Origin of the sequence: Alkalimonas sp., assembly GCF_020831925.1 — a bacterium.
Lineage (GTDB): Bacteria > Pseudomonadota > Gammaproteobacteria > Enterobacterales > Alteromonadaceae > Alkalimonas.
In genome coordinates this window covers 1-57,671 of sequence record NZ_JAFIFQ010000013.1, presented here as the reverse complement: position 1 = coordinate 57,671, position 57,671 = coordinate 1, and the positions used below count along the sequence as shown (strand labels likewise).

The window sequence follows — 57,671 nt, the reverse complement described above, 5'->3', positions numbered from 1 at the left end:
GGACTTGGGGTGATTAAAGTAGCAGGCGCCAATACCCTTGAGGTGGTGCAGGAAATTGAGCGGCGATTGGCGGAAGAAATCAGACCATCGCTGCCAGCTGGGATTGAACTGGCGGTGACCTCTGATCAATCTACCTTCATTAAAAGCATGATCGACAATCTGGAAAGAACCTTGCTGTTGGCTGTGGTGCTGGCAGGCCTGGTGATGTGGTTGTTTCTGAAAAACCTGCGCTCGACACTGATCATCATAGTTGCCATCCCGGTCTCGTTGCTGGCAGTCACGGCCGTAATGTATTTTGCAGGGTACACCCTAAACTCCATGACGATGCTGGCCATCTTATTATTGATAGGTCTGGTGGTGGATGATGCCATTGTGGTGCTGGAAAATATCTGGCGCCATCGGGAGCAAGGAGAAACCGATGCGGTTGCTGCGGCTGGTATCGGTGCGAATGAAGTCTTTACCGCGGTGATTGCTTCTTCCTTGTCGCTTATTGCTATTTTCGGCTCGGTCATTTTCATGGAAGGCATTATAGGGCGCTTCTTTGAATCCTTTGCCGTGGTGGTGGTCTTTGGAGTGGCTGTATCCACCTTCATTGCCCTGAGCTTAATACCGATGTTGTGCTCGCGCTTTTTGTCGGTTCCAAAAGTGCATGGCAAAACTTACCATCGCTTAGAAGCTGCTTTTAAGTGGCTGGACAACCACTATCAAGGCATTCTGGTGTGGGGCCTGGCTCACCGAACCAAAGTGATTGCCGTATCTGGCCTGGCCATACTGGCCAGCTTGTGGCTTGGCACTCAACTGCCGGCAGAGTTTGCACCGGAAGAAGATGAAGGCCAGTTTGTAGTGACCATGCGTGCGCCATTAGGTGTATCCATTCATTACATGGATGATAAAGTTGCGGAAATGGAAGCCATACTGACGCAGGAAACACTGGTAGATAACTACTTTGTTTCTATTGGTACCGGAAGTGCCGGTGTGAATGAAGCAGCTGCCTTTGTGCGGTTGGTGCCCTGGCAACAGCGCAGTGATAGTCAGCAACAAGTGATGCAGCGGCTGGACCGGGCTTTTGCTGAGGTAACCGGGGTGCGGATCTTTACCTCGTCGCAGGGACTGTTTGGTGGTCAGCGTGGTGAGGCCTTGCAATTCAATGTACGTTCAACCAACCAGGAGCAATTAGCGGTTGAGTCCGAGCGCCTGCTGGTGGCATTGCAACAAAGAGGTCTTGGGCGGATTGATATGGATCTGCGTCAAAATCAACCGCAACTGCAATTGCGGGTGGATCGGGAGCGGGCTCATTTTATGGGGCTGCGGACCTCGGACGTGGTTCAGGCTGTGAATATCTTTATCGGTGGCGCCGATGTTGCCCGCTTTGATGATGATTTTGGCGGTGGAGAGCGCTTTCGCATTCGCTTAAAAGGCCGTGACGATCAATTCACCACACCAGCTGATTTAAGCCGTATCTGGCTTCGCAACAGCGAAGGGCAGCGGATCCGACTGGATGCGGTGGCTCATTTTGAGCAAAGTCACGCTCCTGCCGTGATCAGCCGTTACAACCTGCAGTATGCCGTGCCTTTTTACATTGCGCCTGATATGCCACTGTCGGATGCGATTGAGCAACTTTACAGCACGGCAGCAACCACTTTGCCAAATGGCTACAGCATCGCATTGACCGGGCAGGCGGAAGAGCTTGGCCGCACAGTGCAGGCTATGCTGTTTGTGTTTCTGATTGCCATCATCCTGGTGTATATGGTGTTGGCCAGCCAGTTTAACTCGTATTTGCAGCCAGTGATTATTATGACCGCCATGCCACTGGCTGTAATGGGGGCTTTCCTGGGGTTGGGTTTAACCGGCTACTCGCTGAATATTTATTCGATGATCGGCATGGTATTGCTAATTGGCGTGGTCACCAAAAACTCAATTTTGCTGATAGATCTGACCAATCAGTACCGCGAGAAGCATAGCATGAGCATCAATGAGGCACTGAGAGCCGCTTGCCCGGTCCGTTTACGGCCTGTGCTGATGACGTCCCTGACCTTAATTCTTGCGATGATTCCGGCAGCGTTTGACGCCGGGCCAGGTAGCAATGGCAATGCCTCTTTGGCGATTACCGTTATTTTCGGTATGACCGTCGCCACAGTGCTGACCTTGTTGCTGGTCCCTGCCGCCTACAGTGTGCTGGAGGAGTTAAAGTTACGGTATTACCGCCCAGAAAGCACCGCAGAGTTAACAGGCTGAGTCTGTAAGTTCTGCCATAAAACCGCTATACTAACGGCCTGTTATTCACCAGGCCGTTTTCATGTCGCAGTCAGCACCTTCACTTCGTCCCCGCACTCAGGTCGCCCGCATGGCACCAGAGCGTGATTTGTTTTCCTACCCAAAATACTGGGCGGAGTGTTATGGCACAGCGCCTTTTTTGCCAATGTCGCGCCAAGAGATGACACAACTAGGCTGGGACAGCTGCGATATTATTCTGGTGGTGGGCGATGCTTATGTCGATCATCCCAGTTTTGGCATGGCGGTAGTGGGGCGGATGCTGGAGCAGCAAGGCTTTCGGGTAGGGATTATTGCCCAGCCAGACTGGCACAGCAAAGACGATTTTATGCGCCTTGGCAAACCCAATCTGTTTTTTGGCGTATCAGCCGGCAATATGGACTCGATGATCAACCGTTATACCGCCGATAAAAAACTGCGGCACGATGATGCCTATACGCCAGGGGATATTGGAGGTAAGCGCCCGGACAGAGCTGTATTGGTGTACTCGCAGCGTTGCAAAGAAGCCTACAAAGAAGTACCGGTGATCATTGGGGGCATTGAAGCTAGTCTGCGCCGTATTGCGCATTATGACTATTGGTCGGAAAAAGTGCGTCGCTCGGTATTGTTTGATGCTAAAGCCGACTTGCTGATCTACGGCAATGCCGAACGGCCACTGATTGAAGTAGCCAGCCGCATTGCTGCCGGCGAGCCAGTGAGCAGTATTCAGGATGTACGCGGTACCGCGGTCATTCGTAAAGAGCCGCTGCCTGGCTGGCGTGGCGTCGATTCGACTGCGCTGGATAAAATCGGCAAGATTGATCCCATTGCCAACCCCTATGGCGCGGATGATGTCGGTTGCAGCAGTTACTCCGAATTTGCCAAAGCCGGCATTGACTTAACCAAGCCGCAACCGGTGGAGGCCAAAGCCGTGGTGGTGCAGCCCGCCAAGCAAAAGCCCTGGGAGCTTACTTACGTCAAACTGCCTGCTTTTGAACAGGTCTCGGTCAATAAGCCGCTTTATGCTCATGCGTCGCGTATTTTGCATCAGGAAACCAACCCAGGCTGTGCCCGCGCCATAATGCAGCGCCATGGCGATCGCCACCTCTGGGTGAATCCGCCGGCCTTTCCGCTAAGCACCGAAGAGATGGACCTGGTGTTTGGTTTGCCGTATCAGCGGGTACCGCATCCGAGCTATGGCAAGGCCAAAATCCCGGCCTATGAGATGATCAAAACCTCGGTCAATATTATGCGCGGCTGTTTTGGTGGTTGTAGCTTTTGCTCCATCACCGAGCACGAAGGGCGGGTGATTCAAAGTCGCTCGAAAGAATCCATTTTGCGTGAAGTTGAACAAATTCGTGACAAGGTACCTGGCTTTACCGGTGTGATTTCCGATCTGGGTGGCCCAACTGCCAATATGTACCGGCTACGCTGCAAAAATCCGCGTGCGGAGCAAACCTGCCGCCGGCCTTCTTGCGTTTACCCCAGCATTTGCGAACACATGGATACCGATCAAAGCCCAACGGTGGAGCTGTATCGCGAAGCGCGCTCCTTGCCAGGCATTAAAAAAGTGCTGGTCGCTTCCGGTGTGCGTTACGATTTAGCGGTGGAAGACCCGAATTACGTCAAAGAGCTGGTGCAGCATCATGTCGGTGGCTATCTGAAGATTGCGCCAGAGCACACCGAAGAAGGGCCTTTGTCGAAAATGATGAAGCCGGGCATGGGCGCTTACGATAAGTTTAAAGCCATGTTCGAGCAATACAGCAAAGAAGCCGGTAAAGAGCAGTACCTGATCCCCTATTTTATTTCGGCGCATCCGGGCACCACCGATCTGGATATGATCAATCTGGCGCTTTGGTTAAAGCAGCGCGGTTTTAAGCTGGATCAGGTACAGAACTTTTACCCCAGCCCAATGGCCAATGCAACTACCATTTACCACACTGGCTTAAACTCGCTGAAAAACATCCACAAACACACCACTGAGGATGTGCCGGTGCCTAAAGGCGAGCGCAACCGACGGCTGCACAAAGCGTTGCTTCGCTACCACGATCCAGCTGGTTGGGGGCAAATTCGTGAAGCGCTGATTGCACACAAAATGGAGCACCTGATTGGCCGCGGCAAAGACTGCCTGGTACCACCGGAAGACCGGCCTTTAGCCAGACGCCCGGCCAAGCCAAAACCTGGCCAGCAGGCGCTAACCCGACACACCGGCCTGGATCCTGCAGCTAAGAAAGGCCAGCAAACGAAGCGGCCCAAACGAAAAGCCCATTAATCCAGATACTGCTGGTACAGCTGCTGGTATCGGCCTGATGCTTTGAGTTGCTCCAAGCCTGCAGCAAAAACATCGGCTAGCCCAGCATCACGAAAAGCGACCTTGGTGTATTGCCGCTCAGGGAACAAAGGGTGGATATTGACTTCCACTGAGGTATCTTTGCTGTCGGCAAGTAAGCGGCGGTACCAACTGAAGATAGCCCGGTCTACCACAATCACATCTGTTCGTCCCAGCCAAAACATAGCGTTCTGGCTGTATTGACTTAGCTCCTGATAGCCTCGGTGAGGTTGGCGCTCTGCGGCCCCATAGAGGTGATGAAAAACCGGCCCGAGCGGTGTTGCTGGTTGGCTGGCTCCTTGCCAGGAAACCACCGAGTACTGTTGTAAATCCCGGATGGACTCCAGTTGGATGCCGGATGAGGCTCTACTGACAGCGACATTTTCGTAATAACTGAACTTATCCACATAATGTAATTTGTCGAAAAACTCGGTGCCAACGCCGGCGGCAATATCCAGATCAGCGAAAAGCAACAAAGCACGGTTTAGTTGATGAAAGGGCAAGGCAACAAACTCGATCTGATAGCCTGAACCTGCCATGGCTTCTCGGAAGATATCGACTTCCAGTCCAGAAATTGTTTCCGAATCGGATAGTACAAAAGGTGGTTTATCGGCTCCCAGAGCAACCAGTAAAGTGGCTTGATCGACTGGCTGCTCGGCCAGTGAGGGCAAGCACAGCGCAGCAAGCAGCAGTGACAACAACTTTGGATCACACATTACAGCACGCGACCTTCTTTTAAAGCTCACGGCTAAGTATGGCATTAAAAGGCAAAGTTTGGCAGCTGGCTGGATCCAATTTCAAATTTCTGTATGCTAAGCAAAAATTTCAAGGGCGAGCAGGAATGAAGCAAGGCAGTCTGGTTTGCGTTGGAACCGGCATGACACTTGGGGCGCATATCAGCCCACGAAGCCGCAGTTATATTGAGCAGGCCGATGTGGTCTTTGTGCTGGTAGCCGATGGTATTACCGAGCAGTGGATTGAAGGCATGAATGCCGATGTGCGCAGCCTGCAGCCTTTTTATTGTGAAGGGCAATCCCGTATGATCACCTACCGGCAGATGGTGGCAACCATGCTGGAGCAAGTACGGGCAGGTAAGAAGGTCGTTGGAGCTTTTTATGGCCATCCAGGCGTTTTTGCCTGGGTGCCGCACAATGCTATTGCTACAGCGCGTGAGGAAGGTTATGGCGCTCATATGGAGCCTGGAATTTCGGCTGAAGATTGTTTAATTGCCGATCTGGGCATCGATCCTGGAACTTATGGCTGCCAGCATTACGAAGCCAGCCAGTTGATGTTTTATAAGCGGATCATTGATCCTTCTGCCTATCTGATCCTGTGGCAGGTGGGTGTTGCCGGGGATCGCTCTTTGGCAAAATTTACCACCGGGCCAGCTTACCGAGAACTGCTGGTCTCGTTATTGACCGAGTATTATCCAGCTGAGCATGAGGTAATTCTGTATGAGGCTGTCTGTTTGCCTATCCAAACTCCCAGAATAGAGCGCTTAGCCTTGCATGCACTGCCTGAAGCTTCAATGGATTTAAAAGCGACCCTGGTTATTCCTCCTTGCCGTAAAATGGAACCCAATGATGCCGTTTTGGCTAAATTAAAACTTTTGTCGGAGCAGGAATAAATGCGACCTGTTTCGTCTGCACAGACAACCTATAGAGAGGCTAATGAGTTCTGTTTTGAAACCACTCGCTTACGATGCCGGTTGCTATCCGAAGCTGATCAAGCGCTATACCGAAGCTTGTACAGCAGCGAAACCATGATGCGTTACATTATGAAGCCGCTAACGGAAGCTGCTGCAGATCAGAGCTTTTTTTATGCTTTACGTTGTATTGAAAAGCGCCCGCTGCAACGGTTATTTCTGGCGGTAGAGCGAAAACAAGATTTTTTGCCGCTCGGTATTACTGGGATTAGTTCACTTAACTGGCAAGAGCCCAGTGCAGAGTATGGTCTTATGCTCACTCGGGAAGGGCAAGGTAAAGGCTATGCTGTGGAGATGACTAAAGCCTGTTTGACGCATCTTATCCATAGTATGGGGATGAAAAGAGTATGGGTTGATATAGCGGAAGAGAACCAAGCAGCGCTAAAAGTGGCTCGCATGGCTGGTCTAAAGGCGGATTTAAAGAACTGTCGAATACATGAATATTCCAGTGTTTAAAGACTCACTTACTGAGTAGTTTGAGGTACCAGTTCATTATGGCATTAGACTATTGCTATTATGGGAAAAATAAAGATAGAGTGTTATCTTGTAGAGCACCACCTGCATGGTGTTATTTCAACAGATAAACTTAATGATGACAAGGTATTAACTTTTTTGGAAAAAAAGCTCAGATAACGTCTATCTGGGTTATAAGTCTTCTCAGAATAAAAGCGAATAACAAGAGAGAATTGCATGACAAATGTTATAAGTATTTTGGAAAAAATGGGGCAAGCCACCTGTTTTGAAAACGATAAACTGGCTATTGAACATGAGCTTGTAAAGGAGCAGTCTTCAGAGATTATACAAGCATTGCGTGCAGGCAATGTTGAACTGCTAAACCAGATTCTGAACGTGCGGGCTCAGCTGATTTGTGGGATTCATCCTGCAGAAGATCCTGATAAGGAAGACAAGAAAAAAGAAGATGATGAAGAGGAAAAAGAAGAGGAAAAGCAGTCAAATAGTGTTCAGCTAAATGGTGCTGGTGCTCAACTTCGATATGTGGGTTAAATGTTTAAGAACTACTTTTTTGCAGCGTTGATGGTAGGCATACTGCCTTTTGCGATCACTGCAACCGAAAACCTTACAGAGAAACTAGAGCATGCAGATAGCATTAAAAGTACTGACTTTGCAGAGTTTCAACGCCATCTGCGAGCTATTGAGTTAAAGTCAAATCAACTAACTGCCGAACAAAAAATTTATCTGAAATACCTGGACGGGTATGAGCAAGTTTTCCTTGGCAATTTTGAGCAATCTATTCATATTCTTCAATCTATCACCCTGGAGCCTGTGAATACAGTGCTGCTTTTGCGAGCTCAGTCTACGCTACTAAATATTTTTACAATCAAGGGACGATTTGCCGAAGCTTTTGTCTTGGCAAATGAGATTACTCAGCAAGTACCAGGGGTTGAAGATACGATAGCTCGCCTGCAAGCGTTACAGGTTCTCTCTTTGTTATACAATCAGACTGGTTTGTATGAGGAAGCACTGTATTACTCTACGCTGGCGCAACAACAGAGTAGCAATGATCGTGACGCATGTGCTGCTAAGCAACTGATGATAGAGTCCTATTATCGGTTGCAGCACGCAGAAAATATGGATGAGATTTATTCCACTGCAGTTGCCAGCTGCCAGCAGGCAGGCGCTCCGGTTTTCGAGAGCCTGGTACACTATTTTTATATCCGATATTTATTGGATATTGAGGAGTTACAGGGTGCGGCTCGAATGGTGGATGAGCATTATCAGGCTGCACAACAACTGAGTTACGAGCCTTTGCGTGTTTTCTATCAAGCATTAAAGGCCCAGGTGTATTTGTTGATGGATGATTTTGCTTCTGCGGAGGAAGCAGCTCTGATAGTCACTGCTAATCCTGATAATCATCAGTATTTTGAAACGCATGTGATTGCCAGTAAAACCCTATATCAAGTATATGAACAAAAAGGTGATTTTAAATCTGCATTGCACTATCACAAATTATTGCATCAGAGTAAATTGCAATATCGTGATCTTCAATCAGAACGGATACGGGGCTTCTATGAGTCGAAAGCAGTGATGGAGGCCAAAACTCAACAGATAGAACTCTTGAATATGGAAAATAGCCTTTTATATTTACAGCAGCAAGTACTCAGTAAAGAAGCCCAAAATGCCCGTTTACTGCTTGGCCTCTTTGTACTGATGCTGCTTGCGCTTGGTTTTTTAGCTTATCAAGGCCTGATAGGCCGCCATCGTTTTAAATTTATGGCCGAAAACGACGAGCTAACCGGCATTAGCAATCGCTACCACTTTAACAAACTGGCGGAAAAGTCATTGTTGCACTGTAAAAAGCAGGGCATGACCGTCGGGGTAATTTTGTTTGACCTGGATCACTTCAAGCAAATCAACGACAAATTTGGCCATGCTACCGGCGACTGGGTGCTGCAACAAGTGGTGCAAAGCTGTCGTAACTTTATGCGTTTGGATGATATTTTCGGCCGCCTTGGTGGCGAGGAGTTTGCTATTGTTTTGCCCGGTTGCCATGCCGACAAAGCCCTGATGCTGGCAGAAATCTGCCGTGACTCGATAGAGGATATTGATACCAAGCGCTGTGGTCATGAATTTTTGCTGACCGCCAGTTTTGGGGTCACTTCCAGTGATACCTCCGGCTATGAATTAAAGCAACTACTGGCTGATGCGGACAAAGCAATGTATCGTGCCAAGCAAGGTGGTCGCAATCAGGTACACTTTTTTACCGGCACTCCTGCTGTGAAAAGCCAGCCGCAGTTTGGCGACTAAAGCCGCGGCTGGTTGAACAAGCAGCAATCAATCGGCCAGACCTGTTGTTTTTTTTGACGGCTGGTATAGTAACAGCGAATTTAAAGACAGAAATTTTAACTTGCAAGGAGCCTTTGGCATGAGCCAGCAGTGGATCCCAAACGATGATTTTCTTCGCCATACCCTGAATAACCCGACCGGGCTTTCTCCCTGCGAGTTCCGTCTGGATAATGGCGTGACCGTGCAGTTATGGGATAGCGGTGTGATTTGTTTTGAGCCGGCTAAGGCGGGTGACAAAGATATCGTGCTGGCTTGCGGTGTGCATGGCAATGAAACCGCCCCTATTGAGATTTGCGCTGAGCTGGTGCAAGACATACTGCAGCAAAAACTTCTGCCGAAACAGCGCACTCTGGTACTGATTGGCAATCCGGCTGCTATTAATGCCGGCAAGCGTGAAGTGGAAGAAAACCTGAATCGCTTGTTTTCCGGCCATCACAGCAAAGGTGCCGGGCTAATTAACGACGAACGTAAGCGGGCGCAGGCGTTGGAGCACTACGTGACCCGCTTCTACCAGCAGGCTCCTGAAGGCAGCCGTAAACGCTATCTGTACGACTTGCATACAGCTATTCGCGGTTCGCGTTTTGAAAAGTTTGCCGTCTATCCTTTCTTGCATGGTAAACCCTGGCAGAAGAATCAGCTGGAGTTTCTGCAGGCTTGCGGGGTGAGCACTGTGCTGTTGATGCAAACGGCTGCTTCCACCTTCAGTTATTATGCCTCCAATACCCATGGTGCCGATGCTTTTACCGTGGAGCTTGGCAAAGTTCGGCCTTTTGGCCAAAACGATATGAGCCGTTTTGCCGAAGTTCGTGCCAGCTTGCGGGCATTGGTTGCGGATGCGCCACTGGCCACCCAAGATTTTGATGAAGCTAATTTTCATCTGTACGAGGTTTATCGCTCTATTCATAAGCAAACTCAGGATTTTAAACTGCATTTTGCCGATGATGTGCAAAACTTTACCACCTATCCGGTTGGTACCTTGTTGGCAACCGATGGCGATACTGAGTATCGGGTAGAGAAAGAAGGCGAAGCGCTGATTTTCCCCAATGCTAAAGTAGCTATTGGTCAGCGCGCTATGCTGATGGTGATCCCGCGCTCGGTCAAAGGACAACTGGCGTAAACAAGCGCCTCCATTGGTATTTCAACCACAATGCCCGGCTTTTTACCGGGCATTGTGCTATCTGGCGACTATAAAGAGCAGAGCCAGCGCGTCCGTTTAGAAAACAGTACAGCAAAACTGACACTGGCAGCGCTGTTTGGTTTGGAAAAGGCGCTGGACGGAGTTGCAATGCAGTTTACGTAAAGGTAAAGTTGGCAGCGACAATAACAACCATAACAATGATCTGCTGCTTAAGTAGCAGACAAAATGGGGAAGAGCAGGCCACGGCAGCTATACTCTAGCCGTACTACGTTGGCTTGCTTAGCATGTTCAACCTCGGGCTTTACTTGACGTATACGTCAAGCTGGCTGGAGTAAACAACCAAGAGAAACCCTATGACCAACCCAAATAACGCCACCAATACCACGGTGCATTCTGCAGAGTTCACCAGCGGCCACGCGTTAAGTATTCCCACGCTTCGCTTACTCAAAGACGATGGCACCTTGTACGAAGGTGTGACAGAGCCAGAACTGGATAAAGCCACCGCCTTAAAAATGTACGACACCATGGTGTTTATCCGGGTGTTGGACGAGCGGATGTTAGCAGCCCAGCGACAGGGCCGTATCAGTTTCTACATGCAGTGTCTGGGTGAAGAAGCCGCTGTCGTTGGCAGTGCTGCTGCCCTGGACGACCAGGACATGATTATGGCGCAATATCGCGAGCAGGGCGCGCTGCGCTACCGTGGTTTTAGCCTGGAACAGTTTATGAATCAGCTGTTCTCCAATGAAAAAGATCTGGGCAAGGGCCGTCAGATGCCGGTGCACTACGGCAGCAAAGATATTTACTACATGACGGTGTCATCGCCGCTTGGCACCCAAATTCCTCAGGCCAGTGGTTATGCCTATGCTCAGCGCCTGCGCGGCCTGAGCAATGTCACCCTCTGTTACTTTGGTGAAGGCGCGGCTTCAGAAGGCGACTTTCATGCCGGCCTGAATATGGCGGCGGTCCACAAAGCGCCGGTCCTGTTTTTCTGTCGTAACAATGGCTATGCAATTTCCACCCCAGCCAATGAGCAATTTGTGGGGGATGGTATTGCTTGCCGTGGTGTCGGTTATGGCATTAAAACCATGCGGGTTGACGGTGCCGATATCCTGGCCGTGTACCAGGCTACAAAAATGGCACGCGAGCAAGCTTTAGCGGGTAATGAGCCCATCTTGCTGGAATCGATGGCCTATCGCTTGGCTGCACACTCTTCATCGGACGATCCAAGTGGCTACCGCTCGAAAGAAGAAGAAGAGCAGTGGCGCAAAAATGACCCTATCAGCCGCTTCCGTTTGTGGTTGATTAACAAAGGCTGGCTGGACGATGCCGCCGATACCGAACAAACCAGCAAATTGCGTCAGGAAATCCTGGATGCATTGAAAGTGGCCGAGAAAGTAGCCAAGCCAGGGATCGAACACATGATCACCGATGTCTATGCCGAGCCAACCCAGCAGTTGCAGCAGCAACTGCATGAGTTAAAAGCGCACATTAAAAAATACCCGGATGCTTATCCGGTGACGGCGGGGAGAATCGACTGATGGCAAAAATGAATCTATTGCAAGCCATTAATAATGCGCTGGATTTGGCCATGGCAAAAGACGACAGCGTCGTCTGCTTTGGTGAGGACGTGGGCCATTTCGGGGGCGTATTTCGGGCTACCAGCAAGTTGCAGGAAAAATACGGCCGTGAGCGTTGCTTCAACACCCCGCTGACCGAGCAGGGCATTGCCGGTTTTGCCAATGGTATGGCGGCACAAGGTATGAAGCCAGTAGCTGAAATCCAGTTTGCCGATTACATTTTCCCGGCCTTTGATCAAATCGTCAATGAGACTGCCAAGTTCCGTTACCGCTCTGGCAATGAGTTCAATGTCGGCGGTCTGGTGTTTCGCACGCCTTATGGCGGTGGTATCGCTGGTGGTCATTACCACAGTCAGTCACCGGAAGCCTATTTTGCCCATACCCCGGGGTTGCAAGTTGTCGTACCGCGCGATCCTTATCAAGCCAAAGGCTTGCTGCTGGCTGCTATTAACAGCCCGGATCCGGTGATATTCTTCGAGCCTAAGCGCTTGTACCGTGCTGCTGTCGGTGAAGTGCCGGAAGACTACTACGAGCTGCCAATCGGCAAAGCCGAAGTGGTGCAACAAGGCACGGATTTAACCTTGCTGGCCTGGGGTGCGCAGATGGAAATCGTGCAAAAAGCTGCTGACATGGCCAAGGAGAACGATGGGATTTCCTGTGAGGTTATTGATTTGCGTAGCATTTTGCCATGGGATGTTGAAACCGTGGCCGCATCGGTACTGAAAACAGGCCGCCTTGTGATCAACCACGAAGCACCGCTGACCGGCGGCTTTGCCGGCGAAATCGCAGCGACCATCCAGCAGCAATGTTTCCTGCATCTGGAAAGCCCGATTGAACGGGTTTGTGGTCTGGATGTGCCTTATCCGCTGGCGCTGGAGAAAGAATACGTCGCCGATCATCTGAAAACCTACGAAGCCATTGTGCGTTCAATGAACTTCTAAGTGAGGGCAGCATGAAAATAGATTTTATTCTGCCAGATATTGGCGAAGGCATTGTCGAGTGTGAAATTGTCGAGTGGTTGGTTGCGGAAGGCGACACCATCAAAGAAGATCAACCGGTCTGCGATGTGATGACCGATAAAGCTCTGGTGCAAATTCCTGCGGTGCACGATGGCGTCGTTTCTAAGCTGTACTACCAAAAAGGCGATATTGCCAAGGTGCATGGCCCTTTGTTTGAAATGGAACTGGCTGGCGATGGCACGGCCACGGATACAACCACCTCGGAGCCTGCAGCCAGTGCGGCACCAGCCAACAGCCAGGCGGAAGCCGAAGAAGACTTTATTCTGCCGGATATTGGCGAAGGCATTGTTGAGTGCGAAATTGTCGATTGGCTGGTGGCCGAAGGCGATAGCATCGAAGAAGATCAGCCGGTCTGCGATGTGATGACCGACAAAGCTCTGGTGCAAATTCCGGCCAAGTACTCCGGTACTGTCACCAAGCTGTACTACCAAAAAGGCGATATTGCCAAGGTGCATCAGCCATTGTTTGGTATGCGTATTGCGGGCTCTACCGCTGCGAGTGGCGCTAATCCTGCAGTTAGCTCAAGCGCGAAAGCCAGTTGCAGTGTGCAAAACACCGAGACCAAGCAAGCCGAACTGCGCCCCGGTAAAGCCGTAGCCAGCCCGGCGGTGCGGCGTTTAGCCCGCGAGCTGGATGTGGACATCAGCAAGGTGCCTGGTTCTGGTGATAAAGGGCGGGTGTTTAAAGACGATGTACGCGCTTTTGCCGATGGCAAAACCACTGCTACCAGTAGCAAGTCAGCTGCGCCGGCCAAAGCCAGCAGCTCCGTTGCGGCCGTGGCTGCAGCAGAAGACAGAGTCGAGCCGATTAAAGGTGTAAAAGCGGCGATGGCGCGCCAGATGATGGAGTCGGTGAGCAGCATCCCGCACTTTACCTATTGCGACGAGATTGATTTAACGGAGCTCACGGCTCTGCGTAACCAGCTCAAAGATCAGTACCGTGAGCAAGGCGTGAAGCTCACCATGATGCCGTTCTTTATGAAAGCCTTATCCATGGCCATCCGTGAGTTCCCGATCCTGAACAGCCAGGTCAATGCCGATTGCAGCGAGCTTATTTACAAAGCATCGCACAACATTGGTGTGGCGGTAGACTCCAAAGTTGGCCTGCTGGTGCCGAACATCAAGCACTGTGAGCAGAAATCGATTGTGGATATTGCCAAAGAACTGACTGAGCTAACCGATCAGGCCAGAGCAGGGCGGGTCAGCCCGGATCAGCTAAAAGGCGGTACTATCAGTATCTCCAATATCGGCGCTATTGGCGGCACTGTCGCAACGCCCATCATCAATAAGCCGGAAGTGGCGATCGTGGCGCTGGGTAAGGTGCAAACCTTGCCGCGCTTTAACGCCAAAGGCGAGGTGGAAGCACGGCAACTGATGCAAATCAGCTGGTCGGGCGATCACCGGGTGATTGACGGTGGCACCATCGCCCGTTTCTGCAACCTGTGGAAACAGTTCCTGGAGCAACCCGCTGCCATGCTGGTAGCGATGAAGTAACGCACCGTGTGACTGTTCCAGACAAACCCATGCCCCGGCATGGGTTTGTTGTTTCTATGCTTACTTCATTATAACTTTGCTTTCATTGTATAGGACAGTTGTGCTTGGCAAGCCCGGCTTCCTACGGCACTATAAACACAAAGCCTTCTCCTTGAGTTATCGATGCACGAATTTGACGATTTAAAAGTGTTGTTGCAGGCTCGCAGCCCGCTGATCGTGATTGAAAGCTATGAAGAGCTTAGGGCCTTGCAATTGATCCGCCGGCTGGCGGTGAATTTGTTTCGGCCGCTGTTCCAGTGGACCTGCACCGAAGGGTTAAGGCGGCTGGACGTGCCATCCGATGCGCAGACCTTCAATACCGAGCCGCAGCAAGTCCTGGCTCAAATCAAAGGCACCAAAAACCCGGGTATTTATGTGCTGTGTGATTTCCATCCGTTTTTAACGGAGCCACGTCATATTCGTTTTCTGAAAGAAATCGCCTTGCTGCACGATACCGTGGGTCATACCGTGGTGCTGCTTAGCCACTCCCTGAACATGCCTGCTGAGCTGGCCCGTCTTTGTTACCGGTTCGAACTGCATTTACCCAGTGATCAGCAAGTACGTCAGCTGGTGTTGGAAGCGGCAGAGCTTTACCTGAAAAAAACCGGTGAACCAGCCGATTTGGAGCCGGAGGCGGTGCAGCAATTGGTGCACAACTTACGTGGTTTGACTTTTGAGGAAGTAAAACGCCTGGCCTACAAAGCCATTGCTAATGATGGCGCTATAAGCGCGGCGGATGTCAGTAGGGTGAACCAGGCAAAATTTCGTTTGCTGCAAACCGAAGGGGTGCTTAGCCAGGTATACGACACCAAGGCATTGGATGATGTGGTGGGGCTGAATAATTTGAAAAGTTGGCTGTTGCAGCGCCGACCTGCTTTTTTGCAGCAGCAACGCGATACACCCAAGGGGGTACTGCTTACCGGGGTGCAAGGTACCGGGAAAAGTCTGGCCGCCAAGGCCATTGCCGGCGCTTTTGGCGTGCCGTTATTGTTGCTGGATATGGCCAGTTTGTACAACAAGTACATTGGTGAAACCGAAAAAAACCTGCGGCAGGCCCTGCAATTGGCGGATGCCATGGCTCCTTGTGTACTTTGGATCGATGAAATTGAAAAAGGCATCAGCTCTGGCCAGGGCGATCAAGGCGTGGGGCGACGTTTGCTCGGCACCCTGCTCACCTGGATGGCTGAGCGTAAAGCAGCGGTGTTTCTGGTGGCGACCGCCAACAACATTCATGAACTGGCGCCTGAGCTGCTTCGAAAAGGGCGCTTTGATGAGCTGTTCTTTGTCGATTTACCCGGCGAAGCTGAGCGTTTGGCGTTGTTGCACTTGCATTTGCAGCGCCGTGACATGGCGATCGCAACCGAGGACTTACAGCGCTGCTTACCGCTCACTGCAGGCTTTTCCGGAGCCGAGCTGGAGCAGGCCGTAGTCGGGGCTTCATTCCGTGCCCAGAGTGCCGGCGAGGCTCTGGCGGCCAGTCATTTGCAGGAAGAGCTTAGCCAGACCCAGCCGATCTCAGTGGTAATGGCCGAGTCGGTCGAAGCTCTGCGGCACTGGGCTAGTTCGCGTTGTGTTAAAGCTTGAGTATGTCGCCATGATGTATAAACACCAACTGCGTAACTTTTACATTCCGGAAGAGCAGTCGTTTTACCTGCTCAATGCCAACGATGCCCGCAAATTAAAAGAGTGGGTGGCGCTCTGTATTTCCGAGTTGGAAAAGCTGGGATACCAGCAGATTGAGCTGATAGGCAAGGGCGCTTATGGCTTTGCTTTTGCTGGGGTTAGTTTGCAGGGCGAGCAGTGTGTATTTAAGTTCTCCCGCATTACTCTGCCACTGCATATTCAGGAACGGTTGGCCGATGAGGCCTATATGTTGTCGCAAGTGCAACACCCGGCGATACCTCGCTACATCACTTACCAGCTAATTAAAAAGCAGGGTATTTTGATGATGGGCCGGGCCAAGGGCATCGATTTAGAACAGTTTAGCTTACGGCATGGCCGTTTGTCTGCCCGTTTGCTGATCAAGCTGGCCGGACAGCTAGCGGAGCTGTTGCAACTGCTGCGTCAGCATAAAAAAGATGGCTTGCCGGCGCCTATCGTGCATGGCGATATTAAACCGTCCAATCTGGTATTCGACATGGAAACTGAGCAAATAAGTCTGGTCGATTGGGGGTCATCGGTGTTTGCTCAAACCGACGAGCAGGGCCAGTTTATCAGCAACGATGTGATGGGGCTGATGTCGGCTGATTTGCAGCACTCCAATGCCCGCTTAGGGGATGTCTATTTTATTGGCCCTGAGCAACGCAACGGCGCTTTATCCAGCCCGCGCTTTGACGAGCAGGGCGTAGCCAGTACCTTGTATGCACTCGCCTCGGGCCAGTCCTGCCGCTTTGGCTTTAAAGCCATACCGGCGCGCAGCCTGGGCTTGCCGCAGGCCTTTGCGACTATGTTGGACTCTTTGCTATCCGAAGATGCTACGCTGCGCCGTCAGGCTGGTGACTATTTTTTGCAGCAGATGCCAAGGCTAAAACAACTGGTGTTGCCGGAGTTGCCACTGTTCGATGATCAGCCTTTGCTACCGGTTTGGGTAAGCCCTGTACGTCATGACTTGGATACCGTGGTGTATTCATCGCGCAAGTCTTTTTTGCGTGAGCACAGTGTCGAAGATGGCATTGGCTTTGTCGATGATGCCCAGCTTGAACGCTATTACAAAAACTACTTAGAAGGCATGGGCGATACTGAAAAAGCTTTTATTGCCGCAGTCAGCCGGTTGGCACGGTACCCGGTGGTTGGTGGCTTGGCGATTCACTGGCAGCCCAAAGGCGTCTACATCGACTCCAGTTTGAACTTGTACGACGATAGCTTGATACGCTCTTTTGCACTGGCAGTGAACAATGTCGTCCAGCTTGCGCAGGCCATTGGTCGGGTCGGCATTTTCAAAGCCTGCTTGTTCAACGCCCGCAATACCATCCATATCAGCCGGGATAGCCTGGGCCAGCCCTTTGTACCGCCAAAAGATGCCAGTATCCCTTACCGAATTGCACCCGTACTGAGCAGCGATGCGTCCAGCAAACAACATTCTTACTTTGAAGATGGCAAGGATCCGGATGAGCAGTTGATTCTGCCGGACAACATTATGGATGACATTGCACGCTTAAACCTTATTCGTCATACCGGCTGCCTGATTTTTGAGGTAACGCCGCTGTATATGAAAATTCACAGCTATTATCGCCTATTGGATGTAACCAAGGAGCATGAGTTTGCCGGTTTACTGGCTAGTATTTTGCGCAAGGTGCCACAAATCACTGGTGAGGGGGTAGGTGGTTTTATGAAGCTGCCGCACAAAGATACCCGCTTTTTTAAGCATCAGACCATGCAGCCGACCAGCTATTACCCGGCAAACCCGAAGCAGTGGCAAAAGAGTATCTAAGTGGATTTAGTGCCGGTCTGGTTGTTTTCTCTGCAGCAGAGACGGCAATTCAGTCTTTTGGTAAAGAAATGGTTTAATTTTTCGTCCAAACCAAGTAATGTTAGGGCTTTGCAGCCTCTTAGAAACGAAGCATGAGTTCATTCGATACCGATCTTTATCCACTGTTGTTGCAGCAGGCCGCTGCCCTTGTCCAAGATGAACCTGACTTAATTGCCAAAATGGCAAACCTGAGCGCTTTGATTTATAACAGCGTACCTGAGCTTAACTGGGCTGGCTTTTACATTATGCGTGAAGGTGAGCTGGTACTTGGGCCTTTTCAGGGGCAGGTTGCCTGTGTCCGGATCCCAGTAGGTAAGGGCGTGTGTGGCACGGCAGTGGCGACGGGCGAAACCCAGCGTATTGCCGATGTGCATGCTTTCCCTGGCCATATCGCCTGCGATGCGGCCAGTGAGTCTGAACTGGTCATACCGGTTCGTTCCGCTGACCGCATTATAGCTGTACTGGATATTGACAGCCCGGTGCTCAACCGTTTCGCTGCGGAGGACCAGTCCGCCCTGGAGCAGCTCGTTCGGCTGCTTGAGCAAAGTCTGGTATGAAAGCCCTGATGGAAGTGCAGGACTATTTGTTTAGTCCTCGCGATGTGGGTGACTGGGATGGTGAAGAAGAACAGGTCGCAGATCAGATGAATGCAATCTATCATGCGGTCTGGTCGGTGATTCCGGACGATACGGCCACTGGCGAAGTGGAGTTATTGTTAAGTCAGCTTTGGCAACAGTTATCTGCCGACTCTTTAGTGCTGGAAGCCAGCGAAGAGGAGCTGATTGACTGGTCCATAGCCTTTGTAGAAAATCAACTGGCAGCCGATCCTGAGCCGTCAGATGAAGATGAAGATGATGAATATGAAGAGTAATTGTGCATGACAACCCCGAATACTGAAGTAGCTGAAAATGCGTCTGCAACTGTTGAGCCAGATACCAGCAACAATATGGCACCAGAAAGCAGCAATGAAACAGAGACAGACAGCGGTGCCGCGACTGCTGCGCCGAACAAACCCGCGTCGGTTAAAGAAGTGATTGCTTACCTTGCAACCGAATACCCTGATTGCTTTTCTTCTGCAGGCGCTGCCAAGCCACTAAAAATTGGTATTTTTCAGGATTTAGCAGCTGCAATCACTGAGCAAAGCCCGATCAGTAAAACTCAATTACGTCAGGCGTTGCGGGTCTATACCTCGAGTTGGCGTTATTTGGAGTCGATCAAATCGGATGCAATTCGTGTCGACTTAACCGGTAACGAGGTTGAGAAAATCGATCAGCAACAAGCGGACCATGCGGCCCAAACACTGGCCGAAAGTAAAGCTAAGGCAGCTGAACTGCGTAAACAACGTGCCAAAGCAGCTCAGACAGACAAAGCAAACAAGGAAGGCCGCAAAGCCGGGCAAAAGGCGACGAATGCCCCAAATAAAAAGGTTATGAACAAAAAGCCCTCTGGCCGTTCTAATCCTCAGGAACTAAAATCTAAAGTAAACCAAAAGCCAGCCGCTGCGGTACAAAGCAAGGAACAGGCGCCACTTGCACCTGTTTCGGAATCCGCACTGAAAGTTGGTAGTAGTGTTTTAGTCCGGCTTGGTCAGGCACCGATGTCCGCTACTGTGGTTGAAGTTGCTCGCAACGAGGTGACGGTGCAGCTGCAATCCGGTATGGTGATAAAAACCAGTCGTGATAGTCTGTTTCAACAGGCTTAAGTGGTTAGCGATAAAAAGTTGTTAGCGATCACGGCTTAGCAGATGAGAGTATTATGAAACAATCCGTTGCTTTACTGTTGGCTTTCACCCTTTTGCAAGCTCCGTTATGGGCCGGGGATCAAAGTGCTAAGGAGCCTACTGAGCTTCCTGTGCTTACTCAAGAGTCACAGCATGCGACTGCCAGTAAGCGCATTTCAGCTCTCTTTACCCGTGGTCATTATGCACCGGTACAACTGGATCAGGCTTTTTCGGAGCGCGTATTTGAACGTTTCTTAAAAAGTCTGGATTTCAATAAAACCATATTGCTGCAATCCGACGTCGATCAGTTCGCCCGTCATCGTAACCAATTCAGTGATGCCTTGAACCGGGGAAACCTGGCGTTCGCTTTTGATATGTTCAATACCAGCATGCAACGCCGATATGAGCGCTTTGGATTTGCCTTGCAATTGCTGGAAACCGAGTTTGATTTTGAACAGGAAGATCAGTATTTCTACGACAGGGAAGATGCTGACTGGCCAGCCACTCAGGCCGAACTGGACGAGCTTTGGCGCCAGCGGGTTAAATTTGACACCCTTAACCTCAAGTTGACGGGCAAAACTCAGGAAGAAGCCAAAGAGTTGCTGCAACGGCGTTACACCAACGCACGTAACCGTCTAAAGCAAACCAACAACGAAGATGTGTTTCAGCTGATCATGAATGCCTATGGTCGTAGCATAGAAGCTCATACCTCCTACTTGTCACCGCGCAATGCCGAGCGGTTCCAGCAGGATATGAATTTATCTCTGGAGGGCATTGGTGCCGTTTTGCGTGCTGAAGACGACTACACGGTTATTCAAAGCCTGGTTCCTGGTGGGCCTGCCGACTTAACTCAGCAACTCAAACCGAAAGATCGGGTGATTGGCGTTGCTCAGGACGATGAAGAGTTTGTCGATGTAGTGGGCTGGCGACTGGATGATGTGGTGGAACTGATTAAAGGCCCTAAAGGCAGTACTGTTCGTTTACAGGTGCAAAGTGGCGGTTCCATGGTATCCGGTACTACCAATGTGGTCTCCATTGTGCGCGATAAAATCCGTTTGGAAGACCGTGCCGCTAAAGGTGAAGTCTTCGAACCAATGCTCTCGGAACTTGATAAGCGTATTGGTGTGATTACCATCCCAGGTTTTTACAACAACCTGTCTGAGGATGTTAAAAAAGAACTGGCGAAGCTGCAGGAAGAAAAGGTCGATGCCATCATCATCGACTTACGCGGCAATGGCGGCGGCTCGCTGCAAGAAGCTACTTTACTGACCGGCCTCTTTATAGATCGTGGTCCGGTGGTACAAATCCGTGAAGGCTCTGGCCGTATTTCAGTCAGTCAGGATCGTGATGGTGTGAGTTATTACGATGGTCCTCTCACCGTGTTGGTAGATCGATTCAGCGCTTCGGCATCCGAAATTTTTGCGGCAGCGATGCAGGATTATGGCCGAGCTTTGGTGGTTGGAGAGCAAACCTTCGGTAAAGGTACTGTGCAACAACATCGTGGGTTGGGGCGCATCTACGATATGTTTGAAAATAGCCTGGGTAGTGTGCAATACACCATTGCCAAGTTCTACCGCATTGACGGTGGCAGCACCCAGCATCGCGGTGTAATCCCAGATATTTCTTTCCCATCACCGATTGACCCGGAAGATTGGGGTGAAAGCCGTGAAGAAAATGCGTTGCCATGGGATTCCATTCCAGCGGCTACTTATCAGCGGTTGGATAGCCTGGAGCCACATTTACCACTGTTGTTGCAGCGCCATAAAAACCGAGTGTCACAAAATCCTGAGTTCGCCTATCTGCAGGATGATATCGAAGAGTATCGGCGTCAGCGAGATGAAAAGTTTGTCTCGCTGGTAAAAGCCGAGCGACTGCAACAGCGTGAAGAGCGCGAACAGCGTCAATTGGCCCGTGCCAATGCGCGCTTGGCATTGTTGGGGAAAGAGGCCGTGGAGGATGCGGATGATTTGCCTGAAATCCTTAATGAGCTGGATCCACTGTTGGAAGAAACCGTACTAATTACCGCTGACTTTCTCCAGTTGGGGCGTTACGCGAAACAATAACCAGGGTGTGACAGGCTGGCGATTTTTATCGCCAGCCTTTTCTATATAACGATTACAATAAATAATAATAGGGTTGGTTTTATGTCGGGAGCACGTGAATCCGTTCATGGCATGTGGTCCGGTCGATTTGCGTTTATTCTTGCAGCGACCGGGGCGGCTGTCGGTTTAGGTAATATCTGGAAGTTTCCTTACATCATGGGCGAGAATGGCGGTGGTGCCTTCGTCCTGGTTTATCTGTTATGTATTGTACTGATCGGTATTCCGGTGATGATGTCGGAAGTGCTGATTGGTCGTCGCGGTCGGCAAAGCCCGGGACTTTCCGTAAAAACCCTGGCACAGGAGGCCAGTGCTAGTCCTCGTTGGCAAATCGCTGGCTGGAGTGGTCTGGTTGCCAGTTACCTTATCTTATCATTTTACGCCGTCGTGGCTGGTTGGGCGCTGGCGTATGTCATTAAAACAGCGCGTGGGGATTTTCAGGGGGCTGGAGCTGAGGCCATAGGTGCTCAATTTGGTGCTCATTTGGCCAACCCCTGGGTACTAATGGCATGGTCTGCTGTTATTTTATTTGTCACTGTCTATGTGGTTGGGCGGGGCGTACACAAGGGGTTGGAAAAAGCCGTTAACTTCCTGATGCCAAGCTTGTTTGTGCTGTTGGGCATTATGGCGATTTATTCTGCCACCAATGGTGCTTTGGGTGAAGCTGTTGCCTTTATGTTTACACCGGATTTTTCCAAGCTCACCATCAACGGAGTTTTGCTGGCACTGGGGCATGCGTTCTTTACTCTGAGCCTGGCATCGGGAGCCATGATTATTTACGGCGCTTATCTGCCGTCCAATGTTTCCATTGCGAAAACCTCAATGCTGATAGCCTTGGTGGATACTGCGGTTGCTATGCTGGCAGGTCTGGCTATTTACCCCCTGGTATTCCAGTATGGCCTGACACCTGCTGAAGGGCCCGGGCTGATTTTTGTTACCTTGCCGATTGCCTTTGGCTCCATGCCTTTTGGTACTTTCTTTGGCACCTTGTTTTTTGTTATGTTGGTTTTTGCAGCCTTCACTTCAGCCATTGCCATGATCGAGTCCACCGTAGCCTGGCTGGTGGAACGTAAAGGTTTGAGCCGTTTCACAGCAACAGCTGCAACCGGAGGCTCCTTATGGCTGCTAGGCTTACTGACGGTGTTCTCGTTCTCGGGCGCTTCCTGGGCGACGTTTGAGCTCACTGTGTTTGGCAAACCCATTACCAGTTTCTTTGAAGTGGTGGACTACCTGACTTCTGCCATCATGCTACCCTTGGGTGGTTTGGTTATTGCAGTCTTTACTGGTTGGGTGATGAAGAAAAAAATCACCGAGGAAGAGTTACAGACATCGGCTTTGATGTATGGCATCTGGCGTTTTGCTATTCGCTGGTTTACACCGGTCGCTGTTGCGATTGTATTTTTGCACTTGATTGGCGTGCTTGATCGATTGCTGCGCTTGCTTGGGTTATAGGATTTCGCATGACAACTAAAATAAAAGAACCTAGTTTTCTTGATGCACTGCTGCCGATCTTGGTACTGATTACATTGCTTTCCAGTTCCGTCATCTTGTTTGGTGATGACTCGTCCTATGGGCCGAATCAAATTGCCTTGTTTATCGCCGCTGCCGTCGCTGTGGTTATTGGCCTGAAAAATGGGTTTCGCTGGCGGGATATTGAACAGGCGATGATCAAAGGTATTTCGCTGTCACTTGGTGCCGTGCTTATCTTATTGGCGGTGGGTGCTTTGATTGGCACCTGGTTATTGGCCGGAACAGTCCCCACGCTTATTTACTATGGCATGCAACTACTGAGCCCGAGCTGGTTTTATGCAGCGAGCTGTATTTTGTGTGGCATTGTCGCCATGAGTATTGGCAGCTCCTGGACGACGGCGGCCACCATAGGGGTTGCCTTGATTGGGGTTGCCGCCGGTTTAGGTTTATCGCCAGCTATTACTGCGGGAGCAATTATTTCAGGGGCTTATTTTGGCGATAAAATTTCGCCATTGAGTGAAACCACTAATCTGGCGCCAGCAGTGGCTGGTGCCGAGTTATTCGCGCATATTCGTCACATGCTGTGGACTACAGTACCCAGTATTCTGCTAGCTTTGGTACTGTTTATCATCATTGGCCTAAACAGTTCTGCCACAGCTGATTCGGTGCACATTGATTTGATAAGCAGTACCTTGCAGCAGCATTTCGCCATCAGTTTCTGGACCTTGATCCCGCTGTTTGTGCTACTAGCCATGGCGATTAAAAAAGTACCTGCCTTTCCAACAGTCTTTATTGGTGCTTTGCTTGGTGGCGTTTGGGCCTTGTTGTTTCAACGCGAGCTGATGCAAAATTTGATGGAGCAAGATTTAGGCGCGACCATTGGTAGTTTTAAACTGGTATGGGCCACCTTGTTTGATGGTTTTGCTGTTGAAACCGGCTCCGATGATTTAAACAGTCTACTCAGCGGTGGCGGCATGTCCAGTATGCTGAATACCGTCTGGTTAATTTTTGCTGCGATGATGTTCGGCGCTGTGATAGAGAAAATTGGTCTGCTGCGTAAGTTTGTGCAGTCGATTTTAAAAGCAGCCCACAGCACAGGCTCCCTGATCACCAGCACCATTGCAACCTGTATCGCGACCAATATTCTAACTGCCGACCAGTACATGGCCATTGTCATGCCTGGTCGCATGTATAAAGAAGAATACGAGCGTCGAGGTCTGGCACCCGTGAATTTATCCCGCACCCTGGAGGATGGTGGTACCATCACCAGCCCACTCATTCCCTGGAACACTTGTGGTGCCTATATGCACGGCGTGCTTAATGTTAACCCGCTTGATTACTTTATCTATGCTTTCTTTAACCTGATTAATCCGGTTCTGGCTGTAATTTATGCCTACTGTGGAATTAAAATCTTGAAGCTGACACCGCCAGACAGTGTGCAGCAAGAGTTGCATTTAAAGTCTTAACACAAACAGCCTGAGCCCAGCTCAGGCTGTTTCACGTTATACTCAGAAAAAGCTGTTGGAAACCTGCTACCGGAGTTGCTATGTCTGCAGAAACCCTGAATCGTTCGGTAAAACGTCTGTCTGATTATCAGCCACCGGGCTTTGCCATAGACCGTACCGATCTCACTTTTGAACTGGATGTCGACAAGACAGTGGTAACTGCAGTACTTCATCTGCGTCGATTGGACTCACAAGCCAGTGAGTTGTGTCTGGATGGTCAGCAGTTGCAGCTGTTGTCCCTGCACTACAACGATAGTCTGATGGCAGATGATCAATTCAACTGCAGTGGCCAACAACTGCGCCTGAAGGTGTCAGAGAATAACTTCCGTCTGACTATCAAGACACAGATTAACCCTCAGGCCAACACTGCTCTCGAAGGCCTGTATTATGCCAATGGCAGCTTTTGCACACAGTGTGAAGCTGAGGGGTTTCGGCGCATTACCTATTACCTGGACAGGCCTGATGTGCTGTCAGTGTTTAGCACCACAATCATCGCGGATGCTGCACATTATCCTTATTTACTATCCAATGGCAATAAGGTGGAAGAGCGACAGTTGACTAATGGTCAGAAGCTGGTCTGCTGGCAGGATCCTTTTCCAAAGCCCAGCTACTTATTTGCTTTAGTGGCAGGTGATTTTGATCTGCTACGAGGGGAGTATCAAACCCGATCCGGTCGCCTTGTTGGGCTGGATTTTTTCGTAGAAAAAGGCCAGGGCAGTAAAGCGGCTTTTGCACTCGATGCGTTAAAGCGCTCTATGCAATGGGATGAACAGCGCTTCGGGCTGGAGTACGATCTGGATATTTACATGGTGGTGGCGGTTGATTTCTTCAATATGGGAGCCATGGAAAACAAAGGCCTGAATGTATTTAACAGCAAGTATGTGCTGGTCAGTCAGGATACAGCCACCGATACCGACTTTTTTAATGTTGAGTCGATTATTGGCCATGAATACTTTCACAACTGGACCGGCAACCGGGTCACTTGCCGTGATTGGTTTCAGCTGAGCTTAAAAGAAGGGCTTACGGTGTTTCGCGATCAGGAGTTTAGCCGCGATATGGGCTCTGCTACAGTCAATCGTATTCATGCCGTCCAGGTGATCCGTACTGCCCAGTTTGCCGAAGATGCCAGCCCAATGGCGCATCCGATCCGGCCACAGCAAGTGATGGAGATGAATAATTTCTACACCGTGACGGTGTACGATAAAGGTGCCGAAGTGATTCGCATGCTGCATACCCTTTTGGGGGAGGCTGGCTTTCAGGCTGGCATGCGTTTGTACTTTCAGCGTCATGACGGCCAGGCGGTCACCTGTGACGACTTTGTGCAAGCGATGCAGGATGCTAACCACTACGATCTAACGGCCTTTCGGCTTTGGTATCAGCAGTCGGGTACGCCAGAACTCACTGTGGAGCGGCATTATGATGCCTCGAACCAACGGCTGACATTGAGGCTGAGCCAGCAGACGCTGGCCACGGCCGATCAATCGGATAAAGCTGCTCTGGTACTACCTATCCGCTACCAGTTGTTGGATAAAACTAGCAGCCCGTCAGGGCTCTTTGTGATGCAGAAATCCAGTGATACTTTGGTATTTGATGGTGTATCAGCGCAGGCTTTACCTGTACTACTGGAAGACTTTTCTGCACCAGTCCGTTTAAAGCATGATTATACTGAGCAGGAGCTATTACGCATTGCAAAAGAGGCATCCAATGGCTTTGCCCGTTGGGATGCTCTGCAATCTTGTTGGTTGCTTTGGTTGCAGCAATCGATGGAGCAGGCGAATGATTTTGTGTTGCCTGATGCTCTATTTAAGCTTTATCAGCAGCTGTTAAGCCAACCTCTGGACGATAAAGCATTGTCAGCAGAGCTTTTAAAAGTACCGGATTACAGCGTATTTGCTGAAAGTTTTCAGCAAATACCTGTCCAGGCGATTCTGAGCGCAATTGATAGCTTCCGCCAACAAATCTGTCGACGCTTAGCATCCGAGCTGCAGAGCTGCTATCAGCAGCACAGCGAAGCTGCTGTCGATTACAATGAAGCCAATGTGGGGCTGCGGGCGTTGAAAAACCGTTGCCTGGATTATTTGGCGGTCCAAGGTCAAGCCAGTAAATCTTTGTTGCAGCAGCAATACGGTGTGGCAAACAACATGACAGATAAGCTGGCGGTACTCAAAGCCTGTCTACATAGTTCGCACCCGGCTTTCTTGAGCCTGATGCAGCAATTTGCCAATGAGTGGCAGCATGATGTATTGGTGTTGGATAAGTGGTTTAGTTTGCATGCAGCCAATCCAACCATTGATGTATTCGAGCAAATGTCATTGCTCTGTCAACACCCAAAGTTCAGCTGGCAGAACCCTAACCGGGTTCGGGCGGTATTTCATGCTTTTGCCATGCAAAACCCTGGACAGTTTCACCGGTTGGATGGTCGTGGTTATCAACTCCTGACCGACACCTTACTGAAACTGGACCCAATCAATCCGCAAGTTGCGGCTCGGTTAGTGACTCCGCTGTTATCCTGGCAGCGTTTCGATTCACAGCGCCAGACTTTAATGAAAGAAGCCCTCCATCGATTGTCTTCTCAGCAGGGCATCAGTGATGATCTGTATGAGAAAGTCAGCAAAGCCTTAGCGAACGAGTAAGGATCGCTTGGTGGCGCTGTATCAGTTCTTTTTGCACTTATCTGCAGAGGAGTGCCTTGGTTATTATCAGGGCCATTATCGCAATCTTATAGTCACAGCAAAAAGCGGTGAGCGTATCCAGATCCCAGCGAAACACTTTCATCGCTTTATTCAAAAGGACGGTATTCATGGCCTCTTTACCATCCTGCTGGATAAGGATGGTAAGTTAATAAAATTAATAAAAAATAGTTAGAGTTATTGCTTTAAACGCCAGCTTGAAACAACTGTTCTTTCCCAGGTGTTATTTCAACTGAATTATCATTATCTTAGTTTCAGGATTTGGGTTTTTTCAAAAGCTGATTAAACTAATAAGGTATCTTTCCGTATGAAAATCGTTTGGTGATGCAAAAAACAAATACAAATCAACAGATTTAGCCGGTGAGAAGCCTTGCGAAGCTACCGAAATGATGTAATTATTTTATTCATGTGCGCTGAGCTCCGATGAGTGGCCAGTGTGTCGATACAAAAATAACAATGACCTGCAGGGACAGGGGGGAGAAACTGAAATGAATAAAAGGCCAATTCTTTTCCATAAAAAGCCTTTGGCAATGGGTGTAGCTGCAGCATTGCTTGCAATGTCTGCCAGCTCCCAGGCTGCCAGCTTCCGGCTAGGGGATGTTGATATTCAGTTTGATTCGACGTTTTCCTATGGTGCCAGCTGGCGGACATCCGAGCGTGATTGGGACTCCATCAGTAAAGTGAACCATCCGCGGTTTAACTGGGAAGGCTACAATGCCGCCACCAACGTCATCTACACCCCGCAGGATATCTGGGCTCAGCCTGGTGCCTATTCCAGCAATGGCGATGCGGGTAACCTGAACTTCGATCGTGGTGATATGTTCAGTAACATGCTGAAAGGTACCCACGATTTATCCATCCGTAAAGACAACATCGGCTTTTTTGGCCGCTTTATGTATTTTTACGACTTTGCCCAGCGTGGCAGCAACTATGCCTATACTAATCCGGTCTCTGGTCAGCAGGTCAATCCTTGTGACGATAAACGAGCACGCGAACTCAGCTGCCGTGACCTCCGGCTGTTGGATGCCTACATCTATGGTAACTTTGCGCTGAATGACGGCATGAACCCTCTGACCGTTCGTTTGGGTCAGCAAGTACTGAGCTGGGGCGAAAGCACCTTCATTCCGCATGGCATCAACATTACGCCAGTGGATGTCGGTATCTTGCGTGCTCCAGGTTCTGATTTAAAAGAAGCTTTTATCCCGGTTGGTATGCTGACCATGGCGTTGGGTATTACTGACAACCTGTCCGCAGAAGTGTTTTATCAGTACGACTGGGAAAGCAGTTACCTGCCTGCGCCTGGCACCTATTTCTCTACCAATGATTTTGCCGGTGCCGGTGGACACAACCAAAATATTCAGCTTGGTTTTGCCGGTAATCCAGACATCGATTTATTCCATGTGCTTCAAGGGCTGAACGAACTAGGCACTTTAGTTGCTACGGGCGCGATTGATCAGGCTACCGCAGTATCGAGGTATCTAGCTTATCCGACCAAGGTTGCCCTGCGGCCTCATGGTAACAATGGTGAGTTGAAACCTAAAAATGGTGGTCAGTACGGTGTGAAGCTTGAATACTTCTCGCCAGAGTTAAATGATACTGAATTTGCAGTCTATTACATGAACTACCACAGTCGTGTGCCGCTGATTTCAGGACGGACATCCGATTTTCGTCAGGCTGCGGTGATACAGGACCTTGGCTATCTTGCGCAAAATGCCGGGCAGATTGATAAAGATACCATCTTGAATTTGCAAGGTTTTGCGCATGGTTTGCTGGAGTACCCTGAAGACATCAAACTGTATGGTTTTAGCTTCAACACTACGGTAGGCACCACTTCCGTCGCGGGTGAAATAGCCCATCGTCGTGGTGAACCATTGCAAATCGATGATGTCGAAATTTTGTACGCTGGTATGCCGGAACAACTTGCTAATTCAGATGGACCGTGGCGTCGGGCTGAACTAGCCGGCATTTCACAAATTGGTCGCGTTATCGGTCAAAAAGTCGGCTCAGGTGAGCTGGCACAGGGTTATATCGAGCGTGATACGACTCAAGCCCAAATGACTTTTACCCACTTGTTTGGACCTGTGCTTGGAACCGACAACTTCACCATGTTGGCTGAAGTTGGTGGTATCAAAATTCACAGCATGCCAGATCAAAGCGTACTGCGCTTAAATGGCCCAAATACCGATCGCAGTGGCGGACCCCTGATTGGCGATAATGGCCCATCGGAAGGTTTGCATATTGCGTTGTCTGATGGCCCTGAGCCAAACCCATTCCCAACGGCTTCTGCCTGGGGTTACCGCGTTTTTGCTCAGGCCCAGTACAACAACGTGTTTGCTGGTGCCAATATGACGCATCGGGTGAATTTCGCGCATGATGTCAATGGCATTACCCCTGATCCACTCTTTATGTTTGTGCAGGGCCGTAAGTCGCTGGGCTATACCCTTGGCTTTGATTATTTGAATCGTTGGTCCGCAGAGTTGTCTTACAATTGGTTCTGGGGGGGCGTAGGCACCACCAATAACCTGGCAGACCGTGATTTCGTGTCATTTAACATTAAGTATTCCATTTAAGTAAGGGACGAGAACGATTATGAAAAAACTCACCCTCCTGGCTAGTGCAATAGCCATGGTTGTTAGCTGCAGTGCACTGGCTAAAATTACGCCGGAGCAAGCTGCTCGTCTTGGTCAGGATCTTACGCCTATTGGCGCTGAGCGCGCTGGTAATGCTGCAGGGACTATCCCTGAGTGGACGGGCGGTATTCTGACACCACCTGCTGGTTACACCCCAGGTGATCATCACCCGGATCCCTTTGCTGATGATCAGGTCAAGTTTGTCATCGACAGCAGCAATGTGAACCAGCACCGTGATAAATTGAGCCCAGGTCAGATCGCGCTGTTTGAACTGTATCCGGATACCTTCAAAATGCCGGTCTATCCAACGCGGCGTTCCGCTTCGTTTCCACAGTACTTTTACGATGCAACCAAAGAAATTGCCACCAAGGCTGAGCTGATTGAAGGTGGTAATGGTCTGGCCAATGCAGCCATTGGTATTCCATTTCCCATTCCCAGCAATGGTTTAGAGGCAATTTGGAACCACATTGTGCGTTACCGTGGTGTAGCAGCAACCCGTAACGGCGGCCAGGCTGCGCCAACGGCTTCCGGTGCTTACACCTTTATCGGATTTGACGAGCAAATCATGTTCAAGTACTCGCACCCTGATGCGACGCCAGAGAACCTGATGGCGGAAAACATTTTGTTTAAATTTAAACAGAGTGTTACCTCGCCAGCTCGTTTGGCTGGTACCGCCTTGCTGGTGCATGAAACCATGGACCAGATCGCAACACCGCGTCAGGCCTGGACCTACAATACCGGGCAGCGCCGTGTGCGTCGTGCGCCAAACGTGGCTTATGATGCCCCAGGTACCGCCTCGGATGGTCTGCGTACCACCGATGACTTTGATATGTTCAACGGTTCACCGGATCGCTACAACTGGGAGCTTAAAGGCAAAAAAGAAATGTATATCCCGTACAACAGCTACAAGCTGCATAGCAAAGAGTTGAAGTACAGTGACATTCTGATGCCTGGTCATATTAACCCGGAACACACACGTTACGAGTTGCATCGGGTTTGGGTTGTGGAAGCCACGCTGAAAGATGGCATGCGTCATGTCTATGGTAAGCGGGTGTTCTACATTGATGAAGACAGCTGGCAGATCCACGTGGCTGACTTATACGACAACCGTGGTGATCTGTACCGTGTTGCCCAGGCGCATGGTCTGAACTACTACGAAGTGCCAACCCACTGGAGTACGCTGGAAGTGTATCACGATCTGAATTCACGCCGTTACATTGCGCTGGGCCTGGATAATGAAGACGTGATGTATGACTTCTCTGTCACTTTAAATGACAACGACTTTACCCCGGCAGCCTTGCGGCGCGAAGGCGTTCGTTAAGCCCGGACCAAGCGAACCAAAACGGCTGAGTCTCTCAGCCGTTTTGCAATCTAACCGAGACGAATTCAGATGAAATTTGCCTGCAGTATCCCCAGCATGATTGGCATTTTATTGCTCGCCATCCCGGTAGCTTCAGCCATAGAACAGCCGGAGCCAAAGCCTGCTGTGATTGCGCCTCTGGCGACACAATCGCTGTTAACCGATATTACGGTGCTGCCTTCTAACCGCCTGATAGCCGTTGGTGAGCGCGGTCATATTTTGTGGAGTGACAATGGTTCTCACTGGCAACAAGCCGAAGTGCCTGTGCGTGCCAACCTGAACGCTGTTTATTTTGTCGATGCAAATTATGGCTGGGCGGTAGGGCACGATGCCAGCATTTTGCACAGCCAGGACGGTGGTATCAGTTGGCAGTTGCAGCAGTTTTTACCCGAGCTGGATAAGCCACTGCTGGATGTGGTGTTTGAAAACACCGAGCACGGTATTGCGGTAGGCGCTTACGGCATGATGTATCGCACCCGCGATGGTGGTGCTAACTGGCAGGCTGAATTTCATCTGGAGTTGCTGGACGAAGAAGAGCAGGATTACCTGCTGGAATTAAAAGAGGATGATCCAGAGCTTTATGCCATCGAACTGACGGCTATTTTGCCGCACTTTAATCGGGTTTATGTGGCTGGCGACCAATTGATGATGGTTGGCGAGGCTGGTTTTTTTGCCATCAGTGATGATTTTGGTCAGCACTGGGAGTTATTAGAACCTTTCTACCACGGGTCCTTGTTCGATGTAGCGGTCACGGCTGAAGGTCATTGGCTGGCCGTTGGTCTGCGTGGCCATGTGTTTTTGTCTGAAGATGAGGGCGAAAGCTGGCAGGAAATGGTGCTGGCGTCGCAAGCCACCATCAACAGTGTGATTGTCCGGCCTGAAGCCATTTATTTAACCGGTAACGCAGGCCTTTGGGCGGTTAGCACCGATCAGGGGCAGAACTTTACCTTCCGCACAGAAGCCGAAGGCCGTGCTATCGTCAATGCGGTACCTTATCAACAGCAGATGATTCTGGCTACCGAGCTTGGGATCCGTCAGTTAGTGCAACAGAAGCCAGAATAAGCCATGAGTTTAAATCGATTCGTTAATAAATTTGAGTACGCCTTGTTCCGCCATCGTATTGCGGTGTTGGCTGTGTTTGCCCTGGCAACGTGTTTTCTGTTGTTTAAAGCAACTCAGATCCAGCTGGATGCAGGCTTTAGTAAGAATATACCGCTCAAGCATGAATACATGAAAACCTACATGCAGCATGAGCAAGATTTTGGTGGCGCTAATAACATTCTGGTGTCGATGTGTGATGCCAGTGGCAATATTTTTAATGCCGGATTTTTTGAAACGCTAAGGCAAGCCCACGACCAGCTGTATTACATTCCGGGTGTAAATAGGGTTCAGGTTCGCTCATTGTTTAGTCCCAGCACCCGCTTTGTCGAGGTGGTGGAAGATGGTTTTGCTGGTGGCCCGGTGATTCCGGCTGACTTTGTCCCCGATCAGCGCGGCCTGGCCAGAGTTCGTGAAAATGTCGAGAAAGCCGGTATTGTGGGACGCATGGTGGCGGATGATTTCAGCTGTGCCATGATCAATGCTCAGTTGCTGGAGATTGACCCATCCACCAACGAGCGGTTGGATACCATTGCTTTTGCCGCCACTTTGGAAGAGCAAATCCGTGGTCAGTTTGAAAGTGATGACATCAGTGTGCATATCATTGGCTTCGCAAAAATGGTGGGGGATGTCGCTGATGGCGCCAAAGGTGTCTTGGTGTTCTTTGCCATTGCCATTGCCATCACTTCGTTGATGGTGTTCTTTTTCTCGCGATCGTTAATGCTCACGGTGTTGCCGATTGCCTGTTCGCTGATAGCGGTGATATGGCAAATGGGCTTGTTGTCGGTGATTGGTTTTGGTATCGATCCGATGTCCATTCTGGTGCCATTCCTGGTATTTGCCATTGGTGTGAGCCATGGCGTGCAGATGATCAACTCGACCGGTAAACGGGTGGCATCGGGGCTGGATGCGAAAACCGCAGCTCAGGCCAGCTTCCGTAAACTCTTGGTGCCAGGTGGTGTGGCGCTGCTGTCTGATACGGTAGGCTTTCTAACCTTATTGATCATTGAAATTGGCGTGATCCGTGAGTTGGCCATTACCGCCAGTCTGGGTGTGGCAGTGATTATTCTGACCAACCTGATTCTGTTGCCGGTGCTGATGTCGTACGTACGTTTCAGCAAGGCTTATCAGCAGCGGGCAGCAGCGGGTAATCCAACGGCTGATCGGATTTGGTACAAGCTCTCTGCTGTTGCTACCAAACCGGTGGCTGCCGTGGTGCTGCTGATCACAGCTTTGCTATTTATTGCAGCCATGATTCAGAGCCAACATTTAAAAATTGGCGACTTGCACGCTGGAGCGCCTGCGCTGCATGAGCACTCGCGTTACAATCAGGATACTTTCCTGATTACCGATCGTTTTGCCATTTCTGTGGATTACATCAATGTGATGGTTGAAACCATTCCAAATGCTTGTACTCACCACGATATTATGGCGCGCATCGATCACTTCCAGTGGTTAATGTTGAATGTGCCGGGTGTGCAATCTGCCGTATCGCTGTCTTCGGTGGCGAAAACCATCAATGCCGGTTACAACGAAGGCAATGTCAAATGGCGTGTGTTGCCACGAACCACCCAAAGCCTGGTGCAGGCATCGGCGCAGGTTGAAACCAGCAGCGGTTTACTGAACCGGGATTGTTCGGTGATGCCGGTGATCTTATTCCTGGAAGATCATAAAGCGGAAACCCTGGCCCGGGTGGTACAGGCAGCGAAAGATTATGGCTCGGAGCTTGGCGATGAGGACACCCGCTTTTTGCTGGCATCAGGCCCTGCCGGGGTAATGGCAGCGACCAATGAAGCGGTCTCTGCTGCTCAGCGGCCGATGATGTTCTATGTGTACGGTGCTGTGATTATTCTGTGTTTGCTCAGCTTCCGCTCTGCCAGGGCGACAGCGGCAGTGGTGGTGCCACTCTTTGTAGTGTCGACCATGGCGATGGCCTTGATGACCTTGCTACAGATTGGTCTGACGGTATCAACCTTGCCGGTGATTGCACTGGGTGTCGGTATCGGGGTGGATTACGGCATCTACATTGTCTCCAGTATGAGCCAGATGCTCAAAGATCGGGTACCAATGCGTGAAGCCTATTATGAAGCGCTGAAAGAGCGGGGCAGTGCCGTGCTCTTTACGGGGATTACCTTGGCCATTGGTGTCAGTACCTGGGTCTTCTCGGCGCTGAAGTTCCAGGTCGATATGGGGATCCTGCTGACCTTTATGTTCCTGGTCAATATGCTGGGGGCTATTTTGGTTCTACCAGCATTGGCGGCATTTTTCTGGCCAAAGAATAAATAATGCAAAAAAACTTTATGCATGACTAAACATGAAAATGGCCGAAAGGCCATTTTCTATTTATGGGAATTGCATAAATTGTCATCAGCACTTGAAATCACTGGTTGCACCAGTCTAAAACACTGAAATAAAGCTCGAAAATGGCTACAATAGTGACTACACTTCGCAGCTAACGCGCGCAATGGTGCGACGTTGAATCATGCCCTTAGCGTCATGACGTCAAGAAAGGATATGAAAATGGCACTGATAGATGGTCAACCCTCTGTACTACTACAAAACGTAAAAAAACTCATTCAACAGAAAGTGAAAGAGCAGCCAGCTCTGGTCGAAAAGTTTGCCTCGATTCTTTACGGCAGCATCGCTGCTGAAGACTTAATTGGCCGCAATGACAGCGATCTCTATGGAGCCGCTTTAAGTCTATGGAAAACCTTTAACAATCACCATCAGGATGGTGCGGTGATTCGGGTGTTTAACCCAGAGATCAGCCGTCATGGCTGGGAGTCTAAGCACACCATTGTCGAAATTGTGGTACACGATATGCCATTTTTGGTGGACTCGGTGCGGATGGCGCTAAGCAGGCAGAATATCTCTGCCCATTTCTTTGTGCATATGCCATTGCAAGCAAAACGTACAGAGCAGGGTGTCATCGAAGACTTTGATAAACTAGGTGCCAAAAGCAAAGCCGATACCCGACAGACGGTGTTTCATATCGAGATTGATCGTCAGACCGATAAAGCTGCCATTGATAATTTAACCGCAGAGCTACACTCGGTGATGGAAGATGTCACTCTGTCGGTGCAAGACTGGCAGATCGTCCGTGAAAAGCTCAAAACGGTGATCAGCGAGCTGCCGACCACACTTGCCGGTAAAGAGCTGAGCAAAGAGCGCAAAGAACACATTGAGTTCCTGAACTGGCTGGTAAAAGACAACTTCACTTTCCTCGGCTATCGCGAGTACAAGATAAAGCCAGTGAAAGGGGATTACCGCATTGAAGGCGTGGCCAATACGGCGCTTGGTTTAATGCGCCGTGCTGATGCGAAAGATCTGATGTTATCCGAACTGCCAGAGAATGCCCGTCATCAGGCGCTGGATGACGCTTTGCTGATCCTTACCAAAACCAATCATAAGTCACGGGTCCATCGGCCGGCTTACATCGACTATGTCGGTGTCAAGCAGTTTAACGACAAAGGCGAAGTGACGGGTGAACATCGCTTTATCGGTTTGTATTCAGCCACCTTGTACAACAACAGCGCTGGTGATATTCCACTGTTGAAGTCCAAACTGGCCCAGGTGATGGCGATGTCCGAGTTTACCCCGGGTACCCATGCTTACAAAGCCATGCTGAATATTCTGGAGACCTATCCCAGGGATGAGCTGATCCAGGCTAGCCCAGCTGATTTACTGGATGTGGCAACCGGCGTGCTGCAAATGCAGGAACGGGATATGACCCGGGTCTTTATGCGTAAAGATACCTTTGGTCGTTTTGTGTCTGCCATGGTGTATGTACCGCGGGAGCGTTACAACACTCAGTTGCGTAAAGAAACGCAGCACATCTTCCAGCAGTTCTTGAAAACTGATGAGCCGGTTGAGTTCACCACCTTCTTCTCCGAGTCGGTGCTGGCCCGTACCCACTACATCATTCGTATCAACGATAGTCATGTCGAGTTGAATGTGAAAGAAATCGAACGCAATCTGATTGAAGCCGCCCGCACCTGGGAAGACAAGCTGGAGTCGGCGCTGGTTGGCGTCTATGGCGAAGCCAAAGGCCGTGAGCTGGCTCGCAAATACGTCAATGCTTTCCCGCGCGGCTACAAAGAAGAAATGTTGCCAAACGATGCTCTGGTCGATATTGGCAAACTGGAATCGCTGAATGAAGAACACACCTTAGAGATGTTGTTCTATCAGCCACAGGAAGAAAAAACCAACAGCAAGGCAGTACGGCTAAATCTATTCCACAAAGACAAGCCTATTCATTTGTCTGATGTGCTGCCAATGCTGGAAAACTTTGGCTTGCGGGTCATCGGTGAAACACCCTATCCGGTGCGAACTCCGGATGGCTCCGTCAGCTGGATCCTGAATTTCACCATGGAGCTGAACTGTGAACTGCTGAATGAGTTTGAGCAGGCTCAGCAAGACTTCCAAAGCTCCTTTGCCAAAGTGTGGGCTGGTGCTCTGGAGGACGATGGCTTTAACCGCCTGATCCTGGCTGCTGGCTTATCTGGCCGTGAAGCAGCTTTGCTGCGGGCTATTGCCAAGTACAAACGCCAAATCGGCGGTACTTTTAGTCAGAGTTACATTGAGAGCACCTTTAGCCGTTATCCTCAGTTGGCGCGGTTGATTGTGGAACTCTTTAACAACAAGTTCTCGCCGGCAACCAAGGTAACAGCCAAAGCGATTGAGAAGCTGGAACAGCAAATTACCGATCAGCTGGAGCATGTGGCGAACCTGGATGACGATCGCATCATTCGCCGATTTGTTGATATTGTGCATGCGGTGCTGCGTACCAACTATTTCCAGCCGGATGCGCTTGGTAACGAGAAACCGTACATCTCAATGAAGATTAAACCGGATCTGATCCCGGAAATTCCATTACCGGTGCCAGCGTTCGAGATTTTTGTTTACTCCCCGCGGGTAGAAGGCGTGCATTTGCGCTTTGGTAAGGTTGCCCGTGGCGGTTTACGCTGGTCTGATCGCCGTGAAGATTTCCGTACCGAAGTATTGGGCCTGGTGAAAGCACAGCAGGTGAAGAACACTGTGATTGTGCCGGTGGGTGCCAAAGGTGGCTTTGTTTGTAAGCAACTGCCTGAAACGGGTGGCCGTGAAGCGTTCATCAATGAAGGTAAGGCCTGCTACCGTACCTTTATCCGTGGTTTGCTGGATGTCACCGACAACATCGTCAAAGGTGATATCGTACCACCGAAGGATGTGGTGCGGTTGGATGAAGATGATCCCTATTTAGTGGTGGCAGCCGACAAAGGCACTGCGACTTTCTCGGATATCTCCAACGGTATCTCGGAAGAGTATGGCTTCTGGATGGGCGATGCGTTCGCTTCTGGCGGCTCTAATGGTTACGATCACAAAGGTATGGGTATCACAGCGCGCGGTGCCTGGGAGTCGGTAAAACGCCATTTCCGCGAAATTGGCATCGATTGTCAAACCACTGATTTCACCTGTGTTGCCATCGGTGATATGGCGGGGGATGTGTTTGGTAATGGCATGCTGCTGTCGAAGCACATTCGCTTGCAGGCGGCTTTTAACCACATGCACATCTTTATCGATCCGACACCGGATGCGGCCAGCTCTTACCAAGAGCGTGACCGTATGTTTAAACTGCCTTCTTCTACCTGGGATGACTACGATAAATCCCTGATTTCAGAAGGTGGTGGTGTCTTCCTGCGCAGCGCCAAATCCATCAAGCTTACGCCGCAGATGAAAAAAATGCTGGGTACCAGCAAAGCCACTATGACACCAACGGAACTGATCCGCGCTTGTCTTGCCATGCCGGTCGATCTGATTTGGAACGGTGGTATCGGTACTTACATGAAAGCCAGCGATGAAAGCCATGCCGAAGTGGGTGATCGCGGTACCGAGGCACTGCGCTTAAATGGCAGTGAGTTTAAAGCCAAGATCTTTGGTGAAGGCGGAAACCTGGGGGCAACCCAGCGTGGCCGGATTGAGTTTGCTGCCCATGGTGGTCGTATCAACACTGACTTTATTGACAACGTTGGTGGAGTGGATTGCTCGGACAACGAGGTCAACATCAAGATCCTGTTGAACGCTCTGGTGGCTGCGGGTGACTTAACCCTGAAACAGCGCAACAAGCTGCTGGTCGATATGACCGATGATGTGGCACGTCTGGTGATTGAAGATTGTTACCAGCAAACCGAAAGCATCTCGATTTCAGGTCTGTTAGGTGCCGATCAGTTAAAAGAATACACCCGCTTTATCCATACCCTGGAAAAAGAAGGCAAGCTGAACCGCGAGCTGGAGTTCCTGCCGTCTGATGACGAGCTATCCGATCGCATGGCGCGTGGTATGGGGTTAACCCGGCCTGAACTTGCTATCCTGACTGCCTACGGCAAGATGGTTCTGAAAGAGCAATTGGTACTGCCGGAGATTTATGAGAACCCTTACTTCAAGCAAGAGTTGTTTGCGGCTTTCCCATTGGTCCTACAGAAAAAGTACAGCGCCGAGATGGAGCAGCACCCGCTGAAAGGCGAGATCATTGCCACCAAGCTGGCTAATCAGCTGGTTAATGAGATGGGGCCGAACTTTGCCCAGCGTATGAGTGAGGAAACCGGAAGTAGCGTCGCTGAGTTGTTGCTCTGCTATGCCATGGCGCGTGATTTGCTTGATGTATCCACGCACTGGGATGCGCTCCGTGCTCTTGATAATAAAATTCCAGCCAGTTTACAGACCAAGCTGTTGCATCAGCTGCGCCGCACCATGCGCCGGGCCACCCGCTGGTTCCTGCGTCACCGTAACAAGGCGCTGGATATTCAGCAGACCCTGACGTTCTTTAAGCCGGCCTTTAAAGAAGTGTCGGACAACCTGCCACGCTTTATGGCAGAAAAAGAAATGGCCGAGCTGGATAAGCAGTTTAAAACCTATCAGGATAAAGGTATCCCGACAGATACTGCTCGCTACCTGGCTTACCTGAGCACCGTATTCTCGGTGATGGATATTGCTCAGGTGGCGGATGCGGAACAAACATCAGTACCGCTGACAGCTGAAATCTACTTCAAGTTGGGAGATCGGCTGGATCTGCACTGGTTCCTGGAACAGATTACCCAGCAACCGGTGGCAAACCACTGGCAGGCACTGGCGCGCGCGAGTTACCGCGAAGAGCTGGATTGGCAACAACGCTCGCTGGCAGCTGTGGTGGTTCGTAGTTGTGGCGGAGCCTGCGATGCCGAGTCCGTGATTGAAAGCTGGCTTAACGAGCACGATGCGTTGCTGGAGCGCTGGCGCATGATGTTGGCTGAGTTTAAAACCACTAAGAGCCATGAGTTTGCAAAATTCTCTGTTGCTTTGCGTGAGTTGATGTTGCTAAGCCATCACTGTGAACCTGTTAAATCCTAAACCAACAGGGTAAAATACCCGATAGGTTAATCCAGATAACCCCGGTCCTGCTGGTAACACTACCAAGGCAACCGGGGTTTCTTTTGCTGACAAACGATGCGGAGCCTTGTCATGTTCTACCCCTTTGCCAGAAGCTTAATGTTTGCCTGCGATGCCGAGTGGTCGCATAACTTTGCCCTTGGCAGCCTGAAGCGGCTGGCACATACGCCATTGGCGATGGCCTGGCGCCAGCAATTACCGAGCAAACCTGTCACTGTTGCTGGTATTGCCTTTGATAATCCGATAGGTCTGGCCGCTGGACTGGACAAAAACGCCGACTGCATTGATGCTTTTGGGCAGATGGGATTTGGTTTTATTGAAGTGGGTACTGTGACCCCGCGCCCTCAGGCCGGCAATGATAAACCACGCATCTTTCGGTTGCCGCAGGCTCAAGCGATTATCAATCGCATGGGCTTTAACAACAAAGGCGTGGATTACCTGGTCGAAAATGTGAAAAAAGCGCAGTACCAGGGCGTGCTTGGCATCAATATTGGAAAGAATAAAGATACTCCAAATGAGCAGGGCAAGGATGACTATGTGCACTGCATGCGTAAAGTCTATGCCCATGCCAGTTACATTACGGTCAATATTTCCTCGCCCAATACGCCGGGACTGCGTGAGCTGCAGTATGGTGAAGCGCTGGATGATTTGCTGCAGACGGTTCGTAATGAGCAATTGGATCTGCAGGCTCAGTTTGATAAGTACGTGCCTATCTTTGTTAAAATTGCGCCAGATATGGATGAAACCGAAGTGCAGCAAGTTGCACTGGCTTTGTTGCGCAATAAGATGGATGGCGCGATTGCCACCAATACCACCCTGGATCGCACTATGGTGCAGGGGTTAAAGCATGCCGATGAAGCCGGAGGCTTAAGTGGTTTGCCGGTACAGCAAAAAAGCACTCAGGTGTTGCAGCAGTTACGGCAGGCGGTAGGCACCGATTTCCCGTTGATTGGGGTAGGCGGCATTGTAGATGGCGCCTCAGCTCAGGCCAAGCTGGCAGCTGGCGCTGATTTGCTGCAGTGTTATACAGGATTTATCTATCGTGGACCGCGCTTAATTGCCGAGATCATCGACAGTTTGTGATGGATCCTGCCGCCTTATAAGGATCCTGATCGGATCCTTTTTTGTTAGAAGAAATTCGAATTTCACTTTGATCATAAGTTGTTATACTTGCACCAAATGATCAATAATTCTAACAGCTTAGGGATGCACCATGTTGTCACCAACTGAACGCTGGAGCTGGTACCACTGCGCAGAGCGCAATCAGCTGGTGCTGGACATCAATGCTGAGCTGGCATTTCCAGTTCCTTTTGCTGCACACCTGCTACATTTGCCGAAGACGGCTCAAGCCTTTACCATGCATGATGCCGAACACTACTGGTTGGCGTTGGAAACTTTGACAGATACGGGCTTGAACCAGGAGCAGCAGTTGTACTTTGCTCTTACCGCGGTGGCCGCGCTTAACTTTATGCGCCCTCAAGGTCATAAGAGCTGGTATTTTGCCGATATAGCCAACAGCAAACCGTTGCATGCCTTTCAAACTGCCGAGTTGGTTGGCCAGCAATTGGTTAAGGTCTTGATTTTACAAACCGATACTGACTGTGCTGAGTGTATGTTGCTGGCGGACGTTACCAGTTTAACGGGTAAGCAACTTGCTGCTGGTACCGTATTACGTTTGCTCAATTCACGTTTACGACCATCGATCCAACCTCTGCTGCGTAAATCTGCCTAGTTACCAGCCGTTCGCCTTGCTGCTGAGCTCAGCTTGCTGCTATAGTAGCGCTTCGCTTGAACCCAGCAGGACACTTCATACGCAGTTATGTTTAAAAAAATCTCAGCCTTGATCCGCCAGCTGGCGGGAAAGCCTCTACCTGCCATTCCAGGTGTGCCGGCGCTGAGCAAACGACGACGTGCTGCAGTCGCCATACTTTTGATGTTTCATCTGATGGGGGCTTTATCCTCACTGGATGCTCTGATGTCATCCCGTACCTCCCAAGGCAGCATTGCCTGGATTATTTCGCTGAACACCTTTCCTTATGTCACAGTGCCAGTCTACTGGATTTTCGGCCGGCCCAAGTTTCAGGGGTATGTGATTTCCCGCCGTGAGACCGACTCGGATCTCTGGCTAAAACATCAACTGAAAATGTCGAGCGTCGACCGCTTCCAACTGCAAAATAGTCGTATTCGCGGCAATATGCAGGCGGTTGAGTATCTGGCTAAGATGCCATTTTTAACCGGCAACGCCATTGAGTATCTGCTGGATGGTCAGCACAAGTTTGACAGTATTTTCGCGGGCATTCGTGAAGCTGAAGACTATGTGTTGGCTCAGTATTACATCATTCGCAATGACGATATTGGCCAGCAATTTAAACGAGCGCTCATAGATAAAGCTGAACAGGGGGTGCCGGTTTTTTTATTGTATGATGAAATTGGCAGTTATCGATTGGGTAGACCTTATCTGCGTGATTTAGAGCGGGCAGGCGTTCAGGTTCGTCCGTTTCACTCCACCAAGGGGCCGGGCAATCGCTTTCAGCTTAATTTTCGCAATCACCGCAAACTTGTCATTACCGACGGTAAGCATGCCTGGCTGGGTGGTGCCAATATAGGTGATGAATACCTGGGACAAAGCCTGCGATATGGCAATTGGAGGGATACCCACCTGAAAATTACCGGGCCAGCCGTGATGAGTGTGCAGCTGTCTTTTGTCGAAGATTGGTATTGGTCCAGTGACATGATCCCGGAACTAAACTGGGAGCCAGTCGTTGCCGAGCGGGGCGACTTGCCCATTTTAATCCTGCCCTCTGGCCCGGCAGACCGGCATGAAACCGCTAGTTTGATGATGCAGCATATGATCCACAGTGCTGTGGAGCGTTTTTGGATCTCCAGCCCTTACTTTGTGCCGGATGAAGGGGTGCTATCAGCCCTGAAACTGGCAGCACTGCGAGGAGTGGATGTGCGCATTCTGATCCCTGAACGGACCGATAACTACCTGGTTTATCTGGCAGCCTATGCGTTTGTAGCCCCGCTGATTGAACTTGGCATCGAAATCCATCGTTATCAGGATGGGGTACTGCACTCCAAAAGCTTTCTGGTCGATCATCAGGTAAGCAGTGTTGGTACCGTCAATCTGGACAATCGTTCCTTCCGGCTGAACTTTGAAATCACCGCACTGATTGGTGGTGAAGAGCCGAATCAGCGGTTGGAACAGATTTTCCAGCGCGACTTTGATCGTTCCCGCATTATGACGGTGGAAGAAATCGAAAATAAGTCGCTGTTCTTCAGAGCCCTGTCACGAGCGGCTTATCTGATGGCACCGGTACTTTAGTTGCCGGTGTCAGCATGCCGGCCAGGAGCGCACTAAAAACAGGTCTCCATCGCCTCTAGCAGCCGATACGTATCATCCACCAGCCAGATACTGCGCCACTTATCAAACGTTAAGCAGGGATGCGAGCTACCCAGGATCGCAATGTCGCCTATCTGCAATTCAAGCTGCGGCGGATAATGCCAAAAGGTGTGTTGATCCATGATTTTTCGGCTTTCACAGCCAGTTAAATCCAAGGGTAAGGCTTTGCCAGCACGATAGAGCTGCAGCACCTTGGGCATACCAGCATCAAAGGCAATGTCGCGCTTTCCCAATCCAAGGACTGCCAGGCCAGGCTCTGGCAAGGACTGCACATAAGCAGCTACTTCCAGTGCCGGCTGTAAATCCCCTGGTACCTGTTGTGCCAGCTGACTACGCTGCTGGATCTGTTGCTGCGCGCAGGCATAGAGTTGATGATCGTGTGTAATGTAACAGCCTGGCCGAAGAACCACTTCGATGCGGTTGTCTGCACGAAAGGCTTGCAGCTCCGCGGCCACCACATCATACCAAACCGAGCCAGCACCGGTCAGAATAGCAGATTGCCCGGTAAGATAGCGCTGCTGCAACTGTTGGCATAGCCTGGCTGCCTGCTGGATCCAGAGCCGTACACTGGGCTCATCCTTAGCAATGCCTTCGTAAAACTCGACACCAGCCAGCCTGAGTCCATTCAACTGATAAATAACATCGGCCAGTTGCAGGCTGCTATCCAGATCGCGTAAACCACAGCGACCTGCTGCGGTGCCGAGCTCAACCAGGCAAGGGAGCTGCAGCTTGAGCTTATCGAAATAGGCCGATAATTGCTGGGCGTTGTGGCTGTCATCAACGCAGACGTAAAGTTGAATGCCTTGCTGCAGCAGCTGCGCAACCACCGCCATATTGGCTTTGCCGACCAACTGATTGGCCAGGATGATGCGTTTGGCACCGGCCTGTGCCGCAATCATTGCCTGATAGGGCGTGGCAACGGTCAGTCCCCAGGCACCAGCAGCTAATTGCTGCCGGAAAATAGCCGGTGTCATGCTGGTTTTGCCATGAGGCGCCAAGGCAACATCGGCAGCATTGGCAAAGGTTTGCATCCAGCGGATATTGTTGACCAGTGCTGATGCTCTAATCACAGCCGCAGGCAAGGGGACGGTTTCATGCAGCAGGCAAGGCTGTGTTTCGATGCTGGCCGTAAAATCTGCTTTGTGTTTCATAACAACTCCGGATTTTGCCGAACCCACCAAGATTCTGACAAATTTCTGTGACTTCGCTGTTTACTTTTTCAACGCAATGGTACAAAGTATCTCATTAAATATCTATGAAATACGTAGATTTAATTGTAATTATGATTGAGTTTTTTACTGTATGACATTTGAGATTGATATTTTATCACGGATTTCAGAGCGTTTTGTTGAACTGAGTGATTCTGAGCAAAAAGTAGCTCAATTGATTCTGGCTGATGTACGGGCAGCGACCGAGCTGAATATTGCAGGCTTGGCACGTGAGGCTGGGGTCAGCCAGGCCACAGTGACCCGTTTCGCCCGCAGTGTCGATTGCAAAGATGTGCGGCAGCTAAAAGTAAAGTTAGCGCAGTCTTTGGCGGTCGGCCAGCGTTTTATTGAAGAAACGCCGGATCTGGATGGGATCCACGGCGTGTATGAGGCAATAAAAAATACCTTGGATCTAAGCCGTAAACTGCTCAAAGAACCCGACGTGCACCAGGCGGTGCAATGGTTGCTGCAAGCCAGAATGGTGCTGTGCCTGGGGATGGGGGGTGGTTCATCCATTGGTTCATTGGAGATGCAGAATCGGTTGTTCCGTTTTGGCGTTCCTGTCAGTAGTTATCAGGATGGCTTGCTTTGCCGAATGGTAGCCGCTGCGGTCGAGCCAAACGATGTGGTGGTGGTGATTTCACTGACCGGTAATACACCGGAGATCATCGATGCCGCAGCTATTGCGCGCCAGTACGATGCCAAAGTGATTGCCATTACCAAGCCGGGCTCGTTGTTGGCTGCTGAGTCAGACTTGCTGCTGGCCATCCAGGCGCCGGAAACGGATTTTATCTACAAGCCGTCCGCATCGCGTTATGCCATGCTGGCGGTGATCGATGTTTTGGCTACTGAATTGGCAAAGCAAAATAAACGTCGCTCCCGCGATAAGTTGCGGCGGGTGAAGCTATCACTCGATAGCCACCGCGGCGGGGATGAGCGTCAACCGCTTGGAGACTAATAGGAGAACACCATGGCAATTATTCGATATGGCACTGAAGGCAATACCGGCACCGGCGGTCAGGCATTGCCTTTTGCCAAGGCGGTGGCCGCGGGAGGCTGGCTCTATATCTCCGGCCAGACACCGATGCGCCATGGCGAAGTGGTGGAGGGGGGGATTGTCGAGCAGTCCAGGCTGGCGATTGAAAATTGTCTGGCTATTATGCACCAGGCAGGCTTTGAAAAAGAGCATATTGTGCATGTGAAGGTGTTTTTGACCGATGCGCGTTACTTTAGCTCGTTCAACAAGGTGTTTGCCGACTACTTTGCCGATGCGCCACCAGCCCGGATTTGTGCGGTCGCCGATTTAGTGGTTGACTGTAAAGTAGAAGTTGATCTGACCTGCTTCAACCCTGAATATATGGCTGACAAATGACAGCGATGTCATTGTGCGGCTGGAGAAAAGATAAATGAACATCACCGCATTCTACTTGCTGTTTAGCCTTTATATCACGGCCTTGATTGGCCTGAGTCTCTGGTTAAGCCGCCGTCAGAAAAGCGGGGAGGACTTTTTACTGGCTGGTCGCAATGTATCAACCCGGCTTAGCCTGGGTACCACGGTCGCGACCATGATCGGTACAGGGACCAGCATGGGAGCGGTAGGCTTTGCTTACACCAACAGCTGGGCCGGCATGTTGTATGGTATCGGCGGAGCCTGCGGGATTTTGCTGGCTGCCTGGTTATTTGCCCCGGTGCGCCGCTACGGTTTTATGACCATGAGTGAAGAGCTGTCCTTTTATGTCGGTGCTCAGCCTAAAATGCGCTTGCTATTTGCCTTGTTGATTTTCATTGCCTCGCTCGGTTGGTTGGGAGCCCATCTGATAGGTGGAGCTTTGTATTTATCCTGGGCCACGGGCCTGGATTTAGATCTTGCTAAACTGGTGATTGCCGCTGCCTTTACCGTCTACATTGTGATTGGTGGTTATGCGGCTGTGGTGTGGACAGACTCCATCATGGCCATTATTTTGTTTATCGGTTTTGTGCTGATGGCGGTTTTGATCAGTGTGCAGGCCGGTGGTATTGTTGCGCTTACACAGCAAGTGCCGGCTTCGCAGACGGGCTGGCAGGCGCTTAGCCATATTGGCCTGATCCCCGCCATCTCGCTGGCGGTGGTGATTGCGCTGGGAGTGCTGGCAACCCCTTCGTTTCGGCAACGCATTTATTCTGCCCGCTCCGTCAGCACGGTGCGACGCGCTTTCACGTTAGCCGGTTTACTTTATCTGGCTTTTGCCGCTTTGCCTGCCATGATTGGCATTGCTGCCCGTCAGACGGCTCCGGATTTGGCCGATCATCAATTTGCGTTTGCCACGGTGGCGGTCACGGTATTACCGGCTGTGGTTGCGATGGTGGTGCTGTTGGCTGGGGTGTCCGCCACCTTATCCTCTGCCAGCTCGGATGCCATTGCCGGGGTAAGTATTCTGATCCGCGATATGGTGCAGCAGTGTTATCCGGCAGGGTTCAGCAAGCAGCGCCTGTTATTGCTCAGCCGGGTCTCCTTAGTGCTGGTCGCACTGCTCGCCTTGGCAATGGCACTGATGTCCAATGACATCATTCGTTACATCACCTCTTTAATCGCAACCGTGATGTCTGGCCTGGCCGTTACTGCCTTGCTGGGGCGCTTCTGGCCGGGGTTTCGCTGGCAGGGTGCTTTGGCGGCGGTGCTGCTGGCCATGACCATCTCAGTGAGTATCTTGTTGCAACCGGATTGGCTTAGGTTTTGGGGCAATCCAGTGCTGCCTGCTTTTGCCGGGGCCATGCTGGGGGCCGTGCTGGTTAGTTTGCGCTATCAACATCAAGTCATTACGCCTTTGACCAGCATGCGCCGGTTACGACAGGAGCGGCAACGCTTTTTACAGCAAGGCAACTTTGTTGCTGAATCCGATGGTACACACCTTAAGAATAACAGCTTATCGGCTGCTGACAGTCGGGGAGAGAGCTCTGTATGATGCGTATTTTTACCGCTTCGCTGGCCACCGAAACCAATACGTTTTCGCCGATGTTCACCGATCTGACCAGCTTTAAAAGCAGCTTTTACGCGGCCCCAGGTGAGCATCCCGATACCCCGACTTTGTGCAGCGCCCCTTTAATTGCTTGCCGGGAACTGGCCCGCGAACAGGACATTACCCTTATTGAAGGCAGCTGCAGCTGGGCTGAGCCTGGCGGCCTGGTGAATCGTGCGACTTACGAGTTTCTGCGCGATGAAATCTTGCAGCAACTGAAAGCTGCTTTGCCGGTGGATGCGGTGGTGCTCGGTTTGCATGGGGCTATGGTGGCACAGGGGTACGATGATTGTGAGGGTGATTTATTAAGCCGGGTGCGGGCTCTGACCGGGCCTGATGCCGTGATAGCCGCTGAATTGGACCCGCACAGCCATTTAACCAAACAAAGGGTCGCCATGGCTGATCTGTTGATTGCATTTAAAGAGTTCCCTCATCTGGATTTTATGGACCGGGCCCGTGAGCTGGTACAACTGACACTGGCAACTGTTCGGCACCAAATCACCCCGTGCATGGCAAGCTTTGATTGCCGGATGATTGATGTGCTCCCGACCAGCAACGAGCCGATGAAGTCATTTCTTGGCAGGATCCGCCAGCTCGAGCAGCAGCCGGGTGTGCTTTCTATTTCGGTGATCCATGGTTTTATGGCCGGCGATGTGCCGGAGATGGGCACCCAGTTGTTGGTGATCACCGACAATCAGCCAAAGCTGAGCCAGCAACTGGCTGCGCAGCTTGGTATGGAACTGTTTGCCCTGCGTGGCCAAAGCATGCCTGACATGCTATCGGTAGAGCAGGGGGTTGCTGAGCTACGAGCAAGCGCGCATGGACCAGTGGTGCTGGCTGATGTCTGGGATAATCCGGGCGGCGGCGTTGCCGGTGACGGTACTCTGATTCTGCATGAAGTGATACGGCAGCAGCTGACAGGAGTGGCCTTTGGCACCATCTGGGATCCAATGGCGGTGCAGCTGTGTTTTGCTGCTGGGGAAGGCGCGGTGATACCGCTTCGGTTTGGCGGCAAAAGCTGCGCCACCGCCGGTGAGCCAGTGGACAAAATTATTGAAATCAAAGCACTGCGGGCCTCTGCCTGGCAAGAGTTTGCGGGTAGCAAAGTACCGATGGGCGCTTGTGCCTGGATACAGTTTGATGGCATTGATGTGATTTTAAACTCGAATCGTTGTCAGTCGTTTGATCCCAGTTTGTTCCGCGCGGTCGGCATTGTACCCGAGCAATGCCATGGGCTGGTGGTTAAGTCCACCAACCATTTCTATCAGGGCTTTGCTGCTATCGCTGCCAGGGTGTTGTATCTGGACGCAAAAGCGCCGTACCCAAGCGATCCAAAGCAGAACAACTACCAGAAGCTGACACGGGCTATCTGGCCTATTGTAGAGCAACCTCATCTAACAGCAGATGAGAGCAAGCCAGATTGCGCTTAGTAAGCGGGTTCCGGGCTTGGTAAGGTGAGTCGCTCGATGCAGCCACAATCTTGCAGCGTGATGTACAACTGATCCGAGCGAGCAGCTAGGTTGGTTGGGTTCCGGTGCTTAAGTGGCAGCTCAGCCAGCAATTGCCCATCGGTATTTAGCAAAATAACACTGCCATTGCCAAAACGGGTTACCGCCAGCACGCCTGGTTGCACCATGCGCATACCATCCAGCCCGGCGGAGGAAAAGGCGGCAATCAAGGTCTTGTCGGTCAGTTCTTGTTGTTTAATTCGGTAACGCCAAATACGCCGCTGGACACTCTCGTTGACAAACAAAAACTGCTGATCGTCAGACACCTCAATGCCATTGGTGGTGCCCATATTGGCTTCCAGCAACTGGCTGTGGCCATCGGCTGTAATGCGCCACAATTGACCGGTAGCTGACGACCAGTCGGGATCGCTGGCAAACAATGTATCTGGCGGTAGTAAAGCCAGATCATTGGGTTGATGCATGGCTGGTTGATGCACCAATTCAGTTAATTGCTGGCTGTCCATCTGATATTGCCAGATCCGGTTGCGGCTATAGTCCGCGATAAACATCCGGCTACCATCCGCGCCAAAGCGGATGCCATTGCCAATACTCCCCTCTGGTAAATGCAACTCTAAGCTGGTTTGGCCTTGTGGATCGACCCGGCCAATGCTGCCTTGCTGTTGATAATTAACCAGATACAAGTGCTGATCCGGCCCAAAGGCCGGTCCTTCAATGCCATCGGTAAAGGTGTTGGCGGCTACCCAGACCGTGCTGGATGATTGTTTGAGCAACGGTCGGATCAGCCGATGCGCTGCCAGTACTAACTCAGCCTGGATAGCGCGACTTTCCTGCCAGAGCTGGCGGGCTGCGTCCAACTGCTGTGGATGAGGCGATGGCTGTTGTAGCAGCTCAAGCCCCAGGGATGCCAGGGCGCTGAGCTGTGTGATCACGGGCTTCAGCTCTTTGGCATGAGCCGTATTGGTTAAGTAAGGCAACAAGGTGTCGGGCAGCTGTTGCCAGAGACGAAACTGCTGCTCTAGTGGCTCAAGGGAGGTGCTGTTATCGTGCTGCCAACGGCTCAGTAACTGCTCGAGCTGGCGCAGCTGATGGTGTTCTGATGGTAGAAAATCCACCAGTCGGTCCAGTGGCGCCTGATTATGGTACTGCTGGCGTACCGAGCGCTCATGCAGCCGGTGGTAGTAGTGCGCCGGCTCAAGGCCAACCATGAATTGGTGCATCGCTGTCATGCCATTAGGTTGCACCAACTTGGTCAGCCCTCTATCCTGCTGCTGTCGATGTTGTAAGCCAAGTGAGTGCTCAAGCCAGGGTTCCAGCTCTGCCAGGCGTTGATAGAGGAAGTCTTCATCGGTAAGTTCAGCCGCAGACCAGAGCCGCTCTGCTACCACCAGGGCCTGAGGCCACAGCCGACGATCAATCACATCGGCATTGACCAACTCCCCCCAGAGTGCGATTTCCCCCCCCAGCACTCTGTCGGCTTCTTGCTTGCTTAGCGTTGGCCGGGCTAAGCCTGTTGGTAACGGCTGACTGCTGTTGTACCAGGCCAATTGACTGCCATGCACTGCATAGGGCGCATTGCCAACTACCAGTTCACCGGTTAGGTCCGTGCCAAGTGACCACTGCGCCTGTATTGGCCCCATCCAGGTATCCAACTGAAAGCGTAAACGATTGGCTTCCAGTTCCAGTTGCTGCAGCTGTTGTCTGCTTCGGCCAGCAAAGTCGATAAAGCCCTGGACTTCATGGTTGTCCAGAAACACCAGGTAGAGCTCACCACGAATCGGAGCACCACGTAACCGAGGTATGTCAAACTGCCAACCAGACCAGGCCTGATAGCTGTCAGGGATTTCCGGGCTGGGTTTAGGCAGTGGGTCGATGCGGTAATGAAAACTGGCGAACTGTGGTTGATCCAGGTAGTAGCCGGTAGAAAGAATCACATCATGTCCGGCTTGAGCAGCTTCGACCACAGAGTCCAGCCCACGCCAGGATTGCACCAGGCTGGATGCTGGCAAGTCGGGGGTTAAAATCTCATCCCAGCCAATCATTCGGCGATCCAACGCGGTCAAGATAGAAAGTAACCGTTGATTGAACCAGCTTTGCAGTGCCAGATGATCCGTTAAGCCATGTTGCTGCTTGAATGCACGTATCGCCGGATTTTGTTGCCAATGATCAGGCAAGACCTCATCACCACCAATGTGCAGATAAGCATCCGGAAAAAGGCTGGTGACTTCTTCCAGCAATTGCTGCAGAAATACAAAAACCTCGTCATTGGTTGGATCCAGCACGGCCGGGTGGATGCCCCAATGTGTTTCGGGCGTCGCTGGGCCAGGCATCGCCATCAACTCCGGATAAGCAGCGCCTAAAGCGGTGGTATGACCGGGTACATCAATTTCCGGTACTACCCGAATGCCACGCCTGGCAGCGTAATGCACGATACTGCGGATTTCATCCTGAGTGTAGTAACCATCGGTGCCAGCCACCTGATGCAACTTCGGAAAACGCTTGGACTCCAACCGCCAGCCCTGATCATCGGTTAAATGCCAGTGCAGCACATTCAATTTGGCCGCCGCCATCGCATCCAGTTGGCGCTTGATGGTCTCGGCCGGCAAAAAGTGGCGGGCCGGATCGAGTAGCAAGCCGCGCCAGGCAAAGCGTGGGCTATCCTTGATCAGCACCGCCGGTACGGTATTGTCCATTGCTGCCAGTTGCAACAGGGTTTCCAGGCCGTGCAGTATGCCAAGGTGCGTGTTTGCACTCAGTTGAATGCCGCTGCCATCAACTCTAAGCTGGTAGGACTCGTCCTGGTGCAATTGTGGCCAGAAAAATGGCTGCTGGTCGGCAATGGTGATATGAATAAAGGCGGGGGCATCTGCAGCAAAGTTCAGCTGTGGGTTCGTTTGTTGCAAACGTCCAAGCATGCGTTTTAAAGCCGGTTGCACCATGGCGCTATGCTGCTCTGGAAAGGTCCAGTTTAATTTTTCAGGGAATGGCAGGGGGGCACTGTCTAACCACTCAAGCTGCTGCGGGTATGGCATTAGACAAGCGCTGTGCTGGCAAGCCTGAGCGGACAGTGGGTAGACAGGTGCCAGTAGCAGCGACAGGATAATCAGGCCTAGGAGTTTACATCGCATCTTGGATCTCATTTCTGAAGTGTCTTTGTTACTTGGTAACATTAAAAGTGCTGGCTTTCAAGTGCTTTGGATAGGGCTCATAGAAGTTATCGCATAAAAAAGCAAAAATAACTGTTTACTTTTTGCTCTTCATGGTACAAAGTAACAATGAGCTTGGGTATATAGCAGTTAGCAAGCAGGGCTGATCAACGCAATCAGTATAGAACATCGAAAGGCCTGCGTCGGCCTGTACTCGGTGTAGACAACGAGACAATAAAGAGAAGAGAGTAACGCCATGCCTGGAACAAAATTTAATGGTAACAAGTTAACGTTAGCCGTTTCGGCTGCAATTTTTGGGCTTCAGCCTGTAATTGCCTTGGCTGGAAATGACAGCGATGTCATTGATGAGGCGGCCGACGAGCAGGTTGAAGTGATCGAAGTCAGGGGTATCCGAGGAAGTTTACTGAGTGCTCAGAACCTGAAGCGCTTTGCTGATACCGTAAAAGATGTGATTACCGCATCCGACATCGGGGCTCTGCCGGATAAATCAGTCACCGAAGCTTTGCAGCGAGTTCCAGGGGTCACCATAGAGCGTTTTGCCTCGTCGGACGATCCCAAGCATTATGCCGATGAAGGCACCGGGGTCTTAGTTCGCGGCCTTGATCGGGTGCGTTCCGAAGTGAATGGTCGGGATGCGTTCAGTGCCAACCCATGGGGTGGCTTAAGTTATGAGGACTTTCCGGCCGAGCTGCTCGGCTCGGTCGAAGTGGTTAAAAATCAGACGGCTGATTTAATTTCCGGTGGCATTGCCGGCACGGTCAATCTGGTGACCCGAAAGCCATTTGATACCGACCAGCGCTTGCTTGCTGTGAATGTGAAGGCCAACTATGGCGATTACCGTAAAGAATGGACACCGTCGGTATCGGCGCTGTTCTCGGATAGCTGGGAAACCAATGCGGGCCGTTTTGGTTTTCTGATTGCGGCCTCGCAGTCCGAATTTAAAACCCGTGGTGATGGTATTGGTTTAGGCAACTTTCACTCACGGGGCGACTCTTTCGTACCAACGCTGGACCAGTGGGGTGGTATTACCGGTGTTGATCCGGACTCTCCGGTTGATGGCCCTGCTTTACCTGGCCAGCCAGCAGGCAGTGTTTGGCATGTGCCAGTCGCCATTCATATGAGCACCGCCGACAATGATCGTAAACGCACCGGCTTTACCTCGTCGTTGCAATGGGCCAATACCGACAACACCCTGGTGGCCACCTTAGAACACATCAACTCCAGAGCCTCGCTGGAGTGGAATGAACGCCAAATTGGCCAGGCCGCGCAAGGTTTTCGCAGTTTTATGGGCTCATCGCAAAACTGGCGGGACGATGCCGCCAATGGCTACCCGCTGACCACTAACAACGGTTTTGTCACCTCGGGCATTGCGCTCGGTGTAAGCCCGGAAACGCCATTCTTTTATCGTAGCCGCTGGAACTACAACGAAAATACGGTGCAGGATACTTCGTTCAACCTGGTGTACCGGCCAACCGATCGCCTGAGCATGGTGTTTGATTATCAGCACATTGATTCAGAGAAAATAGTGCATAACTACAGCATGTCTGGCCAAACCCGCGGCAACCATGTGCATGTGGTATCACCGTATTTCCTGGATATGCGCGGTTCACGCCCAACGGTGGAGTTTTTAAGCGACAACATCATGACTGCAGGCTGGTCGCCTAATGCTGATTGGGATGGCCCGGTACCCAATGTCTTTCTGGGCAGTGGTATGGAGCAAGAAGAGCACAACAGCGCTCGAGCCGATAGCTTTAAGTTTGATCTGACCTACGAGCTGGATGGTCTGTTCACCGCGGTGAGAACTGGCTTCTACTATTCGGATAAAGATCTGACGGTACGCGATACCGCCTACGAAGGTTGGTCTGCCATCGGTACGCCGTGGATCCAGGCCGATCGTAATGCCGCTGCCGCGGTCAATCGCCCTGAGCTGTTTGAGCGGGTCGATTTCTCCAATTTCTACCATGGCAATGTGTTGCAGGGCCATGTGAATAACTTCCTGTTCCCGCGGATGGACCTGGTACGTAATTATGCCGAGTCTCTGCGCCAGGGCTGTCAGCAAGGTTGGCACAATGCCACTTTAAGTGCGGCCAACAATGGCGTTTGTACCGGAACCTATGTGCCCTACACCGACAAACCCGGCCGGGTGGATGGCCCTTTTGCGGCCCATAACATCAGTTCATCCAATGAAAAGCGCACCGAGCTCTATGTACGCGGTGATTTTGATTTCATTGATTTGACGATGCCGGTTAAGGGGAACCTTGGTCTGCGCTATGTGAACTACAAACTTCAGTCCACCGGTGCTTTTGTGCAGCCGATAGAAGCACGGCGCGGCGAGGCGGGTACCTCGCTTAATACCGTGATGCAGCAGCCGGAATACCTGCGCTACTACAATTTGGCAGGGGGACAGTCGCAGCTTAGCACGGTCAAAGGGACCGACTACACCACCTTGTTGCCTAGTCTGAACTTTAATGTTGGCGTGACCGACGATGTGGTGGTGCGTTTTGGTGCTTCCAAAGGGCTGTATTACCCAAGCCTGCTGGATACCCGCAACATCAGCTTGCTGGATCTGGATTACGATCGCCGTTTGCAAACGCCAGGTATGGATTACGACGAGGAAAACAACCCGGTGGTGGGGCTGGATAATATCGCGGTCACCGCGCTTGCCGGCAACCCGTACCTGAAGCCAGAAAGCTCTATTAATCTGGACCTGTCGACCGAATGGTACTTTGCTCCGGCAGGTTATATGGCTGTAGCCTTGTTCCATAAGCGGCTGGACAACATCATTCGCAGCCGCTCGTTCGAGCTACCGCTGGAGTTTGAAGGTGAAAACTACAATGTGTCTGCTTATGGCCCTGCCAATACTGGCTCCGGCACCATTCGCGGTGTAGAACTGTCGTACTCGCAGTTTTACGACATGCTGCCAGGTGCCTGGAGTGGCTTAGGCTTGCAGGTAAACTTTACCTACATCGATCAGAGCGGTTTGGAAGATCCGAATGAAATCTCGGATGGCACGCTCGGCTTTGACGAAGCAGGTAACCGCATTGCTGACAACCGCAATACCTTCCGGGTGTTCAGTGGTTTGCCATTGCAAGGATACTCGGATCGCAACCTGAATATTGTGGGCATGTACGAGTACGAGGCTATCTCTTTCCGCCTGGCCTATACCTGGCGCTCGGAGTACCTGCTTACCCTGCGAGAGTCGGAAGAGTATGTACCGGCTTTTGCCAAATCGACCGGTATGATGGATGCCAGCCTGTACTACAGCATCAATGACAACTGGAAAATCGGTATCGAAGGCAGCAACCTGCTGCGTAGCGAGATCCGTACCCAGTACCAGATGAACCAGGAAGGGGTGCGCACCGATGCGCTAAACTTCACGACCGATCGTCGGTATGCGCTGAGCGTGCGTGCTGTGTTCTGATGAGCGTAAGGGTGATTGCTGCTGCCCTCCCGGATGAAAGCTGATCCTTCATCTACCTCTGGCAGCAATCACCCCCCTTTGGGCAAGCCAAAGGCAGATAAAACCAACAACCAGCCGGCATTTGCCGGCTGGCTGCTTTTGGCAATTGGCCAATAAAACCTTGAGCTATTATAAAGACTATCAGCCGCTCTCGTATCCGATAGCTCGCTGGGTAAATCGCTGTTCAGCACTGGCAAAAGGCAGTATGGTAATGCACAGAATGTATCATTGCAGGGAACAGTTATTACTATGTTGGTCACCGGACTAAGCTATTTGCAGCAGGGCAGGTTAACCCTGCAAACAGGCACCGCTCTCCCCGCAGCACGCTCGCTGCTGGAGCTTGCCGAGCAGCAAAATCTGGCGGAGCAGCTGCTGGCAGAGCCCAGTACCGCGCAGCTGTTGGATGCCATCGAGTTTGCCTATCAGCATCAGTACGAACATGCCGCCGGTACCGAGTTTGAGCTTAAAGGCATTGCCTTTGCCGGGCAGGGCGATCCGCTGCTTGCCATGGAGCTATTGGCTGAGGTGCTACCTGTTTTAAAAGCCAGGCGCCATGGCGTGCCTATCACTTTGGTGACGTATGGTTTGGTACCACCAGCAAGCGCCGCGGCATTGTGTGAGCAGCTAAACCAGCTAGGCGTGGAGCAGCTGGAGGTGTATTTACCCGTCGCCAATCCGCCGGCCTACCAACAGCTGGTGCAACCCAAAGCGGGTAGTTTTAGTGATGTGTGCCAGTTTATTCACAGTGCGGCCGAGGCCGGGCTTCAGGTCAGCTGTTTTGCCTACCAACCGGTAAAACACACCGCGGAGCTACGCCAGCTGGCTCGAGAACTGGGGGCAAGGGCGTTTATCCCAGTGCCTGTTGAACAACACCGACTACTCTAATTAGGGCCTGCCTATAACTGAGTATATGGATACCGCAGGCTTAAAGTGCGGATACCCGTTGATGATAGAACCGCAAACGCTGGTTGATATGCTCAATTACTTCTGGTGCAACTTGTTGGCTGAAGATTAGGAAGCGCTGTTCGCCTAAGGGCATATTCTGTAACGAGTGCAGCAAAAAATCTTGTCGGTTTAAACCCGCTTCCGAAATAGCGAACTCAGCCTCCTCTGGAGCGATCAACAGGTAATCGACGCGTCCGGCTTGCAGCATTTGCAGCATGACCAGGTTTTCCTGCGTGGTACTGATGGTGCGAGGTGCTAAATTGCGTATAGCCGAATCCAGATGATCGCCATAGGAATAGCCGGATTTGACCATGTTGATAGCTGATATAAGGAGGGCGCTCATGATACATGACAATCAAGGATTGACCATAGCTGCTTGCACAAAACAACCATATCAGTAGAAAAGCAACAAAACCAGCTGGAGACATAGGCGTCATATTAAAGTCATTTATTTCACGTGTAGTGAGCTTATGATGGAGTCAGTGTAATGAAGTGCCGAAGGAAGTACAGTAAACAGGTACGACAAAAATATGATATTTGCAGGCGCGAACCGGCAATCGTCGGGTTGCCGAATTCGAGGCACAAAAAAACTAGCACCAGGCTGGTTACGATGTTGGTTGCCGAGCCGGATTTGCGACCTTCGCCCCGCGGTTGTAAAGAGGAGCCCGAGGGCGAATAACCGATACAAAAAAACCAGCACTAAGCTGGTCAATTGTTGGTTGCGGGAGCCGGATTTGAACCGACGACCTTCGGGTTATGAGCCCGACGAGCTACCAGGCTGCTCCATCCCGCGTCCGTATATTACCCTTGAGCAGTAAAGATAATAGTTTGATTTGCAAGACGTTAATTGATGACCTTTGGAATAACTTAGTCACAATTGGTTGCGGGAGCCGGATTTGAACCGACGACCTTCGGGTTATGAGCCCGACGAGCTACCAGGCTGCTCCATCCCGCGTCCGTCATTGCGGGGCGAATGATAGGGGGTTTTTGGTAAGGACGCAAGTACCAATTCAATCGATGGCAATCGTTTGCTGCTTTATTCGGCATCTGCTGGTAAAAGCCGTGGTAAAGGTAACAAAGATTCACCCCCAGGGGCGCGTCTTCGGGTTTCGCTTCTGATATACTAGCCATCGATTTTTTTCATGGCAGTCAAAGCATGCTGGAATTTTGGGCATTAACCTCCAAAGGTGTGGAGGAGTTATTGGCGGATGAGATCCGTCAGCATC

Annotated in this window: 38 protein-coding genes and 2 tRNA genes (1 of these 40 running past the window's edge); 34 read left to right on the top strand and 6 right to left on the bottom strand. The window is 51.0% G+C overall.

What is annotated here, in order from left to right; translation table 11 throughout:
* Positions 1-2,235, top strand: partial view of an efflux RND transporter permease subunit gene (locus JJU14_RS06200; protein WP_228611724.1) — the 3' portion only. 837 nt of this gene lie to the left of the window's left edge; 2,235 of the gene's 3,072 nt are visible here — the last part of the coding sequence; the start codon falls outside the window, past its left edge; the stop codon is at positions 2,233-2,235.
* 109 nt (positions 2,236-2,344) lie between these two features.
* Positions 2,345-4,522, top strand: a complete 2,178-nt coding sequence (locus JJU14_RS06195) for a YgiQ family radical SAM protein (protein WP_228611732.1) — start codon at positions 2,345-2,347, stop codon at positions 4,520-4,522.
* Here the strand turns inward: JJU14_RS06195 and JJU14_RS06190 are convergent.
* Positions 4,519-5,295, bottom strand: coding sequence for a transporter substrate-binding domain-containing protein (locus JJU14_RS06190; RefSeq protein ID WP_228611723.1), 777 nt, complete (start codon positions 5,293-5,295; stop codon positions 4,519-4,521). The genes JJU14_RS06195 and JJU14_RS06190 overlap by 4 nt on opposite strands.
* 125 nt (positions 5,296-5,420) lie before the next feature.
* Between JJU14_RS06190 and JJU14_RS06185 the strand changes: the two genes are divergently transcribed.
* The 26 genes from JJU14_RS06185 to cls all read left to right on the top strand — a co-directional run bounded on the left by JJU14_RS06185 (position 5,421) and on the right by cls (position 43,125).
* On the top strand, positions 5,421-6,206 hold the full coding sequence (locus JJU14_RS06185; protein WP_228611722.1) for an SAM-dependent methyltransferase: 786 nt from the start codon (positions 5,421-5,423) through the stop codon (positions 6,204-6,206).
* A complete protein-coding gene (locus JJU14_RS06180) occupies positions 6,207-6,740 on the top strand; it encodes a GNAT family N-acetyltransferase (RefSeq protein WP_228611721.1) in 534 nt (177 codons plus the stop codon).
* Positions 6,741-6,974: 234 nt separating this feature from the next.
* Positions 6,975-7,289, top strand: a complete 315-nt coding sequence (locus tag JJU14_RS06175; protein WP_228611720.1) for a hypothetical protein — start codon at positions 6,975-6,977, stop codon at positions 7,287-7,289.
* 441 nt (positions 7,290-7,730) lie between these two features.
* On the top strand, positions 7,731-9,050 hold the full coding sequence (locus JJU14_RS06170; protein ID WP_228611719.1) for a GGDEF domain-containing protein: 1,320 nt from the start codon (positions 7,731-7,733) through the stop codon (positions 9,048-9,050).
* 118 nt (positions 9,051-9,168) lie between these two features.
* On the top strand, positions 9,169-10,206 hold the full coding sequence (gene astE, locus JJU14_RS06165; RefSeq protein WP_228611718.1) for a succinylglutamate desuccinylase: 1,038 nt from the start codon (positions 9,169-9,171) through the stop codon (positions 10,204-10,206).
* Positions 10,207-10,580: 374 nt separating this feature from the next.
* Entirely contained in the window at positions 10,581-11,765 is a 1,185-nt protein-coding gene (locus JJU14_RS06160; RefSeq protein WP_228611717.1) for a thiamine pyrophosphate-dependent dehydrogenase E1 component subunit alpha, read from the top strand.
* Positions 11,765-12,745, top strand: coding sequence for a transketolase C-terminal domain-containing protein (locus JJU14_RS06155; protein WP_228611716.1), 981 nt, complete (start codon positions 11,765-11,767; stop codon positions 12,743-12,745). The genes JJU14_RS06160 and JJU14_RS06155 overlap by 1 nt, the downstream gene beginning before the upstream one ends.
* Positions 12,746-12,756: 11 nt before the next feature.
* Positions 12,757-14,316: a dihydrolipoyllysine-residue acetyltransferase gene (locus tag JJU14_RS06150; protein ID WP_228611715.1), complete on the top strand. Its 1,560-nt coding sequence runs from the start codon at positions 12,757-12,759 to the stop codon at positions 14,314-14,316.
* Positions 14,317-14,478: 162 nt separating this feature from the next.
* On the top strand, positions 14,479-15,939 hold the full coding sequence (locus tag JJU14_RS06145; protein ID WP_228611714.1) for an AAA family ATPase: 1,461 nt from the start codon (positions 14,479-14,481) through the stop codon (positions 15,937-15,939).
* A 13-nt stretch (positions 15,940-15,952) separates the two neighbouring features.
* Complete coding sequence (locus JJU14_RS06140; RefSeq protein WP_228611731.1) at positions 15,953-17,785, top strand: phosphotransferase; 1,833 nt, start codon at positions 15,953-15,955, stop codon at positions 17,783-17,785.
* Between the two features lie 131 nt (positions 17,786-17,916).
* Positions 17,917-18,381, top strand: coding sequence for a GAF domain-containing protein (locus JJU14_RS06135; protein ID WP_228611713.1), 465 nt, complete (start codon positions 17,917-17,919; stop codon positions 18,379-18,381).
* Complete coding sequence (locus JJU14_RS06130) at positions 18,378-18,695, top strand: hypothetical protein (protein WP_228611712.1); 318 nt, start codon at positions 18,378-18,380, stop codon at positions 18,693-18,695. Before JJU14_RS06135 ends, JJU14_RS06130 begins: the two co-directional genes overlap by 4 nt.
* A gap of 6 nt (positions 18,696-18,701) precedes the next feature.
* Positions 18,702-19,526: an RNA chaperone ProQ gene (gene proQ / locus JJU14_RS06125; RefSeq protein ID WP_228611711.1), complete on the top strand. Its 825-nt coding sequence runs from the start codon at positions 18,702-18,704 to the stop codon at positions 19,524-19,526.
* Between the two features lie 53 nt (positions 19,527-19,579).
* The gene (gene prc / locus JJU14_RS06120; RefSeq protein ID WP_228611710.1) at positions 19,580-21,607 is read left to right on the top strand and encodes a carboxy terminal-processing peptidase; all 2,028 of its coding nucleotides are present in this window, start codon (positions 19,580-19,582) and stop codon (positions 21,605-21,607) included.
* An 81-nt stretch (positions 21,608-21,688) separates the two neighbouring features.
* The gene (locus JJU14_RS06115; protein WP_228611709.1) at positions 21,689-23,095 is read left to right on the top strand and encodes a sodium-dependent transporter; all 1,407 of its coding nucleotides are present in this window, start codon (positions 21,689-21,691) and stop codon (positions 23,093-23,095) included.
* 8 nt (positions 23,096-23,103) lie between these two features.
* On the top strand, positions 23,104-24,579 hold the full coding sequence (gene nhaC / locus JJU14_RS06110) for a Na+/H+ antiporter NhaC (protein WP_228611708.1): 1,476 nt from the start codon (positions 23,104-23,106) through the stop codon (positions 24,577-24,579).
* Positions 24,580-24,659: 80 nt separating this feature from the next.
* Positions 24,660-27,251 carry an aminopeptidase N gene (gene pepN / locus JJU14_RS06105; protein WP_228611707.1) on the top strand — a complete coding sequence of 864 codons (2,592 nt, stop codon included), beginning with the start codon at positions 24,660-24,662 and terminating at the stop codon, positions 27,249-27,251.
* Positions 27,252-27,261: 10 nt separating this feature from the next.
* The gene (locus JJU14_RS06100; protein WP_091339979.1) at positions 27,262-27,483 is read left to right on the top strand and encodes a DUF2835 family protein; all 222 of its coding nucleotides are present in this window, start codon (positions 27,262-27,264) and stop codon (positions 27,481-27,483) included.
* Positions 27,484-27,796: 313 nt separating this feature from the next.
* On the top strand, positions 27,797-29,878 hold the full coding sequence (locus JJU14_RS06095) for a DUF1302 domain-containing protein (protein ID WP_228611706.1): 2,082 nt from the start codon (positions 27,797-27,799) through the stop codon (positions 29,876-29,878).
* 19 nt (positions 29,879-29,897) lie between these two features.
* Positions 29,898-31,259 (top strand): DUF1329 domain-containing protein, encoded by a 1,362-nt coding sequence (locus tag JJU14_RS06090; RefSeq protein WP_228611705.1) that lies wholly within the window; start codon positions 29,898-29,900, stop codon positions 31,257-31,259.
* 69 nt (positions 31,260-31,328) lie between these two features.
* Positions 31,329-32,360 (top strand): YCF48-related protein, encoded by a 1,032-nt coding sequence (locus tag JJU14_RS06085; protein WP_228611704.1) that lies wholly within the window; start codon positions 31,329-31,331, stop codon positions 32,358-32,360.
* A 3-nt stretch (positions 32,361-32,363) separates the two neighbouring features.
* The gene (locus tag JJU14_RS06080) at positions 32,364-34,682 is read left to right on the top strand and encodes an MMPL family transporter (protein WP_228611703.1); all 2,319 of its coding nucleotides are present in this window, start codon (positions 32,364-32,366) and stop codon (positions 34,680-34,682) included.
* A 234-nt stretch (positions 34,683-34,916) separates the two neighbouring features.
* Positions 34,917-39,761, top strand: a complete 4,845-nt coding sequence (locus JJU14_RS06075; RefSeq protein WP_228611702.1) for an NAD-glutamate dehydrogenase — start codon at positions 34,917-34,919, stop codon at positions 39,759-39,761.
* Between the two features lie 111 nt (positions 39,762-39,872).
* On the top strand, positions 39,873-40,883 hold the full coding sequence (pyrD, locus tag JJU14_RS06070) for a quinone-dependent dihydroorotate dehydrogenase (protein ID WP_228611701.1): 1,011 nt from the start codon (positions 39,873-39,875) through the stop codon (positions 40,881-40,883).
* Between the two features lie 130 nt (positions 40,884-41,013).
* Entirely contained in the window at positions 41,014-41,532 is a 519-nt protein-coding gene (locus tag JJU14_RS06065) for a cell division protein ZapC domain-containing protein (protein ID WP_228611700.1), read from the top strand.
* 87 nt (positions 41,533-41,619) lie between these two features.
* Positions 41,620-43,125, top strand: a complete 1,506-nt coding sequence (cls, locus tag JJU14_RS06060; protein ID WP_228611699.1) for a cardiolipin synthase — start codon at positions 41,620-41,622, stop codon at positions 43,123-43,125.
* Positions 43,126-43,157: 32 nt separating this feature from the next.
* On the opposite strand, the gene JJU14_RS06055 is transcribed toward cls, so the two are convergent.
* Positions 43,158-44,354, bottom strand: coding sequence for an alanine racemase (locus JJU14_RS06055; RefSeq protein WP_228611698.1), 1,197 nt, complete (start codon positions 44,352-44,354; stop codon positions 43,158-43,160).
* Between the two features lie 151 nt (positions 44,355-44,505).
* On the opposite strand from JJU14_RS06055, the gene JJU14_RS06050 reads away from it, so the two are divergent.
* Genes JJU14_RS06050 through JJU14_RS06035 form a run of 4 tightly spaced genes read left to right on the top strand, consistent with a single transcriptional unit; the run spans position 44,506 to position 48,837 of the window.
* Complete coding sequence (locus tag JJU14_RS06050; RefSeq protein WP_228611697.1) at positions 44,506-45,369, top strand: SIS domain-containing protein; 864 nt, start codon at positions 44,506-44,508, stop codon at positions 45,367-45,369.
* 12 nt (positions 45,370-45,381) lie between these two features.
* On the top strand, positions 45,382-45,783 hold the full coding sequence (locus tag JJU14_RS06045) for a RidA family protein (protein WP_228611696.1): 402 nt from the start codon (positions 45,382-45,384) through the stop codon (positions 45,781-45,783).
* A gap of 34 nt (positions 45,784-45,817) precedes the next feature.
* Positions 45,818-47,353, top strand: coding sequence for a sodium:solute symporter family protein (locus JJU14_RS06040; RefSeq protein ID WP_228611695.1), 1,536 nt, complete (start codon positions 45,818-45,820; stop codon positions 47,351-47,353).
* Complete coding sequence (locus JJU14_RS06035) at positions 47,353-48,837, top strand: M81 family metallopeptidase (protein ID WP_228611730.1); 1,485 nt, start codon at positions 47,353-47,355, stop codon at positions 48,835-48,837. The genes JJU14_RS06040 and JJU14_RS06035 overlap by 1 nt, the downstream gene beginning before the upstream one ends.
* Here JJU14_RS06035 and JJU14_RS06030 read toward each other — a convergent pair.
* On the bottom strand, positions 48,834-52,001 hold the full coding sequence (locus JJU14_RS06030) for a family 20 glycosylhydrolase (protein ID WP_228611694.1): 3,168 nt from the start codon (positions 51,999-52,001) through the stop codon (positions 48,834-48,836). The two genes, JJU14_RS06035 and JJU14_RS06030, sit on opposite strands and share 4 nt — an antisense overlap.
* A 274-nt stretch (positions 52,002-52,275) precedes the next feature.
* Here JJU14_RS06030 and JJU14_RS06025 point away from each other — a divergent pair, with 274 nt between their 5' ends.
* Both JJU14_RS06025 and JJU14_RS06020 read left to right on the top strand, forming a co-directional pair.
* Complete coding sequence (locus JJU14_RS06025; protein WP_228611693.1) at positions 52,276-55,461, top strand: TonB-dependent receptor; 3,186 nt, start codon at positions 52,276-52,278, stop codon at positions 55,459-55,461.
* A 288-nt stretch (positions 55,462-55,749) separates the two neighbouring features.
* Entirely contained in the window at positions 55,750-56,385 is a 636-nt protein-coding gene (locus JJU14_RS06020) for a hydrolase TatD (RefSeq protein WP_228611692.1), read from the top strand.
* A gap of 40 nt (positions 56,386-56,425) precedes the next feature.
* Here the strand turns inward: JJU14_RS06020 and JJU14_RS06015 are convergent, their stop codons facing one another.
* From JJU14_RS06015 to JJU14_RS06005, 3 genes are all read right to left on the bottom strand, one after another.
* Positions 56,426-56,788 carry a hypothetical protein gene (locus JJU14_RS06015; RefSeq protein ID WP_228611691.1) on the bottom strand — a complete coding sequence of 121 codons (363 nt, stop codon included), beginning with the start codon at positions 56,786-56,788 and terminating at the stop codon, positions 56,426-56,428.
* 373 nt (positions 56,789-57,161) lie between these two features.
* Positions 57,162-57,238: transfer RNA gene (locus JJU14_RS06010), tRNA-Met, on the bottom strand.
* An 85-nt stretch (positions 57,239-57,323) separates the two neighbouring features.
* Positions 57,324-57,400: transfer RNA gene (locus JJU14_RS06005), tRNA-Met, on the bottom strand.
* Positions 57,401-57,671: the final 271 nt, after the last annotated feature.

Coding starts and splice junctions, on each gene's coding strand:
- cls (WP_228611699.1), top strand. CDS start 41,620: ATGTTTAAAAAAATCTCAGCCTTGATCCGCCAGCTGGCGGGAAAGCCT.
- JJU14_RS06140 (WP_228611731.1), top strand. CDS start 15,953: ATGTATAAACACCAACTGCGTAACTTTTACATTCCGGAAGAGCAGTCG.
- pepN (WP_228611707.1), top strand. CDS start 24,660: ATGTCTGCAGAAACCCTGAATCGTTCGGTAAAACGTCTGTCTGATTAT.
- nhaC (WP_228611708.1), top strand. CDS start 23,104: ATGACAACTAAAATAAAAGAACCTAGTTTTCTTGATGCACTGCTGCCG.
- JJU14_RS06160 (WP_228611717.1), top strand. CDS start 10,581: ATGACCAACCCAAATAACGCCACCAATACCACGGTGCATTCTGCAGAG.
- JJU14_RS06040 (WP_228611695.1), top strand. CDS start 45,818: ATGAACATCACCGCATTCTACTTGCTGTTTAGCCTTTATATCACGGCC.
- JJU14_RS06075 (WP_228611702.1), top strand. CDS start 34,917: ATGGCACTGATAGATGGTCAACCCTCTGTACTACTACAAAACGTAAAA.
- JJU14_RS06195 (WP_228611732.1), top strand. CDS start 2,345: ATGGCACCAGAGCGTGATTTGTTTTCCTACCCAAAATACTGGGCGGAG.
- JJU14_RS06065 (WP_228611700.1), top strand. CDS start 41,014: ATGTTGTCACCAACTGAACGCTGGAGCTGGTACCACTGCGCAGAGCGC.
- JJU14_RS06045 (WP_228611696.1), top strand. CDS start 45,382: ATGGCAATTATTCGATATGGCACTGAAGGCAATACCGGCACCGGCGGT.
- JJU14_RS06135 (WP_228611713.1), top strand. CDS start 17,917: ATGAGTTCATTCGATACCGATCTTTATCCACTGTTGTTGCAGCAGGCC.
- JJU14_RS06035 (WP_228611730.1), top strand. CDS start 47,353: ATGCGTATTTTTACCGCTTCGCTGGCCACCGAAACCAATACGTTTTCG.
- JJU14_RS06145 (WP_228611714.1), top strand. CDS start 14,479: ATGCACGAATTTGACGATTTAAAAGTGTTGTTGCAGGCTCGCAGCCCG.
- proQ (WP_228611711.1), top strand. CDS start 18,702: ATGACAACCCCGAATACTGAAGTAGCTGAAAATGCGTCTGCAACTGTT.
- JJU14_RS06015 (WP_228611691.1), bottom strand. CDS start 56,788: ATGAGCGCCCTCCTTATATCAGCTATCAACATGGTCAAATCCGGCTAT.
- JJU14_RS06150 (WP_228611715.1), top strand. CDS start 12,757: ATGAAAATAGATTTTATTCTGCCAGATATTGGCGAAGGCATTGTCGAG.
- astE (WP_228611718.1), top strand. CDS start 9,169: ATGAGCCAGCAGTGGATCCCAAACGATGATTTTCTTCGCCATACCCTG.
- JJU14_RS06115 (WP_228611709.1), top strand. CDS start 21,689: ATGTCGGGAGCACGTGAATCCGTTCATGGCATGTGGTCCGGTCGATTT.
- JJU14_RS06155 (WP_228611716.1), top strand. CDS start 11,765: ATGGCAAAAATGAATCTATTGCAAGCCATTAATAATGCGCTGGATTTG.
- JJU14_RS06030 (WP_228611694.1), bottom strand. CDS start 52,001: ATGCGATGTAAACTCCTAGGCCTGATTATCCTGTCGCTGCTACTGGCA.
- JJU14_RS06180 (WP_228611721.1), top strand. CDS start 6,207: ATGCGACCTGTTTCGTCTGCACAGACAACCTATAGAGAGGCTAATGAG.
- JJU14_RS06095 (WP_228611706.1), top strand. CDS start 27,797: ATGAATAAAAGGCCAATTCTTTTCCATAAAAAGCCTTTGGCAATGGGT.
- JJU14_RS06020 (WP_228611692.1), top strand. CDS start 55,750: ATGTTGGTCACCGGACTAAGCTATTTGCAGCAGGGCAGGTTAACCCTG.
- JJU14_RS06050 (WP_228611697.1), top strand. CDS start 44,506: ATGACATTTGAGATTGATATTTTATCACGGATTTCAGAGCGTTTTGTT.
- JJU14_RS06055 (WP_228611698.1), bottom strand. CDS start 44,354: ATGAAACACAAAGCAGATTTTACGGCCAGCATCGAAACACAGCCTTGC.
- JJU14_RS06025 (WP_228611693.1), top strand. CDS start 52,276: ATGCCTGGAACAAAATTTAATGGTAACAAGTTAACGTTAGCCGTTTCG.
- JJU14_RS06190 (WP_228611723.1), bottom strand. CDS start 5,295: ATGTGTGATCCAAAGTTGTTGTCACTGCTGCTTGCTGCGCTGTGCTTG.
- JJU14_RS06185 (WP_228611722.1), top strand. CDS start 5,421: ATGAAGCAAGGCAGTCTGGTTTGCGTTGGAACCGGCATGACACTTGGG.
- JJU14_RS06080 (WP_228611703.1), top strand. CDS start 32,364: ATGAGTTTAAATCGATTCGTTAATAAATTTGAGTACGCCTTGTTCCGC.
- prc (WP_228611710.1), top strand. CDS start 19,580: ATGAAACAATCCGTTGCTTTACTGTTGGCTTTCACCCTTTTGCAAGCT.
- JJU14_RS06175 (WP_228611720.1), top strand. CDS start 6,975: ATGACAAATGTTATAAGTATTTTGGAAAAAATGGGGCAAGCCACCTGT.
- JJU14_RS06130 (WP_228611712.1), top strand. CDS start 18,378: ATGAAAGCCCTGATGGAAGTGCAGGACTATTTGTTTAGTCCTCGCGAT.
- pyrD (WP_228611701.1), top strand. CDS start 39,873: ATGTTCTACCCCTTTGCCAGAAGCTTAATGTTTGCCTGCGATGCCGAG.
- JJU14_RS06090 (WP_228611705.1), top strand. CDS start 29,898: ATGAAAAAACTCACCCTCCTGGCTAGTGCAATAGCCATGGTTGTTAGC.
- JJU14_RS06085 (WP_228611704.1), top strand. CDS start 31,329: ATGAAATTTGCCTGCAGTATCCCCAGCATGATTGGCATTTTATTGCTC.